Source organism: Serratia sp. 506_PEND, assembly GCF_001076875.1.
GTDB lineage: Bacteria > Pseudomonadota > Gammaproteobacteria > Enterobacterales > Enterobacteriaceae > Serratia > Serratia marcescens.
This window is the reverse complement of record NZ_JVEL01000372.1, coordinates 1-56,078: the sequence shown is the minus strand read 5'-3', so window position 1 is coordinate 56,078 and position 56,078 is coordinate 1. Positions and strand designations below refer to the sequence as shown.

General features: G+C 60.9%; 51 protein-coding genes and 1 pseudogene. 7 read left to right on the top strand and 45 right to left on the bottom strand.

From position 1 onward, the window contains the following. From ADK28_RS12660 to guaB, 6 genes and pseudogenes are all read right to left on the bottom strand, one after another. Positions 1-886, bottom strand: an 886-nt coding sequence (locus tag ADK28_RS12660) for a macro domain-containing protein (protein WP_048795801.1), incomplete at its 3' end; no start/stop codon positions are given. Further along, on the bottom strand, positions 886-2,229 hold the full coding sequence (locus ADK28_RS12655) for a DarT ssDNA thymidine ADP-ribosyltransferase family protein (RefSeq protein ID WP_048795800.1): 1,344 nt from the start codon (positions 2,227-2,229) through the stop codon (positions 886-888). The genes ADK28_RS12655 and ADK28_RS12660, both read right to left, overlap by 1 nt. A gap of 42 nt (positions 2,230-2,271) precedes the next feature. Next, positions 2,272-2,451, bottom strand: coding sequence for a hypothetical protein (locus ADK28_RS31555; protein WP_152929695.1), 180 nt, complete (start codon positions 2,449-2,451; stop codon positions 2,272-2,274). Between the two features lie 414 nt (positions 2,452-2,865). Beyond that, positions 2,866-3,045, bottom strand: a pseudogene (locus tag ADK28_RS12645) (CopG family transcriptional regulator); the annotation flags it as partial. A 214-nt stretch (positions 3,046-3,259) separates the two neighbouring features. Continuing rightward, on the bottom strand, positions 3,260-4,837 hold the full coding sequence (gene guaA / locus ADK28_RS12640; protein WP_015378768.1) for a glutamine-hydrolyzing GMP synthase: 1,578 nt from the start codon (positions 4,835-4,837) through the stop codon (positions 3,260-3,262). Between the two features lie 103 nt (positions 4,838-4,940). Then, positions 4,941-6,404, bottom strand: a complete 1,464-nt coding sequence (gene guaB / locus ADK28_RS12635; protein WP_004941460.1) for an IMP dehydrogenase — start codon at positions 6,402-6,404, stop codon at positions 4,941-4,943. A gap of 170 nt (positions 6,405-6,574) precedes the next feature. On the opposite strand from guaB, the gene xseA reads away from it, so the two are divergent. Further along, positions 6,575-7,951 (top strand): exodeoxyribonuclease VII large subunit, encoded by a 1,377-nt coding sequence (gene xseA / locus ADK28_RS12630; protein WP_048795802.1) that lies wholly within the window; start codon positions 6,575-6,577, stop codon positions 7,949-7,951. 3 nt (positions 7,952-7,954) lie between these two features. Here xseA and ADK28_RS12625 read toward each other — a convergent pair whose 3' ends face one another. Both ADK28_RS12625 and ADK28_RS12620 read right to left on the bottom strand, forming a co-directional pair. Then, positions 7,955-10,321 (bottom strand): TIM-barrel domain-containing protein, encoded by a 2,367-nt coding sequence (locus tag ADK28_RS12625; RefSeq protein WP_048795798.1) that lies wholly within the window; start codon positions 10,319-10,321, stop codon positions 7,955-7,957. Positions 10,322-10,332: 11 nt separating this feature from the next. After that, positions 10,333-11,643: an MFS transporter gene (locus tag ADK28_RS12620; RefSeq protein WP_048795797.1), complete on the bottom strand. Its 1,311-nt coding sequence runs from the start codon at positions 11,641-11,643 to the stop codon at positions 10,333-10,335. A 359-nt stretch (positions 11,644-12,002) separates the two neighbouring features. Between ADK28_RS12620 and ADK28_RS12615 the strand changes: the two genes are divergently transcribed. The 3 genes from ADK28_RS12615 (at position 12,003) to ADK28_RS12605 (ending at position 14,515) form a co-directional block, all read left to right on the top strand. Further along, on the top strand, positions 12,003-13,085 hold the full coding sequence (locus ADK28_RS12615; RefSeq protein ID WP_033639625.1) for a LacI family DNA-binding transcriptional regulator: 1,083 nt from the start codon (positions 12,003-12,005) through the stop codon (positions 13,083-13,085). Positions 13,086-13,148: 63 nt separating this feature from the next. After that, positions 13,149-14,174 (top strand): M4 family metallopeptidase, encoded by a 1,026-nt coding sequence (locus ADK28_RS12610; RefSeq protein ID WP_033639624.1) that lies wholly within the window; start codon positions 13,149-13,151, stop codon positions 14,172-14,174. After that, on the top strand, positions 14,174-14,515 hold the full coding sequence (locus ADK28_RS12605; protein ID WP_016929750.1) for a protealysin inhibitor emfourin: 342 nt from the start codon (positions 14,174-14,176) through the stop codon (positions 14,513-14,515). The genes ADK28_RS12610 and ADK28_RS12605 overlap by 1 nt, the downstream gene beginning before the upstream one ends. Before the next feature lie 4 nt (positions 14,516-14,519). Here the strand turns inward: ADK28_RS12605 and ADK28_RS12600 are convergent, their stop codons facing one another. From ADK28_RS12600 to trmJ, 22 genes are all read right to left on the bottom strand, one after another. Continuing rightward, positions 14,520-14,741 (bottom strand): zinc ribbon domain-containing protein, encoded by a 222-nt coding sequence (locus ADK28_RS12600; RefSeq protein WP_028127372.1) that lies wholly within the window; start codon positions 14,739-14,741, stop codon positions 14,520-14,522. Positions 14,742-14,754: 13 nt separating this feature from the next. Further along, positions 14,755-15,711, bottom strand: coding sequence for an AEC family transporter (locus ADK28_RS12595; RefSeq protein ID WP_048795796.1), 957 nt, complete (start codon positions 15,709-15,711; stop codon positions 14,755-14,757). Between the two features lie 98 nt (positions 15,712-15,809). Beyond that, positions 15,810-17,300: a ribosome biogenesis GTPase Der gene (gene der, locus ADK28_RS12590; protein ID WP_015378774.1), complete on the bottom strand. Its 1,491-nt coding sequence runs from the start codon at positions 17,298-17,300 to the stop codon at positions 15,810-15,812. Positions 17,301-17,564: 264 nt separating this feature from the next. Then, positions 17,565-18,746, bottom strand: a complete 1,182-nt coding sequence (gene bamB / locus ADK28_RS12585; RefSeq protein ID WP_004941440.1) for an outer membrane protein assembly factor BamB — start codon at positions 18,744-18,746, stop codon at positions 17,565-17,567. A gap of 11 nt (positions 18,747-18,757) precedes the next feature. Further along, positions 18,758-19,378: a YfgM family protein gene (locus ADK28_RS12580; RefSeq protein WP_033635592.1), complete on the bottom strand. Its 621-nt coding sequence runs from the start codon at positions 19,376-19,378 to the stop codon at positions 18,758-18,760. A 13-nt stretch (positions 19,379-19,391) separates the two neighbouring features. Continuing rightward, on the bottom strand, positions 19,392-20,666 hold the full coding sequence (gene hisS, locus ADK28_RS12575; RefSeq protein WP_033639622.1) for a histidine--tRNA ligase: 1,275 nt from the start codon (positions 20,664-20,666) through the stop codon (positions 19,392-19,394). 139 nt (positions 20,667-20,805) lie between these two features. Then, positions 20,806-21,927 (bottom strand): flavodoxin-dependent (E)-4-hydroxy-3-methylbut-2-enyl-diphosphate synthase, encoded by a 1,122-nt coding sequence (gene ispG, locus ADK28_RS12570; RefSeq protein ID WP_016929756.1) that lies wholly within the window; start codon positions 21,925-21,927, stop codon positions 20,806-20,808. 45 nt (positions 21,928-21,972) lie between these two features. Further along, complete coding sequence (gene rodZ, locus ADK28_RS12565; RefSeq protein ID WP_033639621.1) at positions 21,973-22,944, bottom strand: cytoskeleton protein RodZ; 972 nt, start codon at positions 22,942-22,944, stop codon at positions 21,973-21,975. Continuing rightward, on the bottom strand, positions 22,934-23,683 hold the full coding sequence (gene pilW, locus ADK28_RS12560; RefSeq protein ID WP_028127503.1) for a type IV pilus biogenesis/stability protein PilW: 750 nt from the start codon (positions 23,681-23,683) through the stop codon (positions 22,934-22,936). Before pilW ends, rodZ begins: the two co-directional genes overlap by 11 nt. Positions 23,684-23,782: 99 nt before the next feature. Next, a complete protein-coding gene (locus tag ADK28_RS12555) occupies positions 23,783-24,979 on the bottom strand; it encodes a bifunctional tRNA (adenosine(37)-C2)-methyltransferase TrmG/ribosomal RNA large subunit methyltransferase RlmN (RefSeq protein ID WP_004941426.1) in 1,197 nt (398 codons plus the stop codon). 237 nt (positions 24,980-25,216) lie between these two features. Next, positions 25,217-25,642 carry a nucleoside-diphosphate kinase gene (ndk, locus tag ADK28_RS12550; RefSeq protein WP_004941424.1) on the bottom strand — a complete coding sequence of 142 codons (426 nt, stop codon included), beginning with the start codon at positions 25,640-25,642 and terminating at the stop codon, positions 25,217-25,219. Positions 25,643-25,803: 161 nt separating this feature from the next. After that, positions 25,804-26,634, bottom strand: a complete 831-nt coding sequence (gene sseB / locus ADK28_RS12545; RefSeq protein WP_033639620.1) for an enhanced serine sensitivity protein SseB — start codon at positions 26,632-26,634, stop codon at positions 25,804-25,806. 89 nt (positions 26,635-26,723) lie between these two features. Continuing rightward, positions 26,724-28,019: an aminopeptidase PepB gene (pepB, locus tag ADK28_RS12540; protein ID WP_048795795.1), complete on the bottom strand. Its 1,296-nt coding sequence runs from the start codon at positions 28,017-28,019 to the stop codon at positions 26,724-26,726. Positions 28,020-28,102: 83 nt separating this feature from the next. Next, complete coding sequence (gene iscX, locus ADK28_RS12535) at positions 28,103-28,303, bottom strand: Fe-S cluster assembly protein IscX (RefSeq protein WP_033639618.1); 201 nt, start codon at positions 28,301-28,303, stop codon at positions 28,103-28,105. A 32-nt stretch (positions 28,304-28,335) separates the two neighbouring features. Further along, positions 28,336-28,671, bottom strand: a complete 336-nt coding sequence (fdx, locus tag ADK28_RS12530; protein ID WP_048795794.1) for an ISC system 2Fe-2S type ferredoxin — start codon at positions 28,669-28,671, stop codon at positions 28,336-28,338. Positions 28,672-28,673: 2 nt separating this feature from the next. After that, positions 28,674-30,524, bottom strand: coding sequence for a Fe-S protein assembly chaperone HscA (hscA, locus tag ADK28_RS12525; protein ID WP_016929761.1), 1,851 nt, complete (start codon positions 30,522-30,524; stop codon positions 28,674-28,676). A 32-nt stretch (positions 30,525-30,556) separates the two neighbouring features. Next, on the bottom strand, positions 30,557-31,078 hold the full coding sequence (gene hscB / locus ADK28_RS12520) for a co-chaperone HscB (RefSeq protein ID WP_016929762.1): 522 nt from the start codon (positions 31,076-31,078) through the stop codon (positions 30,557-30,559). A 62-nt stretch (positions 31,079-31,140) separates the two neighbouring features. Then, positions 31,141-31,464 carry an iron-sulfur cluster assembly protein IscA gene (iscA, locus tag ADK28_RS12515; protein WP_004941410.1) on the bottom strand — a complete coding sequence of 108 codons (324 nt, stop codon included), beginning with the start codon at positions 31,462-31,464 and terminating at the stop codon, positions 31,141-31,143. Between the two features lie 54 nt (positions 31,465-31,518). Beyond that, the gene (gene iscU / locus ADK28_RS12510; protein ID WP_004941408.1) at positions 31,519-31,905 is read right to left on the bottom strand and encodes a Fe-S cluster assembly scaffold IscU; all 387 of its coding nucleotides are present in this window, start codon (positions 31,903-31,905) and stop codon (positions 31,519-31,521) included. A gap of 24 nt (positions 31,906-31,929) precedes the next feature. Continuing rightward, a complete protein-coding gene (iscS, locus tag ADK28_RS12505; RefSeq protein WP_016929764.1) occupies positions 31,930-33,144 on the bottom strand; it encodes a cysteine desulfurase in 1,215 nt (404 codons plus the stop codon). 54 nt (positions 33,145-33,198) lie between these two features. Then, entirely contained in the window at positions 33,199-33,693 is a 495-nt protein-coding gene (gene iscR / locus ADK28_RS12500) for a Fe-S cluster assembly transcriptional regulator IscR (protein WP_004941404.1), read from the bottom strand. 193 nt (positions 33,694-33,886) lie between these two features. Beyond that, complete coding sequence (gene trmJ, locus ADK28_RS12495) at positions 33,887-34,621, bottom strand: tRNA (cytosine(32)/uridine(32)-2'-O)-methyltransferase TrmJ (RefSeq protein ID WP_015378781.1); 735 nt, start codon at positions 34,619-34,621, stop codon at positions 33,887-33,889. Between the two features lie 119 nt (positions 34,622-34,740). On the opposite strand from trmJ, the gene suhB reads away from it, so the two are divergent. Then, positions 34,741-35,544 (top strand): inositol-1-monophosphatase, encoded by an 804-nt coding sequence (suhB, locus tag ADK28_RS12490; RefSeq protein WP_004941400.1) that lies wholly within the window; start codon positions 34,741-34,743, stop codon positions 35,542-35,544. A 56-nt stretch (positions 35,545-35,600) separates the two neighbouring features. On the opposite strand, the gene ADK28_RS12485 is transcribed toward suhB, so the two are convergent. Next, positions 35,601-36,623 carry a nickel/cobalt transporter gene (locus ADK28_RS12485; RefSeq protein ID WP_048795793.1) on the bottom strand — a complete coding sequence of 341 codons (1,023 nt, stop codon included), beginning with the start codon at positions 36,621-36,623 and terminating at the stop codon, positions 35,601-35,603. After that, positions 36,614-37,249 carry a DUF1007 family protein gene (locus tag ADK28_RS12480; RefSeq protein WP_028127507.1) on the bottom strand — a complete coding sequence of 212 codons (636 nt, stop codon included), beginning with the start codon at positions 37,247-37,249 and terminating at the stop codon, positions 36,614-36,616. The genes ADK28_RS12485 and ADK28_RS12480 overlap by 10 nt, the downstream gene beginning before the upstream one ends. Before the next feature lie 182 nt (positions 37,250-37,431). Between ADK28_RS12480 and csiE the strand changes: the two genes are divergently transcribed. Beyond that, positions 37,432-38,697, top strand: coding sequence for a stationary phase inducible protein CsiE (gene csiE, locus ADK28_RS12475; protein ID WP_033639614.1), 1,266 nt, complete (start codon positions 37,432-37,434; stop codon positions 38,695-38,697). On the opposite strand, the gene ADK28_RS12470 is transcribed toward csiE, so the two are convergent. Both ADK28_RS12470 and glyA read right to left on the bottom strand, forming a co-directional pair. Then, positions 38,698-39,843, bottom strand: coding sequence for a 3-phenylpropionate MFS transporter (locus tag ADK28_RS12470; RefSeq protein ID WP_033639613.1), 1,146 nt, complete (start codon positions 39,841-39,843; stop codon positions 38,698-38,700). Positions 39,844-39,999: 156 nt separating this feature from the next. Further along, positions 40,000-41,253, bottom strand: coding sequence for a serine hydroxymethyltransferase (gene glyA, locus ADK28_RS12465; protein ID WP_004941389.1), 1,254 nt, complete (start codon positions 41,251-41,253; stop codon positions 40,000-40,002). 357 nt (positions 41,254-41,610) lie between these two features. Between glyA and hmpA the strand changes: the two genes are divergently transcribed. Continuing rightward, on the top strand, positions 41,611-42,801 hold the full coding sequence (hmpA, locus tag ADK28_RS12460; RefSeq protein ID WP_048795792.1) for an NO-inducible flavohemoprotein: 1,191 nt from the start codon (positions 41,611-41,613) through the stop codon (positions 42,799-42,801). A gap of 37 nt (positions 42,802-42,838) precedes the next feature. Here hmpA and ADK28_RS12455 read toward each other — a convergent pair whose 3' ends face one another. The 11 genes from ADK28_RS12455 to ADK28_RS12405 form a co-directional block, all read right to left on the bottom strand. Continuing rightward, entirely contained in the window at positions 42,839-44,023 is a 1,185-nt protein-coding gene (locus ADK28_RS12455) for a c-type cytochrome (RefSeq protein ID WP_048795791.1), read from the bottom strand. Beyond that, positions 44,020-45,930 carry an NAD(P)-binding protein gene (locus tag ADK28_RS12450; protein ID WP_033639610.1) on the bottom strand — a complete coding sequence of 637 codons (1,911 nt, stop codon included), beginning with the start codon at positions 45,928-45,930 and terminating at the stop codon, positions 44,020-44,022. Before ADK28_RS12450 ends, ADK28_RS12455 begins: the two co-directional genes overlap by 4 nt. Before the next feature lie 85 nt (positions 45,931-46,015). Next, positions 46,016-47,440 carry an aminobutyraldehyde dehydrogenase gene (patD, locus tag ADK28_RS12445; RefSeq protein ID WP_033639609.1) on the bottom strand — a complete coding sequence of 475 codons (1,425 nt, stop codon included), beginning with the start codon at positions 47,438-47,440 and terminating at the stop codon, positions 46,016-46,018. A gap of 35 nt (positions 47,441-47,475) precedes the next feature. Next, positions 47,476-48,282, bottom strand: coding sequence for an ABC transporter permease (locus ADK28_RS12440; protein WP_004941378.1), 807 nt, complete (start codon positions 48,280-48,282; stop codon positions 47,476-47,478). Then, positions 48,272-49,216: an ABC transporter permease gene (locus ADK28_RS12435; protein WP_016929775.1), complete on the bottom strand. Its 945-nt coding sequence runs from the start codon at positions 49,214-49,216 to the stop codon at positions 48,272-48,274. Before ADK28_RS12435 ends, ADK28_RS12440 begins: the two co-directional genes overlap by 11 nt. Position 49,217: 1 nt before the next feature. Beyond that, the gene (locus ADK28_RS12430; protein ID WP_015378790.1) at positions 49,218-50,246 is read right to left on the bottom strand and encodes an ABC transporter ATP-binding protein; all 1,029 of its coding nucleotides are present in this window, start codon (positions 50,244-50,246) and stop codon (positions 49,218-49,220) included. A 53-nt stretch (positions 50,247-50,299) separates the two neighbouring features. Next, on the bottom strand, positions 50,300-51,454 hold the full coding sequence (gene ydcS, locus ADK28_RS12425) for a putative ABC transporter substrate-binding protein YdcS (protein WP_033639608.1): 1,155 nt from the start codon (positions 51,452-51,454) through the stop codon (positions 50,300-50,302). 73 nt (positions 51,455-51,527) lie between these two features. Further along, complete coding sequence (locus ADK28_RS12420; protein WP_048795790.1) at positions 51,528-52,991, bottom strand: gamma-aminobutyraldehyde dehydrogenase; 1,464 nt, start codon at positions 52,989-52,991, stop codon at positions 51,528-51,530. A gap of 115 nt (positions 52,992-53,106) precedes the next feature. Further along, positions 53,107-54,030 carry a LysR substrate-binding domain-containing protein gene (locus ADK28_RS12415; protein WP_015378793.1) on the bottom strand — a complete coding sequence of 308 codons (924 nt, stop codon included), beginning with the start codon at positions 54,028-54,030 and terminating at the stop codon, positions 53,107-53,109. Between the two features lie 215 nt (positions 54,031-54,245). Then, positions 54,246-54,584 carry a nitrogen regulatory protein P-II gene (gene glnB, locus ADK28_RS12410; RefSeq protein WP_004847623.1) on the bottom strand — a complete coding sequence of 113 codons (339 nt, stop codon included), beginning with the start codon at positions 54,582-54,584 and terminating at the stop codon, positions 54,246-54,248. An 11-nt stretch (positions 54,585-54,595) separates the two neighbouring features. Next, a partial coding sequence (locus tag ADK28_RS12405) for an NAD+ synthase (protein ID WP_048795789.1) occupies positions 54,596-56,078 on the bottom strand: 1,483 nt, incomplete at its 5' end.

Sequence of the window (56,078 nt, the reverse complement as noted above, 5' to 3'; positions counted from 1 at the left end):
CTACTGGATTACCTATCGAGAGAAGATTAGGATTTTCTTTACGCTTTGATAATGATACTTTTTTTATGGACTCGTAGATTCCGGATGGTAGAACACACCCGCAAATTAAACCTTGGGTCGAAAGTTCAAGCGCGAGTTTTTTTTCAAAGGCTGTCCCTCCCAACAAAATACTACACTTCTCGAGAACGCAAAATTCAACAAACTTCCGTATAGCATTTATCTCGCTTAAGTCAGGCTTGCTGCTGCACACAACTGAAAAATCGTATCTAAATTTGTTTTGCTGTTTTGGATAGTAATATACATCCTTCTTGGTGTAGATGCGCAACTTTTCCGGGTATGCGTCCGACGCATATTTAACAACCCCAGCCCCAACCGAACCAAGCAGTTGCTCATAGTCTGGCCCCGAAGCTTTGACATTGCCCGCTTTCACTGAATCGAAAGGCTCAAAGACATATATATGCGCTGGAGAGTTTTTTAGCTTCTCAGCAATCATAGATCGGACCCTGTCCCAGTCCAAACCACCATGACCACAGCCTAGGGCCGGAAGAGTTACTACTTTTCCACTCTTATCTTCAAGATACTTAGAAAGCCATTCCAACCCATCATCAATATAATGATACTCAGATGGATTCTTCCAATGATTTTTTGTTGGAAAATTTATGATCTCGATGTCTTTCGAGATCATATCCTTTTGCAACCAAACGGAAGGCAGGCCGGGGCGAATAATGCCCGAACGACACTTTTCAGCATAGTCATCGAACATTTCAGGAAATCTTTTCTTAAATGCGAGCGCCACACCTGCACCCATCACACCAACACAGTTGACTGTATTGATCATGATATCCGCATCAAAATCGAAAAAATCTCCGGAAACAAACTCTATCATTAAATATTACCTTGCAATTTTTGAAGAGCCTCAACTCTGAGGGCATCGATTCCAGCAGAGACTTGCATCAACCAAATTTGATTTAACGCACCAATATCAGCCTTGCTCAAAGCCACCAACATAGTGATATCTTCAGGACAAGTAATTATATCGAACAACTGACTTTTGTCCCGACCTTTAGCAACGATCTCACCCAGTAGGTCATCATACGTCACCAGCATTATAATTTTTCGGACTATATCTGGTGGCAGAATAGGCAGATCCTCAGTCAAAATTCTTTTCAACATAGGCAGGGATTTTTTGGGATGTTCACCATCAGCCTTATTCATAAAACTATTGGGCCAGCGTGTTTTGGGCCCTTTGCCTATATCGTGGAGATAAGCTGCAAGCTCCAAGACTTCACGATGGATAGGGTCCAACTGAATATATTCGGGTGAGTTCAACACCAGACCCGCAACACGTCGAGAATGAGCGCCAACATCTTCACTATGTGGCCCGTAGTTCGCGTCGAGACCATCGATATCTTCTAGCTCTCTGATGGCCGCGAAGTTAGCGCGAATAGCACGCAAGGCGTCACTTAAGGTCTGGAATCTCGGCATCACCTGACGCTGAAATGAGACCACATGAGAAACAGCCTCATCTACAAAACGCTTGAGGAAAAAAGGCCCTGTAACCAAAGAAGCATTCCAATTACCAGGCTCTAGATAATAATGCTCCCCTCCCGCCTCAACAATATTCGGCGGAACAACCCCTTTGTTCTGAAAAATTTGTCTAACACAGTTAGATACGCTGCGATTAAATGTAACTATCTGATTAATTTCAGATAATGGGACATGATCTGGTAACAAAAGCTCTGCCATTTTGCGGTGCTTCTGAGCATCGTCGTCATATCCCCACCGACCGTTATCGATAGTTTGCCAATCTAGTTGGTCGAGCTGATCAGACTGATGATTTCCAGAAAAGAAAGCTGGGGGAACGTCCGTATTTGCAGACGCGTTTGTGTAATAGGCCCCAGCTCTTGTCTCCATGAGCAAAACCGATACGCAAAGGTAAATGATGAACTGCTGATCTACGTTCTTCTTATAGAGCACCGCCTGCTGCATAGGCGTTTTCTTTGCGAAATAGAATGGTACATAATCATGAACACACCGCCCGTTGGCTCCAGGCACCTGCATAAGCGCCCGACGCATCTGTATTCCTTCCTCAGCGACGTTAACGTGCAGAATGCCGCGAGCAATTTTCTGATTGGTCGAAAAAATACCGTGATCAATTATTGATTCGAGATTTTGTATCGATGTGAAATGATATGCATTGCGAGCCCTATGGTGTACAGGAACTGCCATGTTTCCCCCCTTGATTAAACTATTGATAGAACAATACTAAAATCATTGTCCTTGATATTTTTCTGGAATTATTACGAGCTGCCGACGCAGAATATCAATCTCTCCTTGTTCGCCGTCACTCAAAACATTCTCAGCAAGTTCGATCGCGTATTCTGGATCAGAGTCAAACGCCTCCGTCATAACTTCATCGTGGCCTCGATCTCTCTTATCTTGTTTTTTCATTTAAGCCTCGACAATGCTTACCGATTCGCATTTTGGATTGTGCAATCCAAGTCTATACCAAATCACATGATTTGCTTCTCGATCTCCACCACCAAGCGGTACAGGCAATCATTCGTGCTCGGGCTTCAACCACCACAAATCTTGCCCTGAAAGCCTCACGACTCACCTTGACCACAGCCGTCACCCGCCTCATCCGTTCCAACACCGATGAATCGAGGTCGCAGCACTGCGTGCCTCGACATAGGGGTGCTGTCAACCAATGCTTCCGTCGATCCGTGCAACATGCTGCAGAACGAACCTTCGATGCGTTGGCTAGCCACCTATCAATCCAACATCAGGCGCTCGATTGGATGCATCGATACGGCATGACTGTGAAGCTGAACTTTGCTCTGTCTTAGATGACACGTTCAGCAGTCATCTTACGACACGTGACATGATGGAAAGCACCTCGCTCTGCAATTTGTGAAATTCATTCATCATCGCTTCCACATCCATTGGACCTGCGCCTTGTCCGCGCTTCTCCGCGAGCCAAAGTTTCAGCAGCCCGGCCACCCGGCCAGAGTCGCCATTGACCTTGGCCAAGTCGGCAACTGCTAGCCATGATCAACCCATCAGAGGCGGTATGGTATTGGGTGCCGAACATAGCATCAGATTCAAATCGTACCATCTACCATGCCATAAAAACGGAGTGCTTGGCGATGCAAAAATTTGCCAGGCAGTGCCACGCCAAGAATGAAAAAAGCCCGCAATTACGCGGGCTTAGGGCTGTTTTAATGCTCTTGGGTGCCAGTCTATGCCGGACGCGGGATTACTCCCACTCAATCGTCGCCGGCGGCTTGCCGCTGATGTCGTACACCACGCGGGAGATGCCGTCCACTTCGTTGATGATGCGGTTGGAGACGCGGCCGAGGAAGTCATACGGCAGGTGCGCCCAGTGCGCGGTCATGAAGTCGATGGTTTCCACCGCACGCAGGGAGACCACCCAGTCGTATTTGCGGCCGTCGCCCATCACGCCGACCGAACGCACCGGCAGGAACACGGTGAACGCCTGGCTGACTTTGTTGTACAGGTCGGCTTTGTGCAGCTCTTCGATGAAGATGGCGTCGGCGCGGCGCAGCAGATCGCAGTACTCTTTCTTCACTTCGCCCAGCACGCGCACACCCAGACCTGGGCCCGGGAACGGGTGACGGTACAGCATGTCGTACGGCAGGCCCAGCTCCAGGCCGATCTTGCGCACTTCGTCTTTGAACAGCTCTTTCAGCGGCTCGACCAGGCCCAGCTTCATCTCTTTCGGCAGGCCGCCCACGTTGTGGTGCGACTTGATCACGTGCGCTTTGCCGGTGGCGGAAGCGGCGGATTCGATCACGTCCGGATAGATGGTGCCCTGTGCCAGCCATTTCACCTGCTCTTGCTTGCAGGCTTCTTCGTCGAACACTTCAACGAACACGCGGCCGATGATTTTACGCTTGGCTTCCGGTTCGTCCACGCCCGCCAGTGCGGTCAGGAAGCGGTTTTCCGCCTCGACGTGTACGATGTTCAGGCCGAAGTGGTCGCCGAACATTTCCATCACCTGCTTGGCTTCGTTAAGGCGCAGCAGGCCGTTGTCGACAAACACGCAGGTCAGGCGCTTGCCGATCGCGCGGTGCAGCAGCATCGCGGTCACGGAGGAGTCAACGCCGCCGGACAGGCCGAGGATCACGTGGTCTTCACCCACCTGCTCGCGGATGCGCTCGACCGCATCTTCGATAATGGTGGCCGGCGTCCACAGGGCTTCACACTGGCAGATGTCCAGTACGAAGCGCTCCAGCATGCGCTGGCCCTGACGGGTGTGGGTCACTTCCGGGTGGAACTGCACGCCGTAGAAGCGTTTTTCTTCGTTGGCCATAATGGCGAACGGGCAGGTGTCGGTGCTGGCGACGGTCACGAAGTCGGACGGGATCGCGGTCACTTTGTCGCCGTGGCTCATCCACACGTCCAGCAGCGGTTTGCCGGCCGGGCTGATGGCGTCTTCGATGTCGCGCAGCAGCGCGCTCTCGTTGACGATTTCCACCTGCGCGTAGCCGAACTCGCGTTCGTTGGAGCCCTGCACATGGCCGCCCAGCTGCATCGCCATGGTCTGCATGCCGTAGCACACGCCCAGCACCGGCACGCCGGCGTTGAACACGTAGTCAGGGGCGCGCGGGCTGCCGGCTTCGGTGGTGCTTTCCGGGCCGCCGGACAGGATGATGCCGCTTGGGTTGAATTCGCGGATCTGCGCTTCGCTAACGTCCCAGGCCCACAGTTCGCAGTAAACGCCGATTTCGCGCACGCGGCGGGCGACCAGTTGGGTGTATTGCGAACCGAAGTCCAGTATGAGGATGCGATGCTTATGGATATTTTGTGTCATGTGAGGCGAATTCCAGCAACAAGAGAAAAAGAGCGAAAATGTATGTTTTCGGGATGGGGCTTGGCGCCCCACCCCGGCCTCTCACTCAGGAGAGGTTAAGGCATCAGCCCATGCGGTAGTTCGGCGACTCTTTGGTGATGGTCACGTCGTGCACGTGGCTTTCCTGAATGCCGGCGCCGCTGATGCGCACGAACTCCGCCTTGGTGCGCAGATCGTCGATGGTGGCGCAGCCGGTCAGGCCCATGCAGGAGCGCAAGCCGCCCATCTGCTGGTGCACGATAGCTTTCAGCATGCCTTTATAGGCCACGCGGCCTTCGATACCTTCCGGCACCAGTTTGTCGGCGGCGTTATCGGTTTGGAAGTAACGGTCGGAAGAGCCTTTGGACATCGCGCCCAGCGAGCCCATGCCGCGGTAAGATTTGAACGAACGGCCCTGATACAGCTCGATTTCGCCCGGAGACTCTTCGGTGCCCGCCAGCATGGAGCCGACCATCACGCAAGAGGCGCCCGCGGCGATCGCTTTGGCGATATCGCCGGAGAAGCGGATGCCGCCGTCGGCGATAACCGGGATGCCGGTGCCTTCCAGCGCTTCCACCGCGTCGGCGATGGCGGTGATCTGCGGCACACCCACGCCGGTCACGATACGGGTGGTGCAGATGGAGCCAGGGCCGATACCCACTTTCACCGCGCTCACGCCGGCTTCAGCCAGCGCTTTGGCGCCCGCTGCGGTCGCGACGTTGCCGCCGACGATCTGCAGATCCGGGTATTTGGCGCGGGTTTCGCGGATGCGCTGCAACACGCCTTCGGAGTGGCCGTGCGAGGAGTCGATCAGCAGGACGTCAACGCCCGCCGCCACCAGCGCGTCAACGCGCTCTTCGTTGCCGGCGCCGGCGCCGACCGCCGCGCCCACGCGCAGACGGCCGTGCTCGTCTTTACAGGCGTTCGGCTTACGTTCCGCTTTCTGGAAGTCTTTAACGGTGATCATGCCCAGCAGATGGAAGCTGTCGTCCACCACCAGCGCTTTTTCTACGCGCTTTTCGTGCATCTTCTGCAGCACCACGTCGCGCGCTTCACCTTCTTTCACGGTGACCAGGCGATCTTTCGGCGTCATCACCGCGGTGACCGGCTGGGTCAGATCGGTCACGAAGCGCACGTCGCGGCCGGTGATGATGCCGACCAGCTCGTTGTCTTCGGTAACGACCGGGTAACCGGCGAAGCCGTTGCGCGCGGTCAGCTCTTTCACTTCCTGCAGCGTGGTGGCCGGGGTAACGGTCTGCGGGTCGGTGACTACGCCGCTTTCATGTTTTTTCACGCGGCTGACTTCTTCAGCCTGGCGCTCGATGGACATGTTTTTGTGGATGAAGCCCAGGCCGCCTTCCTGCGCCAGCGCGATGGCCAGGCCGGATTCGGTAACGGTATCCATGGCTGCGGACAGCATAGGGATGTTCAGGCGGATGGTTTTGGTCAGTTGAGTGCCGAGCTCTGCGGTGTTAGGCAGAACCGTGGAGTGGGCTGGAACCAGGAGGACGTCGTCAAACGTCAGAGCTTCTTTAGCGATACGTAGCATGGGCAATATCTCACCAGGGTGGGCTGTGAAAAAGATAAAATATTGCCGCGGCATTATACAGAGCGGAATCGGTTGCCTCCAGCACTTTCTTACAAAAAGTCTTGATTACCTTTTTCAGCCATGTAGTATCGACCAATTAAGTGATTGTTTTGAAATTTGATCTGGGTCACATGTCGCTACCTGTTTCGCCTTCCATTTTTACCGTAAGCCGCCTGAATCAGACGGTTCGCCAACTGCTGGAAAGGGAAATGGGGCAGATTTGGCTCTCCGCCGAGATCTCCAACCTCTCCCAGCCCGCCTCCGGCCACTGGTATTTCACGCTGAAAGACGACCGCGCCCAGGTGCGCTGCGCGATGTTCCGCAACAGCAACCGCCGCGTCACCTTCCGGCCGCAAAACGGCCAGCAGGTCTTGGTGCGCGCCAGCATCACGCTGTATGAACCGCGCGGCGACTACCAGCTGATCGCCGAGAGCATGCAGCCCGCCGGCGACGGCCTGCTGCAGCAACAGTTCGAGCAGTTGAAACAGCGCCTGAGCGCCGAAGGGCTGTTCGATCAGCAGTTCAAGCAGCCGCTGCCCGCACCGGCCAAACGCGTCGGGGTGATCACCTCCGCCAGCGGCGCGGCGCTGCACGATATCCTGCAGGTGTTGCAGCGGCGCGATCCGTCGCTGCCGATCGTCATCTACCCCACCTCGGTGCAGGGCGCGGAAGCGCCGATGCAGATCGTGCGCGCCATTGAGACCGCCAACCGCCGCGATGAATGCGACGTGCTGATCGTCGGCCGCGGCGGCGGTTCGCTAGAGGATCTGTGGAGCTTCAACGACGAACGCGTGGCGCGGGCGATCTTCGCCAGCCGCATTCCGATCGTCAGCGCCGTCGGCCATGAAACCGACGTCACCATCGCCGACTTCGTCGCCGACCTGCGGGCGCCGACCCCTTCCGCCGCCGCCGAACTGGTGAGCCGCAATCAGCTCGAGCTGTTGCGCCAGCTGCAGTCGCAGCAGCAGCGGCTGGAGATGGCGATGGATTACTACCTGGCGCAGCGTCAGCAGCAGTTCACCCGCATTCATCACCGTTTACAGCAGCAGCATCCGCATCTGCGCCTGGCGCGCCAGCAGACGCTGCTGTTCAAGCTGCAGCGCCGGATGGAAGACGGCATGCAGCAGCAGCTGCGCCTGNCCGCCCGCCGCAGCGAACGCGCCCAGCAGCGGCTGGCGCAGGTGCAGCCGCAGGGCCGCATTCACCGCTACCAGCAGCGCGTGCAGCAGCAGGAATACCGTCTGCAGCAGGCGATGGAGCGGCAGCTCAACGCCTACCGCCAGCGCTTCGGCGTGGCCTGCAGCCAACTGGAAACCGTCAGCCCGTTGGCGACGCTGGCGCGCGGCTACAGCGTGACGCAAACTCCGCGCGGCGAGCTGCTGAAAACCACCAAGCAGGCGCAGGTCGGCGAACTGCTTAAAACCCGCCTGCAGGACGGCTGGGTGGAAAGTGAGGTGAAAACCATCACCGTCGCCAAAAAGCCGCGCAAGAAGCGCGCGGCCGAGTAAGCCTTACTCCAGCGTAAAACGCTCGCTCGGTTCGCCGTTCACCCACAGCGCGCGCGTTTCGCCTTCCGGCAGGCTGAGCGCCAGCGTGCGCCAGGCCGGGCGGAAACGCCCTTCCGTCGTGATATCCAGCATGATGCGCTGAGGGTCGCAGCGCATTTCCCAGCGCAGCCACAGCGCATCGCCCTGCCGCCAGCCTTCGCTTTCACCGTCGTCCTCAAACAACAGCCCGCTGCTTGCGCCGCAGCCCTTGAGCGGAAACAGCCGCAGCTCGCGCCGATCGTCGGCGGCCACGTCCACATGCGCCAGCCGCTGCGACAGCGGCAGCGCCGCCCCGGCGCGCACCAGCAGCGGCAGACGCTCCAGCGGCGCCGCCAGCGTCACCGTCTGGCCGCCGCCGAACCACTGGCCGCTGTAGAAGCAGTACCAGCCTTCGCCGTTGTCCGGCAAATACACCGAACGCCGGCGCTGCCCCGGTTCCACCACGCTGGCCACCAGCAGATCGCGGCCGATCAGAAAATCGTCGTTCTCGCCGAAGGTGCGCGCATCCTGTTCGTGATCGAGGAAGGTCGGGCGCAGCATCGGCTCGTCGTCGGCGCAGGCCTGCCACAGCAGAGTGTAGAAATACGGCAGCAGCCGGTAACGCAGGTTGATCGCCTCACGCACCGCCGGGGTGGCGGCCGGGTACATCCAGGGCTCGTTGACCGTAGCATCGTCGTTCCAGGAGTGGATGGTGAAACGCGGGTGCATCACGCCGTTTTGCACCCAGCGCACCAGCAGCTCCGCGTCCGGTTTGTCGCCGGAGAAGCCGCCGACGTCGTGGCCGAGGTTATACAGCCCGGACAGGCTCATGCCCAGCCCCATGCGGATGTTGTAGCGCAGCGTCTGCCAACTGGTGCGGTTGTCGCCGCTCCAGGTCTGCACATAGCGCTGCATGCCGGCACAGCCGGAGCGCGAGATCAAGTACGGCCGCCGCTGCGGCGCGAAGCGCTGCTGGGCCTCCATCGAGGCGCGCATCATCAGCAATGGCATCACCGGTCGGATATGCTTGATGGCGATCGGCCGCCCAAAGCCGTGGCAGCGCGCTTCGCCGTCCCACACTTCGTATTCGTTGTTGTCGTTCCAGGTCGAATCGATGCCCATCTCCAGCAGCTGCTGCGTGACGCCCTGCTGCCACCAGCGCACCGTCGCCGGATTGGTGAAGTCGAGGTGCGATCCCTCGTCGTCCCAGAAGCTGGAGCGCTCCGGCGCGTCGCTTTGCGAATCGCGGATAAACAGCCCCTGCGCCGCCACCGCCTGATACTGCGGGTGATCCTGCAGCAGGCACGGCTTGATGTTGGCCGCCAGCCTGAGGCCGGCGTCGTGAAACGCCTGGCTGAGCAGCTTGGGCTGCGGCACCTTGTCGTAGTTCCAGTTGAACACGTAGCGCTTGTTGTTGATCGAGGTGTAGCCCGACGACAGCTGGAAAGAGTCGCAGGGAATGGCGTGCTGGCGGCACAGCGCAATGAACTGTTGCAGCTGCTGCTGGGCGTCCGGCGCGTCGGTGTAGTGCATGGTCGAGCCGCTGTAGCCCAGGCTCCACTTCGGCCCGAAGTGGGTGCGGCCGGTCAGGCGCACGAACGCCTTGGTGACGTCCAATACCTTCGGCCCGAGGAACAGGTAGTAATCCAGATCGCCCGCTTCGGCCTGATAGCGGCGATAGGCCGTATGGTAGTTGTCTATCTCGTTGCCCAGATCCAGCCAGCAGCTGCTCAGGTTATCGTAGAACAGGCCAAAGCTCGCCTCCGGCCCACGGGTGATGGTGAACGGAATGTGTTTGTACAGCGGATCGGTGCTGGCCGCGTTGTACCCCATGGCGTCCAGATTGCGCATCTCGAAGCGGCGGCCGGTGCGCTCCAGATCGCCGGTTTTCTCCCCCAGGCCGTAATAGCGCTCATCGGCGAAGCGGCGTTGGTAGTGCGCCACGCCGTCGCCGTGCGCATTGAGCAGGTAGGCGCTGGTTGGCCGATCCGCCGCCAGCGGCCGCCACTCGCCGGCGGCATTGCAATGCTCCCATTCCAACCACAGCGGCTGATGCACCGTCACGCGCAGCAGCGGCGTGCTGACCACCAGCCGACCGCTCTCCTGGCGCAGCTGATAGCCCGGCAGGCTGAAGCCGGCGACGCTGAGCCGTTCGCGCCCTTCCCAAGGCACATCCTCCTGCGGCGCGATGCTCCAGGTGCGATCCAGCGCCAGCTCGCCGTTGCGCTTGATCAACACGCGGAACAAACCGTCTTCCAACACGTACAGACAGAAACGGTGACGTTCATCGACCAGCAGCTCGACATGGTCGGCATGCTGCGCCGCCAGCGTCCAATTTTTCAAGGTTTTCATAAATATCCCACTTAGCTGTGTGAAGGGGTTTTCTTACCGCCGCGCTCGGCGATCAGGGCAATCAGGAACACAGCGCCGATCAGATCGAAGAAGCCCATGGCGATAAACAGCGGGTTGAAGCCAATGGTGTCGGACACCGCGCCGATCAGGAGCGTGAACAGGAAGCTGGCGATCCAGGCGCTGGAGCCGCGCATGCCGTTGACCGTCGCCATCTGGTTTTTATCGAACGACTCCACCACCAGCGCGCTGAGCATGCAGGAGATCACCTGGTGGCCGAAGCCGCCGATCGAGATCAGCGCGATCGCCACATAGGGATTTTGGGTGATCGCGACGAACGCCAGCGACACCATCAGGAAAGCGCCGGTCACCGAGCTGGCGACCACGGAGTTGACGCGGCTGCAGCCGAACCATTTGCGATACAGGGTGGTGAGATAGCCGCTGGCGACGCTGCCGATATCCGCCGCCAGGAACGGCAGCCAGGCGAACATCGCGATCTGTTTCAGATCCATGCCGCGTTCGGTGGCCAGGTACAGCGGCACCCAGAAACTGAATACCGCCCAGGCCGGCTCGGCGAGAAAGGCCGGGATGGCGATGCCGTAAAACTTCTTGTTCTGGCACAGGCTGGCCAGCGAAGTGAAGAACGGCAGCTTCGGCAACACCGGCTCGTTGTCTTCGCGGATCAGATCCAGCTCCTGCTGGCTAAGGTTCGGGTGCTGCTGCGGCGAGTGGTAGAACAGCCACCACAGCACTACCCAGATCAGCGCCAACCCGCCGGAGAACAGGAACGCCCCCTGCCAGCCGAAGGAGACGTGAGCGATGACAATGATCGGCGGCGCCAGCATGGCGCCGATGGAGAAACCGACGCCCGCCCAGCCGGCGGCGATCGGCCGCTCCTTTTTCGGGAACCAGTCGGAGATCGCCTTGGCGTTGGCCGGGGTGGCCGCCGCCTCCGCGCCCCCCATGAAGAAGCGCAGAATGGCCAATTGCAGCCAGCTGCCGGCGCCGGCGTGCAGCATGCATACCACCGCCCAAATGCCGGCGCAGATCAGAAAGCCCATCTTCAGGCCGATAACGTCGATCAGCCAGCCGCAGATCGGCTGGAACACCGTGTAGGCCAGCTGGAACGACGCCACTACCCAGGCATATTGCTCGGTGCTCATGTTCAGGCTGGATTTCAGCTCCGGCGCCAGAATGCCCAGCGAGTTGCGGGTGATGTAGTTGACCGTCACGCCCAGCAAGAACAGCGCCAGCATCCACCAGCGCAGCGATTTGAACTTGCGCCGGCCGCTCTGCGCGACCGCCTGATTGATCTCCACACTCATCGGTTCTCTCCCCGCGGCCGCCGGTTACGGCGACGCGCGTTTTGGTAGGGTACGTTGTGCTATCAAACACGGGACGGTGAAAACGGATCGGCGCCGTATCATTTGCCGACAGACAATCACAACCCCATGATTTATTTTTTGTTTTCTTTTTCGCACACCGTTAAAATTGGACTGACAGGTCGTTAAAATTGGTGTACCAATGCAGACTACTCAGCGATAGCGCACAGCGAAACGGGGTTTTTTGCAAAGATTTTCACTGGCGGGTGAAAAAATAGCCATAATGACCGTTAAATCCGGTCAAGACGCTGAAAATGCGCAGTGAAAATATTCTCATGGACGAATTTGAAGGAGATCACAAAATGAACGGAAAGCTGAAAATCCAGGAGATCGCCCGCCAAACCGGGCTGTCGATCAGCACCGTTTCCCGCGTGCTGGCCGGCAAGGCCAACACCAGCGCCGAGGCGCGCCGCAAGGTGTTGGACTGTGCGCAACAAAATGGCATTCTGCAGGGCATTTCCAGCGGCCGGCTGATGCTGAACAACGTGATGGTGTTCGCGCCGCAACGCGCGTTCGACGTGCGCACCGACATCTTCTACTACAAGGTCATTCAGGGCATTGCCGCCGCGCTGATGGAGCACGAGGTGCGCATCCGCTACTGCGGGCTGGAAGAGCAACACAGCGACGGCGCGCTGTTTCTGGAAAAGATGAGCGATCCGCACACCGAAGCGGCGCTGATCATCGGCATCGACGACGAGCATATCCACACCCTGGCCGCCGATCTGCACAAGCCCTGCGTGCTGATCAACTGCAGCGATCGGCAGATGCGGCTGGACAGCGTCTCGCCGGATCATCAGCTGATCGGCGATTACTCCGCCAGCTACCTGTTCCAGCAAGGGCACAGCCATATTCTCAACCTGCAGTGTCTGCGCCGCCACACCATGGAGCTGCGGCTGGCGGGCATCCGGCAGGCCTACGCCCGGCATCATCTGCCGTTCGACGACGGCCGCCATCTGATCACCACCTCCGGCTTCGGCGGCGAAGAGGCCGAGCAGGCGCTGACCACCTATCTCAACGGCATCCACGGTCACGCCCCGCTGCCAACGGCGATCCTGGCCGGCGGCGACTACATGGCGGTCGGGGCGGTCAAGGCGCTCAACAAGCGGGGCCTGAACGTGCCGGGCGACGTGTCGGTGATGAGCACCGACGGCTTCAACCTGGCGGAAATCCATGACGTGCCGCTGACCTCGGTGCAGGTGCCGCGCGACGAACTGGGTTACGAAGCGATCCAACTGCTGCAGAGGCGCATGCTGCGCGCCGACGCGCCGCCGTGCAATCTGCTGCTGCACGGCCGGCTGGCGGTGCGCGCCTCGGTGCGGCGCATCAGCCCGCACAAGACCGCGCCGGCGGTGAGCACGCATGACCACAGGCTTTATGACGAGTAGGCTACACTTAGGCACAGTGCATTCATTCGATGAGGTAAAATTTTTTGCCTAAGGAGAGCCACTATGCCAGCCCAGCGCATGCGTTCCGTCATTCCTCCCTACATGCTGCGCCGCATCATTGAACACGGCAACGCCCCGCAGCGCGACTGCGCGCTGCACACCCTGAACCACGTGCAAAGCCTGCTCGGCAACAAGCCGCTGCGTTCGCCGACCGAGAAAAACGCCCGAGCCGGCGAAGCGCTCCGCGATATCTACGACGCCCAGAACGGCACCCAACTGCCTGGCAAACCGGTGCGCAAAGAGGGCCAGCCCAGCAACCACGATGTGGCGGTGGACGAAGCCTACGACTACCTCGGCGTCACCTACGATTTCTTCTGGCAGGCCTACCGCCGCAACTCACTGGATAACCAGGGGCTGCCGCTGGTCGGCAGCGTACACTACGGCAAGGAGTACCAGAATGCCTTCTGGAACGGCCAACAAATGGTGTTCGGCGACGGCGACGGCGAGATTTTCAACCGTTTCACCATCGCCATCGACGTGGTCGGCCACGAGCTGGCGCACGGCGTGACCGAGAGTGAAGCCGGGCTGATCTACTACCAGCAGTCCGGGGCGCTCAATGAGTCGCTGTCCGACGTATTCGGCTCGTTGGTCAAGCAGTTCCACCTGCAGCAAACCGCCGATAAAGCCGACTGGCTGATCGGCGCCGGGCTGCTCGCCAAGGGCATTAAAGGCAAAGGGCTGCGCTCGATGTCGGCCCCCGGCACCGCCTACGATGACCCGCTGCTGGGCAAAGATCCGCAGCCCGCCAGCATGAAGGATTACATCCAGACCAAGGAAGACAACGGCGGCGTGCACCTCAACTCCGGCATTCCCAACCGCGCCTTCTACCTGGCGGCGACGGCGCTCGGCGGCTTCGCCTGGGAGAAAGCCGGCTACGTCTGGTATGACACGGTGTGCGACAAAGCGCTGCCGCAAAATGCCGACTTCGCCACCTTCGCCCGCGCCACGGTGAAACATGCGCAAGCGCGTTTCGACCAGAGCGTGGCGGACAAGGTGCAGCAAGCCTGGCATCAGGTGGGGGTGGAATAATGAAACCGCTGCCGACGCTCAATCAGGATACGGTCATTGAGCTGGCGCGCGAGGGAGGCTTCGCCTACATTCCCAAACTGGCGGGCCAGCGCCGCATCGCGCTGGCCGATATCACGCCGGAACAGCGGCAGCGCCTGAATCAGTTGCTGAACCAGACGCTGCCCTATGCGCAGGAAGAAGGCCAGCCCAACTCCCCCGGCTGCGGTGACCAGCGCTACTACCGCGTACAGATCAACTACACCAGCCCCACCCTGAGCACCGAGATCGTGCTGTTAATCCCGGAAAGCAGCGCGCCGCAAGCGCTGGTGGATCTGTGGAAAACCGGCCAGGTGGATGAGTGAGGGCTTACAGCGGCTGATAGCTGAAATTCACCCGTTTTTTGGAGATCAGCCCGTGCCCGTTCTGGCACAGGTAATCCACCGCCCCGCAGGCCTTCAACTCTTGCAGCGGCTGCCCGCACTCCGGGCAGCTCGCCTGCTGCCGATAATCACGCTGACAGGCGGCACAATGGTAGTGACCCGCTACCCAATTCATGGTCTGACGACAGTGCGGACAATGCGCATCCATAACGGCTCCCAGGTTAAATCGCGCCCCATGAGCGCAAGAAATAGATCCCCAACGCGGTGGTGAAGAACGACCCGACGGTGGTGATAGCGATAATGTTAGCCGCCAGCGTGGCGTTGCCGCCCATGGCGCGCGTCATCACATAGCTGCCCGAAGCGGTCGGCGTGGCGGAAAACAGGAAGATGATGCCCAACGCCGCGCCGTGAAACCCGCACAGCCAGCCGGCCAGCGTCATCAGGAACGGCACCAGAAACAGCTTGGCCGCCGACGACAGCGCCGCCACGTTGGACGAGCGGAACATGGCGCGGAAATCCAGGCTGGCGCCGGTGCACAGCAGCGCCAACGGCAGCGACAGCGCGGAGATATAGCTGCCGGTCTGGCGGATCACGGTCGGGATGCCCAGCCCGGTTTGCGCATACAGCAGCCCGCACACCAGGCCGATGATCAGCGGATTGGTGACGATGCTGCGCAGCAGCGACAGGTGGCTGATTTTCTTGCCCTGCCCGCCCTGCAGGCTGCGCGTGAGGGTGATGACCGACAGTATGTTGAACAGGATCACCGTCACGGTCAGGTACAGCGAGGCGAGCGCAATGCCTTCGCTGCCGTAGGCGGTCATGGCGTAGGCCAGACCGACGATGGCGGTGTTGGCGCGAAAGCCGCCCTGTACGAACACCCCGCGCTCACGCGGTTCTTTCACCAGCCACTTGGCCGCCAGCTCCAAGAGCAGGAAGGTCGCCAGCGTGCCGACTGCGCCGAACAGCACCAGCGGCAGATTGCCAAGCAGCTGCGGATGGTTGGTGGCGATGCTGAAAAACAGCAGGCACGGCAGCGCCAGATTGAACACCAGGCGGGTCGCGCCGTCGACGAAGCGGTCATCCATCAGGCGCCAATGGCGCAGCAGGATCCCCAGCAGCATCATCAGCAAATTCGGCACGGTGACGTTAAACGCAAAACTCCAGGTTTCCCAGGACATGGTGTTCCTTCAGGCAGGCGAGGTAATCCTCAGATAATAAAACGATTTCGGGCCAATAAAAAAGGGCGCGGCATCACTGCCGCGCCCCTCATGAGCGATTACTTGCTCTTTTTCAGGTGGCTCATCAGGCGCTTGCGCTTACGCATCTGGGTTGGCGTCAGCAGATTGCGTTTACCGGCGAACGGGTTGTCACCCTCTTTGAACTGGATGCGGATCGGCGTCCCCATCACGTTCAGCGAGCGGCGGAAGTAGTTCATCAGGTAGCGCTTGTACGAATCGGACAGATCGCTGACCTGGTTGCCGTGGATCACCACGATCGGCGGGTTGTAACCGCCGGCGTGGGCGTATTTCAGCTTCACGCGGCGGCCGCGCACCAACGGCGGCTGGTGATCGTCCACCGCCATCTGCATGATTTTGGTCAGCATCGAGGTGTTTACGCGGCGGGTTGCGCACTCGTAGGCTTCCTGTACCGATTCGAACAGGTTGCCGACGCCGCTGCCGTGCAGGGCGGAAATGAAGTGCACGCGCGCGAAGTCGACGAAGCCCAGACGCAGATCGAGCATTTCTTTCACATGCTCGCGATCTTCTTCACTCATGCCGTCCCATTTGTTGACCGCAATCACCAGTGAGCGCCCACTATTGAGGATAAAGCCGAGCAGCGAGAGATCCTGATCGGAGATGCCTTCACGCGCGTCGATCACCAGCAGCACCACGTTGGCGTCTTCAATCGCCTGCAGGGTCTTGATCACCGAGAACTTCTCGACGGTTTCGGTCACCTTGCCGCGTTTGCGCACCCCGGCGGTGTCGATCAGCACGTATTCGCGTTCGTCGCGCACCATTGGAATGTAGATGCTGTCGCGGGTGGTGCCCGGCATGTCATACACCACCACGCGTTCCTCGCCCAGGATGCGGTTAGTGAGCGTAGACTTACCGACGTTCGGGCGGCCGACGATCGCCAGCTTGATCGGCAGATCCTGCGGGTTGAACGCTTCTTCCGGCTCTTCGTCTTCTTCGCCTTCCAGCGTTTCACCGTTTTGCTCAGCCCAGTAAGCGGCGTTGGCCTCTTCCTCGGTCAGCTCGACGTCTTCCGGTTTTTCCGGCACGAACGGCACCAGCACGTGTTCGATCAGTTGGGTCACGCCGCGGCCGTGGGAAGCGGCGATAGCGAACACTTCCCCCAGGCCGAGCGAGTAGAAATCAGCGGTGGCGGTGTCCGGATCCAGGCCGTCGGTCTTGTTGGCCACCAGGAAGGTCGCCTTCTGGCGGCTGCGCAGGTGCTGGGCGATGCCCTGATCCGCCGGCATCAGGCCGGCGCGGGCGTCGACCATGAACAGCACGATGTCCGCTTCTTCGATCGCCAGCAGCGACTGGCCGGCCATGCGCGTTTCGACGCCGTCTTCGGTGCCGTCGATGCCGCCGGTATCGACGATGATGAATTCATTGCCTTCGATTTCAGCACGACCATACTTGCGGTCACGCGTCAGCCCCGGGAAATCCGCCACCAGCGCATCACGCGTATGGGTTAAACGGTTGAACAAGGTGGATTTACCCACATTCGGGCGCCCGACCAGCGCGACGACAGGTATCATTGTTGAAGCCTCATTACTTAATAATCAATGCGTTACTGCACTGTGGATAGACACCAGCGGTGCAGCTTATAAAATACGAAACGGCCCCTGAACATTCAGGAGCCGTTTTCCCCTTCATCTTTCGCGCCACAGCGGCGTTGTCTGCGCACCTTCGCCTCGGTCACTTAGCTCACTTAGCTCACTAAGCTCCCGAGGACTCATGCGCTTGCCGCCTGGCTGCAACCCGAAATCTTTCGGGCGCAAGAAGGATCACGACGAGCGGCGTTAGCGGGTGAAAGCGTAAACTTTCCCGCCGCGAGCCTGGATGATCAGCTTGTCGCTGGCCACCATCGGCGCAGACAGGAAGCCGGAGCTGTCCACTTCCTGCTGGGCGACAAAACGGCCATCGGTGGTGTTGATCCAGTGCAGATAGCCTTCGGCGTCACCGGTCACCAGATAACCATTATACATCACCGGCGGCGTCAGGTTACGGTGCAGCAGATCGCTCTGCGTCCACACGGTCACGCCGCCTTCGGTGCTGAGCGCCACCACGCGATCGTTCTGGTCGATCAGGTAGATGCGGCCCGCGTCGACGATGAAATCATTCACCGAACCCAGTTCGCGTTTCCAGATGATCTGGCCGGAACGCAGATCCAGCGCCGTCAGGTTGCCGTTGTAACCCAGCGCGTAGACCACGCCGTCAACGATCACCGGCGTGGTGTCCACGTCGTTCAGGCGATCGATTTCGGTCGCGCCGCTCGGCTGAGAAATGCGCTGTTGCCAGATAATCTGGCCCTGCTGCATCAGCACGGCGCTGACGCGGCCGTTGTCACCGCCGACGATGGCGGCGCCAAAGGCGACGGCCGGCGCGGATTCACCGCGCAGCGACAGCGAAGGCATGTCCAGGTTAACTGTCCACTTCACCGCGCCGTCGGCTTCATTCAGCGCCTGCAGCATGCCGTTGGAGGTGTGCACCAACACCATGCCGTCGCTGACAACCGGACGGGAGATCGCTTCGCCGGCCACTTTGGTCTGCCAGGCGATGGCGCCATCGGCGGTGTTCAATGCGTAAACCACCGCTTTTTCGCTGCCGACGTAAACCTTGTCGCCCGCGACCGTCAGGCCGCCCGACAGCAGCGCAGACAGGTTGCTGGAGAAGAAGCCGGTCTTCTCGGAGAGATTGACCTTCCACTTCTCGTTGCCGCTGTCGGCGTCCATCGCTTTCACGATGCCGAAGCGATCGGCGGCGTAAATGGTGCTGTCCTGATAGGCCGGACGCAGGTGGGAGTAATACTCACCGATGCCGTCGCCCACCGAGGTGCTCCACGCCTTGCTCGGCGTAAACTGATTTTCAACTTTCGGCAACGGCGACATGGTAACCACGTCTTCTTCGCTGTTAAACAGCGAGCAACCACTCAGCAAGGCAGCGGAAACCAGTCCGACCAAGAGTGTTTTACGCAATTGCATGGGAATTCCCCTTAGCTGGACAAGTTATTCAATTTCATGCGCAGCAGAACCTGCAGCGCCTGAGAAGCATTGGACTCAATGCCTTTGCTGTAAGCTTCGCGCGCGCCCTTGGCGTCGCCCTTGGCCAGCAATACATCGCCGCGCACATCCTGCATCATCGCCGCCCAGCCTTCGCCTTTCACGCCATCCAGCGTTTTCAGCGCTTCATCCAGCTTTTTCTCCTGCAGCTGGACGCGAGCCAGACGCAGGTCGATCATCGCCAACAGGTTGTCGTCTTTGGTCTGGCCCTGCGCCAGCGCCAGCTGCTGTTCCGCCTTGGCGAAATCATTCTGTTCGACAAAGTGCTTGGCCAACTGCAGCGCGGCCAGTACGCCGTAGCTGTTGCCGTTGGCCTGGACAAATTTCTCCGCGGCAGCCACGTCATCCGGCTTGCCGGCCGCCAGACGATCGCTGGCTTCCTGATAGGATTGCGATGCCGCCATCATGTTGGAGTTTTCATGGCTCTGCCAGTAACGCCAGCCAACCAGGGCACCAATTCCGAGCACCACGCCCACCGCCAGCGCTTTGCCGTTCTCGGCAAAGAACCGACGCAGTGCGTCGACTTGTTCGTTTTCAGTGGTATAGACTTCCACGGTGTCCTTCTCCTTAACCTAACATCAAAGCCAGACGCGCAGCGACTTCGCTTTGCGCCAGCGTTTCTTGTTCACCACTGCGCAGGTCTTTCACCACCACCTGCTGCGCCGCCACTTCGCTCTCACCCAGGATCAGCGCGATGCGCGCGCCCCATTTGTCCGCACGGGTGATCTGCTTCTTGAAGTTGCCGCCGCCGTAATTGGTCATCAGCTTCAGCTGCGGCGCCTCGTCGCGCACCTGTTCAGCCAGCCGCATCGCCGCGCTCTGGGTGCCCGCGCCGGAAGAGATGACGTACACGTCGATAGCCGACGGCGCCTTGAATTCCGGGTTGACCGCCTGTACCAGCAGCACCAGACGCTCAAGGCCCATGGCGAAACCGACCGCCGGGGTGGCACGGCCGCCCAGTTGCTCGACCAGGCCGTCGTAACGGCCGCCCGCGCAGACGGTGCCCTGCGCGCCCAGGCTGGTGGTCACCCACTCAAACACGGTGCGGTTGTAGTAATCCAGACCGCGCACCAGGCGCTCGTTAACGGTATATGGGATACCTGCCTGCGCCAAAAGTTCACACAGACCGGCGAAGTGAGCACGGGATTCTTCATCCAGGTACTCGGACAGGCGCGGCGCGTCGTTCAGCAGCGCCTGCACCTCAGGATTTTTGGAGTCCAGCACGCGCAGCGGGTTGCTGTACATGCGGCGTTTGCAGTCTTCGTCCAGCACCTCGACGTGCTGCTCCAGGAACGCCACCAGCGCGTCGCGGTAGTTGGCGCGCGCCTCCAGCGAACCGATGGAGTTCAGCTCCAGCTTGACGTGCTCGGCGATGCCCAGCGCTTTCCACCAGCGGGCGGTCAGCAGGATCAGCTCGGCGTCGATATCCGGGCCTTGCAGGCCGAACACTTCCGCGCCCAGCTGATGGAACTGGCGATAGCGGCCCTTTTGCGGGCGCTCGTAGCGGAACATCGGGCCGATGTACCACAGACGCTGTTCCTGATTGTACAGCAGACCATGTTCGATGCCGGCGCGCACGCAGCCGGCCGTCCCTTCCGGACGCAGCGTCAGGCTTTCGCCGTTGCGGTCTTCGAAGGTATACATCTCTTTTTCCACGACGTCGGTCACTTCGCCGATCGCGCGTTTGAATAACGGGGTCTGCTCTACAATCGGCAACCGGATTTCGCTGTAACCGTAGCCGCCCAGCACCTGCTTGAGGGTGCCTTCAATACGCTGCCATAATGCCGTTTCTTCCGGCAGGTAGTCGTTCATGCCGCGGATGGCTTGAATGTTCTTTGCCACGTGAGTTCTCTGTCCGTTGTCTGTAAAAATGAACCTGATTATAGGGACTTTGCCGCCCGGTATTCAACGCGGATGCGGTTTTCCGCCCTTCAGGTGCATAAACAAGCGGGCCAACAGGCCCGCCGTGTAGCGATAACGCTTATTTTTCCAGCAGATTGACCGTGATACGGTTGCTTTCGTCCATCATCGCGGCCTTGGCGCGAATCTTCGCTTCCAGCTGGTCGATCATCTGTTCGTTGTCGAAACGCTCTTTCTGGCGCACGCCGTCTTCGTAGAAGCCGCTCTTCTTGTGGCCGCCGGTCACGCCCATGGTGGACACCAGCGCTTCGCCCGGGCCGTTCACCACGCAACCGATGATCGAGACGTCCATCGGCGTGATGATGTCTTCCAGGCGCTGCTCCAGCGCGTTCACCGTGCCGATCACGTCGAACTCCTGACGCGAGCAGGTCGGGCAGGCGATGAAGTTGATGCCGCGCGCGCGGATGCGCAACGACTTCAGGATGTCGAAACCGACCTTCACCTCTTCGACCGGATCCGCCGCCAGCGAGATGCGCAGGGTATCGCCGATGCCTTCAGACAGCAGCATGCCCAGGCCGATGGCCGATTTGACCGACCCGCTGCGCGCGCCGCCGGCTTCGGTGATGCCCAGGTGCAGCGGCTGATCGATGCGCGACGCCAGCAAGCGGTAGGATTGCACCGCCAGGAACACGTCCGACGCCTTGACGCTGACCTTAAACTGGTCGAAGTTGAGGCGATCGAGGATGTCCACATGGCGCATGGCGGATTCCAGCAGCGCTTCCGGCGTAGGTTCGCCGTACTTCTCCTGCAGGTCTTTCTCCAGCGAGCCGCCGTTGACGCCGATGCGAATCGGGATGTTCTTGTCGCGGGCGCAGTCCACCACCGATCGAATGCGCGATTCGTTGCCGATGTTGCCCGGGTTGATGCGCAGGCAGTCTACGCCATATTCGGCAACCTGCAGCGCGATGCGATAATCGAAGTGGATATCGGCGACCAGCGGCACGTTGACCTGCTGCTTGATCAGCTTGAACGCCTCGGCGGCGTCCATGGTAGGAACCGAAACGCGGACGATGTCGACGCCCACGCGCTCCAGCGCTTTGATCTGATTAACCGTTGCTTCAACATCGGTGGTACGGGTGTTGGTCATCGACTGCACGGCAATCGGCGCGCCATCACCAATAGGCACCTTGCCGACGTAAATGCGTGTAGATTTTCGACGGTTGATGGGCGCTTGGTTATGCATTACTTACTCTCCATTGCTGCTCTGACATCACGACCAGCCGCGCGATTACTGCGCGGCGACGGTCAGGCGAGCAACACGGTTTGACTTAACGAACCGGCTTAAATCAACCGGTTTACCCTGATACTGGATCTGAACTGCCGCCGGCGCGCCGATGGTCAGTTTATACGGCGCAGTGCCGGTCAGGTTCAGCTTGCCGCCTTGCTTCTGGGTGCCGCTGAACAGCGTTTTACCGCTCGCGTCGGTCACCTGCAGCCAGCAGTCGGCGGAGAAATCCATCACCAGCGCGTTCGGATCGGCCGCCGGCGCAGCCACGCCCGCATCGGCGGTCGGCAACGGCGCTTGTGCCGCCGGCGCGGTTTCCGGCAGGGTGGTCTGGCTTGGCGACACCACGGCAGGCTGCTGGGCCGCGCTCGGCGCCTGGGCGGTCGCCGCAGGCGCCTGAGCCGCTGCGCCGGTATCAGCCGGCGCGGCGCTGTTGTCGGTCAACGGCACGTTGGTGCCGGCGTCGGCATTGCCGTCGGTCAGCGGCACGGACTGCCCTTCGTTATTCTGTGAAAGCTGTGCCGAGGATTGATCGGCCATGGTGGCGATCTCTTCCTGCTGCGCCTTGTGGTTTTGCCACCACCAGGCGCCGGTCAGGCCGATCACCACGAACACGATAAGCCAGGTGAAGCTCATCAGCCAGCCGTCGCGTTTCTTGCGGCGCTTGCCCAGCGAGAAACTTTGCATCGGCGCCACTTTCGCCATCTTCAACGGCGCCTGCTTGGCCAACATCGGCAGCAGTTCGTCTTCCGGCAGATGCACCAGCTTGGCGTAGGAACGGATGTAGCCGCGCACGAAGGTGGACGCGAGGTCAGCGGACACGCTGTCTTCCTCGATATCGCGCACGGTGGACATTTTGAGACACAGGCGTTCTGCAACGGTCTGTTGGCTCAGCCCGAGTTGCTCACGGGCCTGACGCAGGCGCTGGCCCGTCGTCATGGATACGGTTTTATCTTGGGAGGCTTCAGTATTCATTAGCTAAGAACTGCTGGTACTGTTTGGATTGTGGAAAACTTCGCGCTAGCTGCTTGCCATAGCGTTGAACGCTATCCTGGCGGCCGGCTAACGCGGCGAAACGAATCTGTAACCATAAGCTGCTGGCGCTGGCCGGCAGAACATGCTGATAAACATCCAATAAAAGTTGCGACTGGGCGCGCTTCCCTTCTCCAAATTGCTTTTCGGCCTCCGCCAGCAGCGGAGCGCCTTTGTCCGGATCGACTTTCAGCGCGCGGCTCAACAGCGTGCGCGCTTCATCGTTTTGTCCGGCCTTGAGAAAACAGTAACCTGCGTTTTCCAGGCTGTCGGCGACCTGGCCATAATCGGGCGCCAGCGCCGCAGCGCTAAACTGCTGTTGCGCCGGTACATACTGCCCTAAACCGCAAAGAAACGCACCGTAATTATTCAAGACGGTGCCATTGCCCGGCGCAAGTTTGAGCGCTTGCCGATAACGCTGTTCGGCCGCGGCATTTTCACCGTTCCGCTGCGCGTAGAGCGCCATGCCCAACTGCGTGCGGTAATCCTGCGGGGCCGCGTCCAGCGCCTTTTCCAGGTTCTGGCGCGCGGCGTCCATGTCGCCTTGCTGCAGGTACTCCAGGCCCAGTTGCAACCGCGTCTGGCCCGCCTCAGAGACTTGCGCTTCCTTTTCCGGCGCTGAACCGGAACACCCGGCCAACAGTCCGGCCGCCAGCCACACACCCCACAGTTTCAGCTTCATGCCCGCATTCATTTCCTTATCGGCCGCCAGCTAACGCCCATTAGCGTGAATATTTCACATAACAGGCTGTTAGATAACAAAAAAATGGTGCTATAGGATTCAGACCGCCCGTACGTTGATAGGTTCCCCGGCCATTTTCTTTTTCAGGGTACGCTTGGTACGGTCGATCACTTCACCCGCCAGTTGCCCGCAGGCGGCGTCGATATCGTCACCGCGGGTTTTACGAACAATAGTCGTAAAGCCGTATTCCATCAACACCTTGGAGAAACGATCCACCCGGCTGTTGGAGCTGCGGCCGTACGGAGCGCCCGGGAACGGGTTCCATGGGATCAGGTTGATCTTGCACGGCGTGTCTTTCAGCACTTCCGCCAGCTGATGCGCGTCGTCGGTGCTGTCGTTGATATGATCCAGCATCACATACTCGACGGTGACGCGGCCCTGGTTGGCGTTGGATTTCTCCAGGTAGCGACGCACCGCGGACAGGAAGGTTTCGATGTTGTACTTGCGGTTGATCGGCACGATCTCATCACGGATGGTGTCGTTCGGCGCGTGCAGCGAAATAGCCAGCGCCACGTCGATCATGTCGCCCAGCTTGTCCAGCGCCGGCACCACGCCGGAGGTAGATAGAGTCACGCGGCGTTTGGACAGGCCAAAGCCGAAGTCGTCCAGCATGATTTCCATCGCCGGCACCACGTTGTTCAGGTTGAGCAGCGGCTCGCCCATGCCCATCATCACCACGTTGGTGATCGGGCGTTGGCCGGTCACCTTCAGCGCGCCGATGATCTTCGCCGCGCGCCACACCTGGCCGATGATTTCCGACACGCGCAGGTTGCGGTTGAAGCCCTGCTGCGCCGTCGAACAGAATTTGCACTCCAGCGCGCAGCCTACCTGCGAGGAGACGCACAGCGTCGCGCGGTCGGCTTCCGGGATATATACGGTTTCGACCTGCTGATCGCCCACCTTGATCGCCCACTTGATGGTGCCGTCGGCCGAACGCTGTTCTTCCGCCACTTCCGGCGCGCGGATTTCCGCCACGCGCTGCAGCTTGCCGCGCAGGACTTTGTTGATGTCGGTCATCTGCTCGAAATCGTCGCAGCAGTAGTGGTAAATCCACTTCATCACCTGATCGGCGCGGAACGGTTTTTCGCCCATTTCGGCGAAGAACTCGCGCATTTGCTGGCGGTTCAGATCCAGCAGGTTGATTTTGGCCGCAGCCGGTTGCTCCACGTTAACGGAGGGGGTAGTCAGCGAATTATTTTCAGACACGGTGTGCTCGGACGTGATGGGTTCTAACATAATGATCTCTGGCCTCGTTATTACACGTTATGGCGCTAAAGAATGGACAGTAAGTTGTGCATTTCAGCCCGCATGATTCGGGTGGCGGCACTAAAAACACGCCCCTGACAAGTCGTCTTATCAGGGGCGCGGCATTGTACAAATTTTAGTAGCGGGTTTCTATGGCTGAAAGGCATTCAGGGCATTTTTATTGTTTCAGCCGGTGAATGCCTGGCTATCGGCTCAGAAACGGCACGATTAACGTGCGCAGATTTCGCTTTCGTTGAAGAAGTAAGCGATTTCACGCTGTGCGGATTCAACGGAGTCGGAACCGTGAACGGCGTTAGCGGTGAAGCTGTCCGCGTAGTCGGCGCGCAGGGTGCCGGCCAGTGCGTTGTCCGGGTTGGTTGCGCCCATGATGTCGCGGTTGCGCTGCACGGCGTTTTCAGATTCCAGAACCTGCACCATGATTGGGCCAGAGGTCATGAACTCAACCAGACCGTCGAAGAATGGGCGGCCTTTGTGCTCAGCGTAGAAGCCTTCAGCTTGTTCGCGAGTCAGACGCAGCATTTTAGCGGCGATGATTTTGAAACCGGCGCGCTCGAAACGCGCGTAGATAGCGCCGATGTCGTTGTTGGCTACAGCGTTTGGTTTAACGATGGAAAAGGTACGTTCTACGGTCATGATGGCCTCTGTATGACTTCCAAAACAGGCCGGTCTGCAATGTTGCCGGCCTTCTCAAGTGGCGCAGATTATATGTGCGCCGTTAACGCTTGCCTACGGGAAAATCAACATTTCATTAAAAAAATATGATCTTCCTGCGGCATTTCCGACCACGCGCCGCGTTACTGGGTCTTGTCGGTGGACGGAATCAAATTGCGCAGCCAACTGCCCCAGCGGCGCTGATAAAACGGCTGCGTATGGGCGATCAGATAGTGGCTGATGCCGCGCTCTTTCTCCGACACCAGACAGAAATCCACCGGCTCGTCATTCGGCGCCGTTTCGCTGGCGACGCTGCCGGCCTCGTTGATCAACGCCTCGATCTCCGCCGGCTCGGCGTCCACTTCCAGCCCGATCAGCAAATTCGGCTTCTCGTCCGCCGCCTGGTCGTGCATCAGCGCCAGAAATGCGCGGCGCACCGGCTTGCGCTGGCTGAACAGCGTGGTCAGCGCATCCACCATCGCCGACGGGTACTCTTCGGGCTGCCCCAACAGGATTTGGGTTTCTTTGTCGACGTAATGCTCCACCGGTTTGACGACGCCGCCGGTCGCCAGCAGCATCGCCACCTCTTCCGGATAGAACTCTTTGCCGTACTCCGCCTTCGGGTTGAGGAACAGATCCGCGCCCTGGGTGATTTCGAACAGCACCCGCGCCGGCATGGCGATGAACGGTTGTTCGTCCTCAACGGCCTTCTGCAACGCTTCCAGCGAGGTGAAGAACGGAATGATGCTGCCGCCGTCCTGCTTTTCCCAATGCTGGATATTGACCGGCGTATCCGCGTTCAGCGTGATGTCGCCGTCCTGCTGCACCTGCTCGCTGTCGCCGAGGATCAGCACCGTGGCCTCGAGCAGTTCACGGAAGAACGCCGGACGGTGGGCCGGCTCCGTCACCGCCAGCTTCAGCAGGCGTTCAAGCTCGTTCTCGCTCGGGGCGGCATCGTGATGATGGGAACTCATGGCAAACTCCAGGGATCAAATAGCGAGGCCCAGCATGCTGGGCCCCGAAGATAATGCGCATTCTAGCGCCCGACGCGGCGGGCGTTCAATTATTTGGCTTTGCTCAGCAACAGATTGGCCAGGGTGCGCACGCCCAGCCCGGTCGCGCCGGCCGACCACTGCTCCACCGCGCCTTTGCGGTAAGTAGCGGAACAGTCGATGTGCAGCCAGCCCTGTTGGTAATTCTTGACGAAGTGCGACAGGAAGGCCGCCGCGGTGCTGGCGCCGGCGGTGTAGGCCGGGCCGGCCACGTTGTTCAATTCGGCGAAGTTGGATGGCAGCTGGCTGCGGTGGAACTCGGCCAGCGGCAGACGCCAGAACGGCTCTTGCTCGGCGGCGGCGCTGCTGAGCAGCTCTTGCGCCAGCGCATCGTCGAAGCTGAACAGGGCGTGATAGTCGTTGCCCACCGCGGTTTTGGCCGCGCCGGTCAGGGTCGCGCAGTCGATAATCAGCTGCGGATTCTGCTCAGAAGCGTCGATCAGGCCGTCGGCCAGCACCAGGCGCCCTTCCGCATCGGTGTTCATCACCTCAACGGTTTTGCCGTTGCGATAGCGAATGATATCGCCCAGTTTGAAGGCGTTGCCGCTGACCATGTTGTCGGCGCAGCACAGGTACAGCTTCACGCGCTGCTTCAGGCCGCGCGCCGCCGCCAGCGCCAGCGCGCCGGTGATGGTCGCTGCGCCGCCCATGTCAGCCTTCATCGAATCCATAAAGGCGCTCTGTTTCAGGCTATAACCGCCCGTATCGAAGGTGATGCCCTTGCCGACCAGGCATGCGAACACCGGCGCATCCGGGTTGCCGGTCGGGTTGAAGTCCAGCGCCAGCAGCACCGGCGGGCGTTCGGAACCGCGGCCGACAGTGTGGATGCCGGCATAGTTCTGCTCGCGCAGATCTTCGCCCTTGGTGATGCGGTAGCTGACGGCATCGCAGCCGACGTCGCACATCAGATCGACGGCGCGGGTCGCCAGTTGCTCCGGCCCCAGCTCTTCCGCCGGCATATTGATGGTGTCGCGCACCCAGTCAACGATCTTCAGGCGCTTATCCAGCTCCTGACGCGCGGTTTCCGGCAGCTCGGCCCATTCGACGTTGCGCTGCCCTTTCGGCCCGCGGTAGCCCTGCCAAAACGCCCAGCTGTTTTCCAAATCCCAACCGTCGCCGGCCAGCTTGACGTTTTTGATGCCCTGGCCGTCAATTTTGCGGCCCGCGCGCTGGATCGCGCCCAGCTTGTCGGCGCCGGTCAGGTGGATGGTCATCCCTTCGCCGTTGGTGCTCAGCAGCGCTTTCTCGCCCCAGCGGGCGTCGGCAGGTTGTTGCGACAGCATGACCTGTATGAATTCTGTTGTCATAGCCTTCTTACTCCGGATTATTCTTTTATTAATCTTGTCGGATACAAAATAAACGGGCCGCCTATGGCAGCCCGTTACGCTATTTACTCCGCTTCATCTAACCAGACCAGCAGGATCGCTTCCAGTACTTTTTCGTTGGAAGCCTGCGGATCGTCATCGAACTCTTCCAGATCGCAGATCCACTGATGCATGTCGGTAAAACGCACGGTTTTCGGATCGGTGTCCGGGTATTGGTCGTACAGGGCTTCGCCGATTTCACGGCTGTCGGTCCACTTCAGTCCCATTATGATCTCCTGGTTGGCGCCGCGGCTAACAATTAATGCTCACGCGCGTGGTTGACGGTGTAACGCGGCATTTCGACCACCAGATCTTCGTCGGCGACCAGCGCCTGGCAGCTCAGACGGCTTTCAGGCTCCAGCCCCCAGGCTTTGTCCAGCATGTCGTCTTCCAGCTCGCTGCTCTCTTCCAGCGAATCGAAACCTTCACGCACGATGCAGTGGCAGGTGGTGCAGGCGCAGGATTTCTCGCAGGCGTGCTCGATTTCAATGCTGTTGCGCAGTGCAACGTTGAGGATCGACTCCCCTTTTTCGGCTTCCAGAACCGCCCCTTCCGGGCACAGATCTTGATGGGGCAGGAAAACAATTTTAGGCATGGTTAAACCTCATCCACAGAATGGCCAGCCAGCGCGCGGCGAATGGAAGCGTCCATGCGGCGCGCGGCAAAATCTTGCGTTTGTGCATCTAATGTTTTGATGGCGTCTTCGATAGCGGCGGGATCTTCACCCTGCGCCGCCTGCTGCAACGCCTGGGTCGCGGCGGCGATCGCCTGGCTTTCCGCCTCGCTCAGCAGCGCGGCGTCGGTGGCCAGCGCGCCCTGCAGGCTTTCCAGCACCCGCGCGGCTTCCACGCGTTGCTCCGCCAGCTTGCGCGCGCCCACGTCGCTTTGCGCGTTGGCCATCGAATCCTTAATCATGCCGGCGATTTCGCTGTCCGACAGGCCGTACGACGGCTTGACCTGGATCGAGGCTTCCACGCCGGTGGATTTCTCCATCGCGGTGACGCTCAACAGGCCGTCGGCATCCACCTGGAAGGTGACGCGAATATGCGCGCCCCCGGCTGGCAGCGGCGGCAGGCCGCGCAGCGTGAAACGCGCCAGCGAACGGCAATCCTGCACCAGCTCGCGCTCGCCCTGCAGCACGTGGATCATCATTGCGCTCTGGCCGTCTTTAAAGGTGGTGAACTCCTGCGCGCGCGCCACCGGAATGGTGGTGTTGCGCGGGATCACTTTCTCCACCAGGCCACCCATGGTTTCGAGGCCCAGCGACAGCGGGATCACGTCCAGCAGCAGCATGTCGCTGTCCGGCTTGTTGCCCACCAGGATGTCGGCCTGGATCGCGGCGCCGATGGCGACCACTTTATCCGGATCGATCGACGTCAGCGGCGTGCGGCCGAAGAAGGCCCCCACCTGCTCACGCACCAGAGGCACGCGGGTGGAGCCGCCGACCATCACCGCTTCCAGCACCTCGTCGGCGGCGACGCCGGCGTCTTTCAGCGCGCGGCGGCAAGCCATCAGCGTACGTTTCACCAGCGGGGCGATCAGCGCTTCAAACTGGGCGCGGGTCACTTCGCCCTGCCAACCGGCCACCTCAACGCGCACGCTGTCGGCATCGCTTAATGCGATTTTGGCGGCGATGGCGGCATCCAGCAGTTGGCGCTGCACGCCGTGATCGCTGCGATCGGCCACGCCGGCCTGCTCACGCAGCCAGTCGGCCAACAGATGATCGAAATCGTCGCCGCCCAGCGCGGAATCGCCGCCGGTGGCCAGCACTTCGAACACGCCGCGGCTGAGGCGCAGAATGGAGATATCAAAGGTGCCGCCGCCCAGATCGTAAACCGCGATCACCCCTTCCTGGCCGGAATCCAGCCCGTAGGCGATCGCCGCAGCGGTCGGTTCGTTCAGCAGGCGCAGGACATGCAGGCCGGCCAGACGCGCCGCGTCTTTGGTGCCCTGGCGCTGCGCGTCGTCGAAGTAAGCGGGAACGGTGATCACGACGCCATCCAGCTCGCCTTCCAGCGCCGCTTGCGCGCGCGCGGACAGAGCCCGCAGGATGTCGGCGGAAACGCCGACCGGGTTAACCGGGCCGGCGGCGGTGACGATCAGCGGCAGGCCGTTGTCGCTGGCTTGGAATTGGTACGGCAGGTTCGGGTAACGTTGCTGCACGTCCGCCAACGAGCGGCCCATCATGCGTTTGATGGAGCTGACGGTATTGGCCGGATCCTGCGCCGCCTGTTGGCGCGCCTCCCAGCCGACGCGCTGCGCGTCCGCCTGATAATGCACCACCGAAGGCAGCAAATGGCGCCCCTGATCGTCGGCCAGCGTTTCCGCTTGCCCGCTGCGCACCGTGGCGACCAGCGAGTTGGTGGTGCCTAAGTCGATGCCGGCGGCCAAGCGTCGCTGGTGCGGCGCGGCGCTGAGGCCAGGCTCACTAATTTGTAATAAGGCCATGTTGAAGCTTCCACAATCAGAATCAGAAGGTGTTACTCAAAACCCAGCAGTTTTTCTTCGAGTTGTTCAACCTGTTGCTGGAGTTTGTCCAAAAAGCGCAGCTTGCGCACGGTGTCGGCGGCATCCGCCCACTGTTCACTGTCCAACTGCTGCAGCATCAGCGCGCTGCGCTGCTTGATGGAGGTGGCCAGCCGCGCGCCGAAATCGGCCAGCAGGCTTTCCGCATCCGGCTTGCGCTCAATGGCGTCAAGCTCTTCGCGCAGCTCCAGCTGTTCCATCAGGAACGCGGTGTCGCGCATCGTATGCTGTTCGTTGCCCAGATCGAAGCCGTGCAAAGATAGCATATACTCCGCGCGTTTTAACGGGTGCTTCAGCGCCTGGTAGGCTTCATTGATGGTCGCCGCCTGCTGCAACGCCATCAGGCGTTCGCGCTCCGGCTGGTTGGCGAAACGATCGGGGTGGAATTGGCGCTGCAGATCCTGGAAGCGGGACGCAAGCAGGCTGCCGTCCACGGTGTAGCGAACTGGCAGCCCGAATAAAGTAAAGTAATCCATAGCGTGCTCTGGGCGTTAGCGGATGAAGTTCCCCCGCCGAAACGGGGGAGCACGATGGACTGTCAGACGTTGAAACTCTCGCCGCAGCCGCACTCGCTTGAGACGTTCGGGTTGTTGAACTTGAAGCCTTCGTTCAGGCCTTCCTTAACGAAATCAAGCTCGGTGCCGTCAAGGTAGACCAGGCTCTTGCCGTCGATGATCACCTTGATGCCTTTGTCTTCAAATACGATGTCGTCATCGTTGGCTTCGTCAACAAATTCCAGCACGTACGCCATCCCGGAACAGCCGGAAGTTCGCACTCCCAGACGCAGGCCGAGACCTTTGCCGCGGTTCGTCAAAAACGCCTGAACACGCTGCGCAGCGCTGTCGCTCATGGTAATAGACATCACAACCTCACACTTCACATCAAAGCCCGGCGCGGCCGGGCCGACTCAGACAAATTACTTGGCGCTATGCTTGCTCTTATAGTCGGCAATCGCTGCTTTGATGGCGTCTTCAGCCAGGATCGAGCAGTGAATTTTGACCGGCGGCAATTCCAGCTCTTCGGCGATCTGGGTGTTTTTGATCGCTTCAGCCTGATCGAGCGACTTGCCTTTCATCCATTCGGTCACCAGCGAGCTGGAGGCGATGGCGGAACCGCAGCCATAAGTTTTAAAGCGCGCGTCTTCGATGATGCCTTCATCGTTAACCTTGATTTGCAGCTTCATCACGTCGCCACAAGCCGGCGCCCCTACCATGCCGCTGCCGACGGTAGGATCTTCGTTGTCGAAAGAACCCACGTTGCGCGGGTTTTCATAATGATCGATTACTTTTTCGCTGTAAGCCATGACCTTGCTCCTGAAACCTGAGAATTAATGATGCGCCCATTCGATGCTGTTGATGTCCACGCCCTGCTTGAACATCTCCCACAGTGGGGACAGATCGCGCAGACGGCCGATGGATTTACGCACCAGTTGAATGGTGTAGTCGATCTCTTCTTCCGTGGTGAAACGCCCCAGGGAGAAACGGATCGAGCTGTGCGCCAATTCATCGCTCATGCCCAGCGCGCGCAGCACGTAGGACGGCTCGAGGCTGGCGGAGGTACAGGCTGAACCGGAAGAAACGGCCAGGTCTTTCAGCGCCATGATCAGCGACTCGCCTTCAACGTAGTTGAAGCTGACGTTCAGGATGTTCGGTGCGCCGTGCTCCAGATCGCCGTTCAGATACACTTCTTCCATATCTTTCACGCCGTTCCACAGACGGTCACGCAGGGTGCGCAGACGCGCCATCTCTTCGGTCATCTCTTCTTTGGCGATGCGATAAGCTTCACCCATGCCGACGATCTGGTGGACAGGCAGGGTGCCGGAACGCATGCCGCGCTCGTGACCGCCGCCGTGTACCTGCGCTTCGATGCGGATGCGCGGCTTGCGACGCACGTACAGCGCGCCGATGCCTTTCGGGCCATAGATTTTGTGGCCGGAGAACGACATCAGGTCGACTTTCAGCTTGCTCAGATCGATAGGCAGTTTGCCCACGCTCTGGGTGGCGTCAACGTGGTAGATGATACCGCGCGCACGGCACATTTCGCCGATCGCTTCGATGTCCTGCACCACGCCGATTTCGTTGTTGACGTGCATGATGGAGACCAGGATGGTGTCATCGCGCAGCGCCGCTTCGAGATCCTGCAGGCTGATGATGCCGTTGCTCTGCGGCGCCAGGTAGGTGACTTCAAACCCTTCGCGCTCCAGCTGACGGCAGGTGTCGAGCACGGCTTTGTGTTCGGTTTTGCTGGTGATGATGTGCTTGCCTTTTTTCTGGTAGAAATTGGCAGCGCCTTTGATCGCCAGGTTGTCGGATTCGGTCGCCCCGGAGGTGAAGACGATTTCGCGCGGGTCGGCGCCCACCAGTTCGGCGATTTGGTTACGGGCGATGTCTACCGCCTCTTCCGCCTGCCAACCGAAACGGTGGGAACGGGAAGCCGGGTTGCCGAAAGTGCCGTCCAGGGTCAAAAACTGCATCATCTTCTCAGCAACGCGCGGGTCAACCGGCGTCGTTGCTGAGTAATCCAGATAAATCGGTAATTTCATTGCTCTTGTGCTCCGTACATCACTTCCAAAAACTAAAATAATTTCGCCAGCTGCTTATGCGCGCAGATTAACGTTGATAGTTTCTTGCGGACGGCCGTTGGCCGTGCGGCGCGTATCGTTGTTTTGACGATCCGCCACCACCAGCACTTCCTGGTTGTTGACCAGTTCTGCCAGCGTAATGTTGTTCAGGAACCCGCTGATGCGCTCGCTCAGATCGCGCCACAGGGCGTGGGTCAAGCAGCGATCGCCGCCCTGACAGCCTTCTTTGCCCTGGCAACGGGTTGCATCTACCGATTCATCGACGGCAGTGATGACAGCGCCAACGGCGATCTCACCCGCGTCTTTACCCAGCAGATAACCACCGCCCGGGCCACGCACGCTGGCCACCAGGCCATTCTTGCGCAGACGGGAGAATAATTGTTCCAGATAAGAGAGCGAAATACCCTGGCGTTCGGAAATGTCCGCCAGTGGCACCGGCCCTTCCTGGGAATGCAGCGCTACGTCGAGCATAGCGGTTACGGCATAACGGCCTTTGGATGTCAGTCTCATAGCTCAATGGTTACCTGTTGGTCAAATATGGCCGAAAGTCTGACATTCCTGAGTAAAACAGTCAACTATTTAACCCAGTAATTAACTCAAGTATTAGCACGTTTTGAACTTAGCAAGAACAAAGGTATATAAAATACATGTTATAACCTTTGGATAACTAATACTATTGTCACCCACCGTTATGCCACATCAATTAATTACCTTGATGTTTATCCTGTTTCTCGATCGACGTCAGCATGCCGCGCAGGATATTCAGCTCCTGCCCTTCCGGGCGCGCGCGGGTGAACAGCCGACGCAGGCGGTTCATCACCTGGCCCGGATGCGACGGGCGAATGAAACCGGTGCGCTGCAGCGTCTGCTCCAGATGCTGATAGAAACGCTCGAGGTCGTCCACCAGCGGATACGGCGTCTCTTCCAACTGCGGCGCGCCCGCCTGTTGGCGATCGAGGTAAGCCACGCGCACTTCGTACGCCAGGATCTGCACCGCCATCGCCAGGTTCAGCGAGCTGTAGTCCGGGTTGGCCGGAATGGCGACGTGGTAGTGGCACTTTTGCAATTCATCGTTGGTCAGCCCGACGCGTTCGCGGCCGAACACCAGCGCCACCGGCGCGTGCTCGCCCTCGTGCACCGCTCGCACGCCGCATTCGCGCGGCTCCAGCATCGGCCACGGCAAGGTGCGAGAACGTGCGCTGGTGCCCACCACCAGGCTGCAGCCGGCGATGGCGTCATCGAGGGTATCGACGATAGTGGCGTTGCCGATCACGTCGCTGGCGCCGGCGGCCAGGGCGATGGCCTGAGAATCGGGTTTGATCAGCGGATTAACCAGATAAAGGTTGGTTAAACCCATGGTTTTCATGGCTCTGGCGGTCGAGCCCATGTTGCCGGTATGTGAAGTCTCTACCAGAACAATGCGGATATTGTGCAGCATACAAACTCTGAGCGTGGCGGAAAATCGCAGCATCTTAACACAGCCGTAGGCAATTTGCCGAACAGCTGCTATACTTCGCGCCGTTTCCTGTTCTTTAACATCCTAGTTGGAAGATACCCATGCATCCGATGCTGACTATCGCCGTGCGCGCTGCGCGCAAGGCCGGTAACCTGATTGCCAAAAACTACGAAACCCCGGACGCTGTAGAAGCGAGCCAGAAAGGGACCAATGACTTCGTCACCAACGTCGATCGCGATGCAGAGCATCTGATCATCGACGTCATCCGCAAGTCTTATCCGCAACACAGTATCGTGAGCGAAGAACGCGGTGAGCTGATCGGCGAAGATCGCGATGTGCAATGGGTGATCGATCCACTGGATGGCACTGCAAACTTCATCAAACGTTTCCCTCATTTCTCCGTTTCCATCGCCGTACGCATCAAAGGCCGTACCGAAGTGGCCGTGGTTTACGATCCGATGCGCAACGAACTGTTCACCGCCACGCGCGGCCAGGGCGCACAGCTCAACGGTTACCGTCTGCGCGGCACCAACGCCAAAGATCTGGATGGCACCATCCTGGCGACTGGCTTCCCGTTTAAAGTCAAACAGCACGCCACGCCTTACATCAATATCGTCGGCAAGCTGTTCACCCAGTGCGCGGACTTCCGCCGCACCGGTTCCGCTGCGCTGGATCTGGCCTATGTCGCCGCCGGCCGCGTGGACGGTTTCTTCGAAATCGGCCTGAAGCCGTGGGACTTCGCCGCAGGCGAACTGCTGGTGCGTGAAGCCGGCGGCCTGGTCACCGACTTCGTCGGCGGCCACAATCACTTCAGCTCCGGCAACGTGGTCGCAGGCAACCCGCGCGTGGTGAAAGCCATGCTGGCCACCATGCGTGAAGAACTGAGCGAAGCGCTGAAGCGTTAATCGCCAGAAGCGAATCGAAAAAAAGCGCTGCCGATGCAGCGCTTTTTTTATGCCCGTTAGCGGGAGAAGGGGCGGATGCCGCCGCCGAATTCCGGCTGCGCGCTGACGTACAGCAACAGCCCGGCGGCCAACAGGATCAGACCGCCGGCCAGCGCCAGCGCCCCCCAGGCCACCGCGCTCCAGGCAGCGGGCGCGCGCGAACGGCTGAGGCGCACCGCCAGCCGGCGGCTGTAATGCACCAGCAGCGCCAGCATGGAGATGGTCAACGAGGTGCCGAACGCCATCGCCAGCGCGGAGATCACTCCCCAGCCGAACACGCCGATCACCTTGGAAAACAGCAACACCAAAATCGCTCCCGAACAGGGACGCATGCCCATCGCCAGCACGATGGCGGCCTGAGTGCGCCAATCGCTTCCCGCCTGCAGCTCGCTGTCGCTCGGCAGATGCCGGTGGCCGCAGCCGCAATTGGCGCTGTGCACATGATCCGCCGCCAGCGGCGTCAGGCTGTTGATGCGCAGCGCCGGCGCCGGGCGCATCGCCTTGATCGCCGCAAACAGGCGTTTCAGCGCGCGCCAACTCAGCAGCACGCCAAGCAGCATCACCAGGATAAAACTGCCCTTCTCCAGCCAGAAACTGCTTTGATGCAGTTGGCGCGAAGAGAGCTGTAACACCACCAGCATCAACGTGACCAGCGCGATCGCCACCCCGCCCTGCACCAGCGAAGCGGCGAAGGTCAGCTTCAGGCTGCTTTTCAGCCGCGCCGGATGGGTGGCCAGATAGGTGGCGATCACCACTTTGCCGTGGCCGGGGCCGAGCGCATGCAAGACGCCATAGCCGAGGCTGAACAGCATCAGCGCCAGCCCGGCCTGCTGCGGCGCGGCCTTCACCTGCTGCAATAGCCCCGCCATCTGCTGGTGCAGCGCTTTTTGCCATACCACGCTCTGCATCAGCAGCTGCGGCCAATAGTGCCACGCCAGCAGCGCGGTGGCCGCCAGCGCCAGCGTAAACGGCAGCAGCGGCCACAGGCCGAAGGCCCAGTGGCGCCGGCTCGTCGTCGGTTGCGAGAGATTCAGCGACATTGCAGCGTCACCCGCTGGGCGAACTGCTGCCCCAGCGCCAGGTCTTCACCGGGCGAGTCGTTCTTGTCGAGCGACAGCGCATAGGCCTGCAGCGACGCATTCGGCTGCGGCGTCATCAGCTTGTAGCTGCACTGCTGCGCCATCTCCGGCGGCAAATGCAGCGCATTTTGATCTTTATAGGTCATATCCACGAAATAAGTCGGATCGTAAGTAGAAAGTTCGAACGGCTTGCCCGCCAGCGGCTGCGGTTCGGCCAACGGCAGCACGAACTCCAGCACCGCCTGGTTGCCCTGGCGCGACAGGTGATATTCGCTGGGCAAGTTCAGGTATTTCACCGGCTTGCCGTCGCGGTAAAGATCGGTGAAATAGTGCTGCCCCAGCACATTGGCCATCACTTCCGCCGCCAGCTTTTTCCATACTTCCGAATCGCTCTTGGCGTTTTTCGCATCGTAGAGCAGATCCGCCGAGGTGATTTCATCCATCACCCACACCATTTTCAGGCCGACCAGCCGCTGGTCCTTGGCGACAAAGGTGGTGTTCATGTCGATAAAGCTGTGCGGATGCGCGATTGCACCGGCGCTGAACACGGCGCCGAAAGCAGCCAAAAGACGACGTAACTTCATCATTATCCTGTTTTACCTGCATTTGTTATAACGTAACACAAATAACTGCCGAACGGCCCGCCTCTCCCGGCGATATTTGTGACGAAAGTTGTAAGCCGAAGTAAAAGCCGCGCTGTCATCCTGACGTTACAAAGCCTTTTGCTATGCTTAGGCATAATCGCAACCTTTTATGCCGGAAGGTGATAATGAGCCTGGACACCTCTCCCGTGCCCGCGCTCTCCGGACAACAACGGCGCTGCCATCTGCTGCTGATGCTGTACACGCCGGAGCCCGAGTTACAGTTGGAGACCCTAAGCCGAATCAACGGCGTCGCCCCCCCGATAACCCGGCAAGATATAGCCGAGGTAGCCAGTGAAATCCAGCGTTTCCATCACCTGGAGATCGCCGTCGATCCCGACCATGGCTACCAACTGCGGGGCAGCGCGCTTGACCAACGCCTGTGCCTGATCCATTGGCTGCGGCGGGCGCTGCGCTGCAGCCCGCTGTTTGTCGAAAGCGACTTCGCCCCGCGCCTGAGGCAAGCGCTGGCGGCCGATGCCGTCCCGACGTCTGCGCTGGCGGAGGCGATCGACGCCTGCGGGCCGCTGCTTAACCGCCACTTCGACGCGCGCGACCGCCAATTTCTGCAGCATTACCTGCTCTACTGCGCCTGGCAAAATCGCCTGCAGCAGCATCCGCGTTTCGACGCCGTTCAACGCGACTGGCTGCGGCAAAAGCCGGAGCAGCAAGCCGCCGCCTGGCTGCATCAGGCCTGCAACCGGCTGTTTAACCAGCCGCCGCAGGCAGACGAGCGCGATTTTTTGGCGCTGACCTTCACCCTGTTGAAAAATCACAGCTACCACAGCAATGACTCGGCGCAAGAGCAGCGGTTGATGACGGCGATCGACAGCATGGTCGAGCGTTTCCAGCAGCTTTCCGACATGGCCTTCAGCAACAAGGCGGAGCTGGTCAGCCAGCTGTTCGCCCATCTGGCGCCGGCGCTGGAGCGCTGCCGTTTCGCCATCGGCATCGACAACATGCTGTTGGAAGACGTGGTGCGCAAATACCCGCGGCTGATGCGCACCACGCAGGAAGCGCTGAAACCGCTGGAACAGGAGTACGGCGTGCATTTTTCCAACGAGGAGGCGGGCCTGGTGGCCATCAGCTTCGGCGCCTGGCTGATGCAGGACAACGCGCTGCAGGAAAAACAGGTGCTGTTGCTGACGCTGGACAACCCGCAGCTGGAAGAGGAGGTGGAATATCAGATCCGCGAGCTCACGCTGTTGCCGCTGAACATCAAGTACTTACCGCTGAGCGACTATCTGCGCGGCGGAGCGCCACAGGGCGTCATGCTGGTGATCACTCCTTATGCGGCGGTGCACAACGAGCCGCACCCGCCGCTGATCTATACCGAACTGCCGCTGGAAAACCGGCAGCGCCAGGCCATCCGCGCGCTGCTGGAAGCGCCTTAATCAACGGCTGACGCTGACCGCCGGCGGCCGGATGAACAAGGCCGGCACCGCGACCGCCGCCATCACCCAGAATACCCCGCCCTGCCAATGTTCGAACAGGAACCCGGCAATGACCGTCATAACGGCGATGCCGCCGCCCATCGCCAGCGCCGAATACACCGCCTGCAGCCGGATCACCTCTTGCCCCTGACGCGCGGCGATAAAGCGCATCGCCGCCAGATGGCAGACGGTGAAGGTGCCGCAGTGCAGGATCTGGATCAGCAGCAGCCAACCCAGCTCGGTGCTGTAGGCCATCAGGCTCCAGCGCAGCACGCCGCAGCAGGCGGAAAGCAGCAGCAGGTTGCGCGCATTCCAGCGGCGGAACAGCACGTTGCTGCTGGCGAAAATAATCACCTCCGCCACCACGCCAAGCGACCACAGATAGCCGATGGTCGAGGCCGAATAGCCCGCCTCCTGCCAGTAAATGGAGCCGAAGCTGTAGTAGCCGGCGTGCGCGCCCTGCAGCAGCGTGACGCACAGCAGGAAGCGCCAGACCGGCCCCTCTTTCAGCAGCGCCCACAGCGAACGCTCGGCCCCGCCGTGCGTGCGCGCTTCGCCCTGCGGCATGACGCTCGGCTTCAGCAACATGCCCAGCAGCATCGCCAGCACGCTGAAGATCAGGCTGTAGAGAATGGCGTTATGGCCCCACACCGCCACCAGTTGCCCGGTCAGCGCCGAGCCGATGACGAACGCCAGCGAGCCCCACAACCGCACCCGGCCATAGTCCATGCGGATCTGCTTTTGCCAGGTGGCGGCCAGCGCGTCGGTCAGCGGCACCAGCGGCGAGAAGAACAGGTTGAACCCCGCTATCACCAGCATCAGCCAGCCCCAACCGTTGCCGAAACAGAAGCCAACCGCGAAGGCCAGGGTCAGCAGCGCCAGCAGGCGCAGGGCGGAGACCAGATGAGAGGGATCTTTAACGCGGGGAGCAATCAGTAAACTGCCGAGGAAGCGGGCCACCAAACCGGCGCCGAGCAATATGCCGATGGTTTCCGGCGCGATGCCCTCGCCTTTCAGCCACACGCCCCAGAACGGTAAGAAGATGCCATAGGAAAAGAAGTAGGTGAAATAACTGAGCGCGAGCCAACGCGTGGATTGCAGAACCATGATCCCTCCGGAGTGAGGGCAATACTTTGACAGAGCTCACACCGGCCCGCAATCTTCATTCCACTTCAATGCGTTAGAGTGCCAGGCAGCTCACAGTTTGCCGCAAGCGGCCATAAAAAAACCCGCCGTAGCGGGTTTTGTCAGGCGAAAGCGGGATTAGGCGTAAACCGGCAGGCGGGCGCAGATATCCAGCACTTTCTTCTTGGTGCGTTCGATGGTGGCTTCATCGTTGATGTTGTCCAGCACATCACAGATCCAACCGGCCAGTTCGCGCACGTCGGCTTCTTTGAAGCCGCGACGGGTGACGGCCGGGGTGCCGATACGCACGCCGGAGGTGACGAACGGGCTCTTCGGATCGTTCGGCACGCTGTTTTTGTTGACGGTGATGTTGGCGCGGCCCAGGGCGGCGTCAGCTTCTTTACCGGTCAGGTTTTTGTCGACCAGATCCAGCAGGAACAGGTGGTTATGGGTGCCGCCGGAGACCACTTTGTAGCCGCGCTGCAGGAACACTTCCACCATCGCCTTGGCGTTGACCGCCACTTGCTGCTGGTAAACCTTGAACTCAGGCTCCATCGCTTCTTTCAGCGCCACCGCCTTGCCGGCGATCACGTGCATCAGCGGGCCGCCCTGGCCGCCAGGGAACACGGCGGAGTTCAGCTTCTTGTACAGCTCTTCGTCGCCGCCCTTCGCCAGGATCAGGCCGCCGCGCGGGCCCGCCAGGGTTTTGTGGGTGGTGGTGGTGACGATGTGCGCGTGCGGCACCGGGTTCGGGTACACGCCGGCGGCGATCAGGCCGGCCACGTGCGCCATGTCGACGAACAGGTAAGCGCCGATGCTGTCGGCGATTTCGCGCATTTTGGCCCAGTCAACCACGCCAGAGTAGGCGGAGAAGCCGCCGATGATCATTTTCGGCTTGTGGGTTTGCGCCTGTTTGGCCAGATCGTCATAGTCGATTTGACCTTTGTCGTCGATGCCGTAAGGCACCACGTTATACAGTTTGCCGGACAGGTTAACCGGGGAACCGTGGGTCAGGTGGCCGCCGTGCGCCAGGTTCATGCCCAGAATGGTGTCGCCCGGCTGCAGCAGCGCGGTGTAAACGGCGAAGTTAGCCTGGGAGCCGGAGTGCGGCTGCACGTTGGCGTAATCGGCGCCGAACAATTCTTTGGCGCGGTCGATAGCCAACTGCTCAACGATATCCACGTATTCGCAGCCGCCGTAGTAACGCTTGCCCGGATAGCCTTCAGCGTATTTGTTGGTCAGCTGGGAACCCTGAGCCTGCATTACGCGCGGGCTGGTGTAGTTCTCAGACGCGATCAGCTCGATGTGCTCTTCCTGACGCACCACTTCCTGCTCCATGGCACGCCACAGTTCGGCATCGTAATCGGCAATGTTCATTTCACGCTTTAACATCCGGCATCTCCTGACTTAAATCAGCTAACTAAAAAATCACCAAATAACTACCCGTTTGGGTTCTGGGCCACAGTGTAAACCGTTTCGCCCCACCGAAGATAGGTCTTGACAGAGGTTTTTACGCAAACGATTGGCATAAGGCGGCGCAAGGCTTTGATCCGCGAAACGCTCCCGTTTATCAACGGACATTTCCTCATGCGAACAATGCGCTTTTTTCATGTTCTGTGAGCGCGATCGACGCCCGAAGAACACCGCAACGAAAACAAGGGTATTTACAAGCGGCGCGGAACCCAATAAGATGCATTTAAAATACATCATTACAATTGTCGTCAAGATCCCAACCCAAGGAGCGCCCCCATGCTGGATAGCCAAACCATCGCCACCGTGAAATCCACCATTCCCCTGCTGGCAGCAACCGGGCCGAAGCTGACCGCCCACTTTTACGATCGCATGTTCGCCCACAACCCGGAATTGAAAGACATTTTCAATATGAGCAATCAGCGCAACGGCGATCAGCGTCAGGCGCTGTTCGACGCCATCTGCGCCTATGCCGCCAACATCGAGAACCTGGCGGCGCTGCTGCCGGCGGTGGAGCGCATCGCGCAGAAGCACACCAGCTTCAATATCCAGCCGGAGCAGTACCAAATCGTCGGCGGTCACCTGCTGGCGACGCTGGACGAAATGTTCAGCCCGGGCCAGGAAGTCTTGGACGCCTGGGGCAAAGCCTACGGCGTGCTGGCCAACGTATTTATCCAGCGTGAAGAGCAGATTTATCAGCAAAGCGAAACCGACAACGGCGGCTGGCGCGATCTGCGCGCATTCCGCATCCTGAAGAAACAGCCGCAGAGCGACGTGATCTGCAGCTTCGTGCTGGCGCCGGTGGACGGCGGCCGGGTGGCGGACTTCAAACCGGGGCAATACCTGGCGGTTTACATCAAGCACGACAGCCTGGAGCATCAGGAAATTCGCCAGTACTCGCTGACCACCTCGCCGAACGGCGAGTTCTACCGCATCGCGGTGAAGCGTGAAGATCAGGGTAAAGTGTCCAACTACCTGCACCAGCAGGCGCAGGAAGGCGACGTGATCGACATCGCCCCGCCGCACGGCGACTTCTTCCTCGACGTGACGCCGACTACGCCGGTGGCGCTGATCTCCGCCGGCGTTGGCCAAACCCCAATGCTCGGCATGCTCAACACCCTGCACGACAGCCAACATCAGGCGCAGGTCCACTGGCTGCACGCGGCGGAAAACGGCAGCGTGCACGCCTTTGCCGATGAAGTGGCGGATATTGCCGGGCGCATGCCGAATCTGAGTCGCCATGTGTGGTACCGCGAGCCGGGTGCCGATGACGTGGAAGGCCGCGACTACCACAGCCGCGGATTGATGGATTTGAGCGCGCTGCAAGGCAGCCTGGCCGATCCGCAGATGCACTATTACTTCTGCGGCCCGGTGGCCTTCATGCAGTTCGTGGGCAAACAGCTGCTGGAGATGGGGGTAGAGGCCGAGCGCATCCACTACGAATGCTTCGGCCCGCATAAAGTGCTGTAATGCGTGCGGAGCGCGGCCGTCAGACCGCGCTCCCTCTTCATTTCGCCTGCAGTTGGCGCGCGTCCTGGACCTGCTGCACCGTCACCGGCGCCGCCTGGTTGCCCCAGCTTCCCCGCAGATAGCTCATCAGATCCGCCGCTTGACGATCGTTCAACGCCCAGCCGTAAGCCGGCATGTCGAACGCCATCGCCTGCTGCGTGATCGGCGTATGCGCCCCTTCCAGCACCACCCGCAGCGCGGTCAGCGGATTGTCCGCCGTTACCGTGGCGTTGCCCGCCAGCGCCGGAATGGCGAAGTCGGTACCTTCACCTTTATTGCCGTGGCAGGTCGAGCAGTACATCGCATAGGTCGCCTTGCCGCCCGAATTATCCGCCTGCACGGCAGGCGCAGCGGCTTTGGCGGCGGTGTCCGGCGCCAGGCTGCGCAGGTACACCGCGATGGCGTTCAGATCGCCGTCGCTGAGGTACTGCGTGCTGTGGGTCACCACCTCGCTCATCGGCCCGGCGACCGCCGCATGGCGGCTGCGGCCGGTCTTCAGCAGCGCCGTCACCTCTTCCGGCGGCAGCCCGCGCAGATTGGAGGCGTACCAGCCGTCCAGCTCGGCGCCGCTCAGGAACACCGGTTCCTTGCCGTCCAGCCCCTTCTCCTGCATCGCCCAGCCGCGCGGCGTATGGCAGCTGCCGCAGTGGCCCGCGCCCTGCACCAGATAAGCGCCGCGGTTCCACTCGGCGCTTTGCTGCGGATCCGCCTGATACGGCTGGTCGTCGTGGAACAGCTGGTTCCACACCGCCAGCGGCCAACGCATCGACAGCGGCCAGCTGATGTCGCTGTCCCGGTTGGCGACGTTCTGCGCCGACACCTCATTCATCAGATAGTCATACAGCGCGCGCATGTCTTCCGCGCTCATTTTGGCGTACGAGGTGTACGGCATCGCCGGGTAGAGCCGGTGGCCGTCTTTGGCCACCCCCTGACGCATGGCGCGATCGAACTCCTCGAACGAATAGGCGCCGATGCCGTGCAGCTTGTCCGGCGTGATGTTGGTGGCGTAGATAGCCCCGAGCGGCGTCGGAAACTTCATGCCGCCCGCCAATTCTGCGCCGCCCGGCGCGGTATGGCAGGCGGTGCAGTCACCGGCTTTGGCGACGTATTCACCGGCCGACATCGCCTGGGCAGAACCGCCGGCGGCCAGCAGGCTCAACAGGTACAGCGAGCGCAGACTCATGCTCCCTCCTTGGCGGCAATCTTGCCGTAGGCCAGTTCATTCACCGCACGCCACGCCTGATCGATCGCCGAGTTAGCGTACGGGCTCCAGTCGGCATCGGAGTTGGCGATAGCGATCTTGCCGATCGGCTGCCGCGCCGTTTCGATGATTTTCTTGGCTTCGTCTTCGTCATCAAACAGCCCGTTAAGGAAGTAGGAGTAACCGTGTGACCAGCGGTTGACAGTGATCGCCTGAATGTCGCGCTGATGATCGAAACCGGCCTCGCCCAGCATGCCCTGCAGCTGTTCGCGGATCATCTGTTCGTGCACTTCGAACGGCGTGCCCAGCAGCAGCGCGCGCCCTTTGCGCGACTGTTCGCGCGTGCTGAGGCCGCTGCCCGGCAGCGTCGGCACATACACCATATGCAGGCCGATCGGCCGATCCGGATCGCGCGGGTGCTGATAGCCGCCCATGCTCACCGGATAGTCCAGCTTCACGCGGCTGTACGGCGCGGCCGGCGAATAGACCTCGTGCACGCCCAGCTTGATGAACGGCTGCCAGTTGCGGATCACCACCTTGCTGTACACCAGCGGCGCCTTGACGTTCTGCTTCAGCGCCTCCTGCTGCTCGTGCGCCATCTCCGGCACCAGATACGGGATCATCATGTTGTAGCCGGCCATCACCACCTGTCCGGCGCGCACTTTGGTCATCTTCTCGCCGGTCATGTAGGTGACTTCCACCTTGTCGCCGACGTTGGCCGCGTGCAGCCCGGTGCTGTTCAAACGCAGCTTCACCGGCGATTCCGGCCGATCGAGCTGGCTGTAGTCGAATTTGGCCAGCACCACATCGTTCATGTCCTTGCCGGCCGGCGCCACCGCCGGGATCAGTTGGCGCACCATCAGGCGCGCCAGCGTGGCGTTGCCGTCCGGGAAGTGGAACACGTAAGGATCGTCGAGATCCGCCTGCGACTCTTCGTCCAGCGGCGGCAGATTCATGCCGTTCAGGCCCGGCAGATCGCAAATGCGCGCATCGCTGCACGACGTGCCGTCGATGCCCACCGCCTGGAAATCGTTGGTGGTCTGCTGGAAATAACGGATCGCCAGTTCGCTCAGGCCCACCTTCTCGCGCAGGAACTGGGTGTAGCTGTGGCTGTCGAGCCAGTCTACCTTCTGCTCCAGCGTCATCTCCGGCAGATAGTCTTTCTCCACCGTGTGCAGCGCGATCAGCGCCTGGCGATCGCTTTCCGGCAGCGGGAAATCGCCGATGAACGCTTCATAAGAGCGGCCGTTGAGGCGATCGCGCGGAATGTCGTCCGCCACCGTGCGGCCCGGATCGCCGCTCACCACCTTGTCGACGCCGAAGTTCTTGCGATCGAAGTAAACCCCGCGGCTCAAATTCAAATCAGGGTAGAAGGTGGTGTCGAAAGCCTGCTCCAGTTGGTCGATATCGACGCCGAGCTTGCGCAGCAGCCCCATCGCCACCGGGCTGAAGTTGGAGCGCGGCGACTGCAGCGATTCGCTGCCGCCGTAGCCGAGCAGCATGCCGTCGTCGCTGTTGAACTCGTTGCGCTTGGCGTGGCCGCCGAAGTCGTCGTGGTTGTCGATCAAAAGAATGCGCTGCCGCTCGCCTTTCAGCTGCTGCCAGAAACAGGCGGCCGCCAGCCCGCTGATGCCGGCGCCCACCACCACCAGATCGAACTCTTCAACGGCGGGCACGCTGCCGAAATCAAAGGTTTTGCCGTCGCGCCCCAGCTGATGCGCATGCTCGAACGAGCCCGGATGATTGCCCCGCAGCCCGGTCAGCGCCGGCGGATAGTACAGGGTTTGATTGGCGGTTTGCGGCGACGCGCGCAAGATTTGCAGCGGCGTCAACCCGGCGGCGATGGTGATCGCCACTCCGTTGAGAAAATCTCGTCTGGTGATACCCATATAGGCTTCCTTTCAATTTTTATTATCATCAGCCGGCCGGAGCCGGCTCGAAGGCCGCGCTATTGTGCGGATAATTACTGTAAAATCAATGTTTGAACATGACATGACGAATAGCCGTGTAATCCTCCAGCCCGTACATCGACATATCCTTGCCGTAGCCGGACAATTTCTGGCCGCCGTGCGGCATTTCGCTCACCAGCATGAAGTGGGTGTTCACCCAGGTGCAGCCGTATTGCAGGCGGGCGCTTAAGCGATGCGCGCGGCCCACGTCGCGGGTCCACACGGACGACGCCAGGCCGTAGTTGGATTCGTTCGCCCAGGCCAGCACCTGCTCTTCGTCGTCGAACGGCGTCACCGTCACCACCGGGCCGAACACTTCGCGCTGCACGATCTCATCGTCCTGGCGCGCGCCGGCCAACAGCGTCGGCTGGAAGTAATAGCCCGGCCCTTTCACCTTCTCGCCGCCGGTCACCACCTGCACGTGCGGCAACGCTTTGGCTCGCTCGACAAAACCGGCCACCCGCTCCAGATGCTGGGCGGTAATCAACGGCCCCAGCTCGGTGCTCTCGTCGTCCGGCGCGCCGATCTTCAGGCTGGCCACCGCCTCGCCCAACCGCTTGACCAGCTCGGGATAAATGTTTTTCTGCGCGTAGATGCGGCAGGCGGCGGTGCAATCCTGCCCGGCGTTGTAGAAACCGAAGCCGCGAATGCCGTCCACCACCTGCTGCAGATCGGCGTCGTCGAACACCAGCACCGGCGCCTTACCGCCCAGCTCCATATGGGTGCGCTTAATGCCGGCGGCGGTGTGGGCGATAATGTGCTCACCGGTGGCGATCGACCCGGTCAGCGACACCATGCGCACCTTGTCATGCCCGGTCAGCCGATCGCCAACGCTGGCGCCGCGCCCGAACAGCACGTTGAGCACGCCCGGCGGGAACAGCCCGGCGGCCAGTTCGGCCAGTTTGAAGGTGGTCAGCGGCGTCTGCTCCGACGGCTTGATCACCACGCAGTTGCCCGCCGCCAGCGCCGGCGCCAGTTTCCAGGCCGCCATCATCAGCGGGTAGTTCCACGGGGCGATCGAAGCCACCACGCCGAGCGGATCGCGGCGGATCATCGAGGTATGCCCGGCCAGATACTCGCCGGCCGCCATGCCGGTCAGGCAGCGGCTGGCCCCGGCGAAGAAGCGAAACACGTCGGCCACCGCCGGCAGCTCGTCATTCAATACGCAGTGATAAGGCTTGCCGCAGTTGAGCGACTCCAGCCTGGCGAAGGTCTCGGCATGCTCGTCGATCAGATCCGCCAGCTTGAGCAGATGCTCGGCGCGCTCCTTCGGCGTGGTTTGCCCCCAGGCGGCGAACGCGGCGTCCGCCGCCAGCACCGCGCGATCGACCTGCTCCGGGCTGGCCTCCGCCACCTGCGCGATCACTTCGCCGGTCGCCGGGTTATACACCGGCTGGGTCGCGCCCTGGCCGTTCACCAGTTGGCCGTCAATCAACAGTTGGCTTTGCATAGGGTTATCCTTTTATCAGAGGTCGGGTAAGGAAATTATTTGCCGCTGCCGGCGACGCTTTCCCCACCTTTGGTCAGGTAGTAAGCGCCGAGGATCGGCAGCATGGTCAACAGCATCACCGACAGCGCCACCACGTTGGTGATTGGCACGTCGCGCGGGCGGCCGAGCTGGTTCAGCAGCCACAGCGGCAGCGTGCGCTCGTGGCCGGCGGTAAAGGTGGTCACGATGATTTCATCGAACGACAGCGCAAACGCCAGCATGCCGCCGGCCAGCAGCGCCGAGCCGAGGTTCGGCAGGATCACATAGCGGAAGGTTTGCCAGCCGTCGGCGCCGAGATCCATCGACGCTTCGATCAGGCTGTACGAGGTGCGGCGGAATCGGGCGATGACGTTGTTGAACACGATCACCACGCAGAACGTCGCATGGCCGACGACGATGGTCAGGATGCCCGGCTCGATGTTCAGCGCCTTGAACGCCGCCAGCAGCGCCAGGCCGGTGACGATCCCCGGCAGCGCGATCGGCAGCAGCAACAGCAGCGAAATGCTGTCTTTGCCGAAGAAATCGCGCCGATACAGCGCCGCCGCCGCCAGGGTGCCGAGCACTAGCGCGATGGCGGTCGCCAGGCAGGCGATCTGCGCCGACAGCAGCACCGCATCGAGGATGTCCTGCCGTCCGGCGGCGACGTTAAACCAGTGCAGCGTGAAGCCCTTCGGCGGGAAGCTGAAGGCCGCGTCCTCGGTGTTGAAGGCGTAGATGGCGATGATCGCCAACGGGAAATGCAGGAAGACAAGTCCGCCCCAGGCGGCCAGCTTCAGCCCTAAGGGCGCGCGTTCAGAGTGCATCGAAAGCCCCCAGACGTTTGACGATGGAAAGGTAGATGGCGATCAGGACGATCGGCACCAGCGTAAAGGCCGCGGCCATCGGCATATTGCCGATCGCGCCCTGCTGGGCGTAGACCATGCTGCCGATGAAATAGCCCGGCGGCCCCACCAGCTGCGGCACGATAAAGTCGCCCAGCGTCAGTGAGAAGGTGAAGATCGATCCGGCGGCGATGCCCGGCACCGCCAGCGGCAAAATGACATGGCGGAAGGTCTGCGCCGGCCGGGCGCCCAGATCCGCCGAGGCGTGCAGCAGCGAGGGCGGCAGGCGCTCCAGCGCCGCCTGGATCGGCAGGATCATGAACGGCAGCCAGATATAGACGAACACCAGAAAACGCCCCAGCCCCGAGGTCGACAGCGTGTTGCCGCCGACGCCGGGCACCGTCAGCAGCGACGCCAACAGCGGCTCCAGCCCCAGGTGCTGCAGGAACCACTGCGCCACGCCGTCTTTCGCCAGCAGCAAAGTCCAGGCATAGGCTTTAACGATATAGCTGGCCCACATCGGCATCATCACCGCGATGTAAAAGAACGCCTTGACGCGGCCGCTGGTGTAGCGCGCCATGTAATAGGCGATCGGGAACGCCAGCGCCGCGCTGGCCAGCGACACCAGCACCGCCATGGTCAACGTGCGCAGGATGATGTCGTAGTTGGCCGGGTTGAACAACGCCGCCAGGTTGGCGAAGGTCAGATCCGGCGTCACCGCCATGGTGAAATCGTCGAAGGTGTAAAACCCTTGCCACAGCAGCGTCAGCAGCGAACCGAGGTAGACCGCGCCGAACCACAGCAGCGGCGGCACCAGCAGTAACAGCAGATACAGCGTCGGCCGGCGATAGAGCCAGGTCGACAGCGCGCGCACGGTACCGCCGCGCGCCGGGGGGGAATCGATGCTCATGTCCATCTCACCTCTCCTCCAGCAGCGGCACCATCGCCGCGCGCGGCCAGCAGGCGACGATCGGCTGGCCGATCTGCCGCTGTTGCCCTTCGGCGATCCACTGCGGATTGGCCTGGCTGACCAGCAGCTTTTCGCCGCCGTTCAGCGCGATTTCATAGCGCGTGGCCGCGCCCTGGTAATGGATTTCCTGCAGCGTACCCTGCACCTGGATCTCGTCCTGCGCCGCGCCGCCTTGCTCCAGCAGGCGGATATGTTCCGGCCGGATCGAGAAGGTTCGGCTTTCGCCAAGCAGGCGCTGCGCCAGCTCGCTGCGCACCACGTTGGAGGTGCCGACGAACTCGGCGACGAACGGCGTCTTCGGCCGCATGTAAAGCTCGCGCGGCGTATCCACCTGTTCGATGCGGCCGTTATTGAACACCGCCACCCGATCGGACATCGACAGCGCTTCGCTTTGATCGTGGGTGACGAAGATAAAGGTGATGCCCAGCTGGCGCTGCAGCTTCTTCAGCTCGCCCTGCATCTGCTCGCGCAGCTTGAGATCCAGCGCGCCGAGCGGTTCGTCCAGCAGCAGCACCCGCGGCCGATTGACCAGCGCGCGCGCCAGCGCCACGCGCTGCCGCTGGCCGCCCGACAGGTGCGCCGGCTTGCGTTCGGCGACGAAACCGAGCGCCACGCTCTCCAGCGCCTCTTGCGCCCGCGCCAGCCGCTCGCGTTTGGCGACCCCCTTCACCATCAGGCCGTAGGCGACGTTTTCCAGCACCGACATGTGCGGAAACAGCGCGTAATCCTGAAACACGGTGTTCACGTCGCGCTGGTACGGCGGCAGGTTGGCGGCTTCCTGGCCGTGGATGCGAATCGAGCCGGAAGTGAGCTGTTCAAAGCCGGCGATCAGGCGCAGGCAGGTGGTTTTGCCCGAGCCGGACGGCCCAAGCATGGAGAAGAATTCCCCGTCCTGAATGTCGATGGATACCCGATCCACGGCGCGAACATCGCCGAAAGTCCGCGAAACATCGATGAATTGCACGGCAATGGTCATTTTCTGTGCTCCATTCTGATGTAATTCGGGCGCAGCGGGCTGCGCCCCGCGGCTTAGCGGCCGCCCATGATGGCGATGTAATCCTGGGTCCAGCGGCTGTATGGCACAAACTTGCCGCCCTGCGCCTGCGGCGTTTTCCAGAAGGCGATTTTATCGAACTGGTTAAAGCCGTTGGTTTCGCAGCCCTTCTCACCCAGCAGCGCGCTGGCCTTACAGCCCGCCGGCGAAGCCGGCACCGACCCGAACCAGGCCGCCACATCACCCTGCACCTTCGGCTCCAGCGACCAGTTCATCCACTGGTAGGCGCAGCTCGGGTGTTTGGCGTCGCTGTGCAACATGGTGGTATCCGCCCAGCCGGTCACGCCCTCTTTCGGGAACACGGTGGCGATCGGCTGCCCCTCGCCCTTCAGGGCGTTGGCCTGATACGGCCAGGCGCTGGAGGCCACCACGCCTTCGTTTTTAAAGTCGCTCATCTGCACCGAGGTGTCGTGCCAGTAGCGGTGGATCAGCGCGTGCTGGCTGCGCAGCAGCTTCAGCGCCGCCTGATACTGCTCTTCGTTGAGCTGATAAGGATCGCTGATGCCGAGCTGCGGCTGGGTGGCCTTCAGGAACAGCGCCGCGTCGGCGATGTAGATCGGGCCGTCGTAAGCCTGCACCCGCCCCTGGTTGCTCTTGCCGTCCGGCAGGTTCTGCTGCTGGAAGATCACCGCCCAGCTGTCCGGCGGCGTCGGGAAGGTTTTGGTGTTGTACATCAGCAGGTTCGGCCCCCACTGGTACGGCGTGCCGTAAGTTTTGCCGTCCACGGTATACCAGGCGCCGTTCAGCAGGCGCGGATCGATGTTCTTCCAGTTCGGGATCAGAGCGGTGTTGATCGGCTGCACCCGCTTGCCGAAGATCAGGCGCAGCGAGGCGTCGCCGGAGGCGGTCACCAGATCGTAGCCGCCCTTGGCCATCAGGCTGACCATTTCATCGGAGGTGGCGGCGGTCTTCACGTTCACCGCACAGCCGGTTTGCTTCTCAAACTGGGTGACCCAGTCGTAGTTTTTGTCGGACTGGCCGCGTTCGATGTAGCCGGGCCAGGCGATGATATCCAGCCGGCCTTCGCCTTTGCCCAGCGACTGCGGCAGATCGGCCGCCTGGGCCAGGCCGCACAGCACGGTGAGACAGAGCGCGGAGACGGTGGTGGTGACTGCGGTAGTTTTTCCCATCGTAATTACCCCTGTGTTGCTTATCGGTATGCGGCAGGGAACGGCTGCCGCCTGATTTTTCTTGATATAACCGTTAGAAGCCGGCTTTGAACTTCGCCATTACGTGCCTGACAACGCTGTAATCTTGCAGCGAATCGCTGGACAGATCCTTGCCGTAGCCGGAGCGTTTCAGGCCGCCGTGCGGCATTTCGCTCGCCAAGGTGAAATGGGTGTTGATCCAGGTGCTGCCGTACTGCAGATGAGCGGCAATGTGCAGCGCCCGATCGATATTTTGCGTCCACACCGACGAGGCCAGGCCGTATTCCGAGTCGTTGGCCCACGCGACCGCCTGCTCCAGGTGTTCGAAGCGCGTGACGCTGACCACCGGGCCAAACACCTCGCGCTGCACGATCTCGTCGCTTTGCAGGCAGCCCGCCAGCAGGGTCGGCTGATAGTAGAATCCCGGCCCGGAGTGCGCCGCGGCGCCGGTGATCAATTCGATATGCGGTTGGCTGAGCGCCCGCTCGACAAAGCTGGCGACGCGATCGCGCTGGCGGCTGCTGATCAAGGGGCCGATCTCGTTGTCCTGATCGCGCTTGCGGGCGAAACGCAGGCTGGCGACCGCTTCGCCCAGCGCGTCCACCAGTTTGGGATAGATGCCCGCCTGCGCGTAGATGCGGCAGGCGGCGGTGCAGTCCTGGCCGGCGTTGTAATAGCCGTAGGTGCGAATGCCGTTGACCACCTCGTCGAGATCGGCGTCGTCGCAGACGATCACCGGCGCTTTGCCCCCCAGCTCCAGATGAGTGCGCTTGACGCTTTTGGCCGCCGCCTGGAGAATTTTTTGCCCGGTGACGATATCGCCGGTGACCGACACCAGCCGCACCTGCGGGTGCCCCACCAGCTGGCTGCCGACCCCTTCCCCGCCGCCGTAGACGATATTCAGCACGCCCGGCGGCAGGATCTCCTGCAGCGCCGGCACCAGCGCCAAAATGGTCAGCGGCGTGTGCTCGGACGGTTTGAACACCACGGTATTGCCCGCCGCCAACGCCGGCGCAATCTTCCACGCCGCCATCATCAGCGGATAGTTCCAGGGAGCGATCGAGGCCACCACGCCGATCGGATCGCGGCGGATCATCGAGGTGTGGCCCGGCACATACTCACCGGCCAGTTGCCCTTGCTGCGTACGCACCGCGCCGGCGAAGAAGCGGAACACGTCGACCGCCGCCGGCAGATCGTCATTGAGCGCCTGATGCAGCGGTTTGCCACAGTTGAGGGCTTCCAGCTGCGCCAACTGCGGCGCCTGCCGCTCGATGGCGTCGGCGATGCGCAGCAACAGCGTGGCGCGCTGGGCCGGCGTAGTGCGCGACCAATGGCCAAACGCCTGCTGCGCGGCTTTCACCGCGCTGCCGACCTGCGCCGCAGAGGCTTCGGTAAGGGCGATCAGCGTCTCGCCGTTGGCCGGATTGACGATGCATTCCTGCTGGCCTTCGCCGTCGATAAGCTGACCGTTAATGAACTGCTGACAGGACAAACCTGAGAGAACCTGCACATCCGCCATCGCCTGACGCCCCTAAGTGACAAAAACGTTAACCAAATGTGAATAAGTTAGTTTTAATCAGCCTAAGCGAGCCTCTGGCGGGCAACAAATTCTAAATACTGAACGACGCGTTCGATTAAATCGAATGCTTAAGCCCGGCGGCGTGTTTGCTGCCGTTCTCGCGCGCGATGGTGAGGAACGGCGTCACCAGCTCCGGCCGCGCGCTGCCGCGCCGCCATGCCAACCCGATATCCAGCGGCTCCAGCAAATCGTCCAGCTTGCGCGCCTCGATCATGTTGCCCTCCAGCGACCAGGCGCGGTACGCCATGTCCGGTTGGATGGAGACGCCCATCCCCGCCGCCACCAGGCTGCGCACCGCCTCGGTCGAGGCGGTCTTCATGGCGATCTCCGGCTTCAGCCCGGCGCGCGCCCAGATGCGCCGCGCGTGCACGTCCATTTCATCGGCGTTGAGCTGGATCAGCGGCTGTTTGGCCACGTCCGCCAGGCTGATGCTCTCGTGCTCCAGCAGCGGGTGCAGCGGCGGCAGCCACAGACGATACGGCGAGTGCATCAGCACCTCGGTCTGCAACGCGTCGCGGTCTTCGATATTCGACAAGATCAGCACGCCGATATCGATCTCGCCGCTGACCAGCAGATGCTCGATGTACGGACGTTCGTCTTCAACCACCTGCACGGTGACGTTGGGATAAGCCGATTTAAAGCGCGTGAGCAACTCCACCAGGAAGTAACCGGCCACCAGGCTGGTGACGCCGATAGTCAGCTTGCCGGTCAGGCTTTCGGTGCCGATCTGCAGGCTGCGCTTGGCGTTGTCCACCGTCGCCAGGATCAGATACGACTGGCGCAAAAATTGGTGCCCCTGATGGGTCAGCGTCATGCCCTTGGCGTGGCGATCGAACAGCCGCACGCCGATCTCGGTTTCCAGCTGCTGGATCGCCAGCGTCAGTGAAGACTGGGAGACAAACACCGCCTGGGCGCCGGCGGAGATCGACCCGGTTTCCGCCACGGCGATGAAGTGGCGGATTTGGCGTAATGTCATCATGGGGTGATTCCTCAAGCAAAAACATTGCGTTGAGTGTAGACGCCGGCCGTGAAGCGATCGGGAAAAGTGTCAAAAACGCGATAGCGTTCGCTTTTTTAGAATGCTTACGGACAAAAAGGGGGAAACGGCGAGGCTAAGAAGTGCGATGTGCGGGGGGACAAAAATGACAAGGGCGCAGCACGCTGCGCCCTGATGGCCGATGATCCTGCGGAGGATCAGATCGCTTCTTCGTCCTGCTCGCCGGTACGGATGCGCACCACGCGCGCCACGTCGAAGACGAAGATTTTGCCGTCGCCGATCTTGCCGGTCTGCGCCGTCTGCATGATGGTTTCCACGCAGGTGTCGACGATGTCGTCGGCAACCACAATCTCGATCTTCACCTTAGGCAGAAAGTCGACCATGTATTCGGCGCCGCGGTACAGCTCGGTGTGGCCCTTCTGGCGGCCGAAGCCTTTCACTTCGGTGACCGTCATGCCGGTGATGCCCACTTCGGCCAGCGCTTCGCGGACGTCATCCAGTTTGAACGGCTTGATAATCGCGTCGATCTTTTTCATCTTCTTTCCTTTTACCAATTTTTGCGGCCAAAACCGGATGTGATGGGGTAGCGGCGGTCTTTGCCGAAGTTACGGGCGGTGATGCGCGGCCCGACGGCGGCCTGACGCCGCTTGTATTCGTTGATGTCCACCAGGCGGATCACCTTGCGCACGATCGCTTCGTCGAACCCTTCGGCCACCAGATCGGCGACCGACTTGTCGCGCTCAACGTAGCCTTCCAGGATCGCATCCAGGATATCGTACGGCGGCAGGCTGTCCTGATCGACCTGATCCGGCGCCAGCTCGGCGGACGGCGGACGATCGATCACCCGCTGCGGGATCACGTAGGAGACGGTGTTACGGTATTCGGACAGCTTGAACACCAGCGTTTTCGGCACGTCTTTCAACACGTCGAAACCGCCGGCCATATCGCCGTACAGCGTGGCGTAACCGACCGCCATTTCGCTCTTGTTGCCGGTGGTCAGCACGATGCTGCGGCGTTTGTTGGACAGCGCCATCAGCACCACCCCGCGGCAACGCGCCTGCAGGTTTTCTTCGGTGGTGTCGCGCTCGGTGCCGGCGAACATCGGCGACAGCTGGCCCATAAAGGCGTCGAACATCGGTTCGATGGAGACGATATCGAACTCCACGCCGAGGATTTCCGCCTCTTCCTTGGCGTCGGCGATGCTGATATCCGCGGTGTAGCGGAATGGCATCATCAGCGCCTGCACCTTGTCTTTGCCCAACGCATCCACGGCGATCGCCAGCGTCAGCGCCGAGTCGATGCCGCCGGACAGCCCCAGCACCGCGCCTTTAAAGCCGTTTTTGGTCACGTAGTCGCGCACCGCCAGCACCAGCGCCTGATACACCTGCGCCAGCTGCGGCAATTCGGCGGCCGGATCGGCCATCGGCACCACATCCAGCTCGTTGAATTCCAGACGAGTCACCTGCTCGTCGAAGGCCGCCAGACGGTGGGTCATGGTGCCGGCGGCATCGAATACCTTGGAGCAGCCGTCGAAGATCAGCTCATCCTGGCCGCCGACCTGATTGAGGTACACCAGCGGCAGCTGGGTGCGCTGGCAGTGGCCGGCCATCAGCGTTTTACGGATATACGGTTTTTCGCGGTTATACGGCGAGGCATTGATCGACAGGATAATCTCCGCGCCGGCCGCCTTGGCGGCGTCGATCGGCTCAGGGAACCACAGATCTTCGCAAATCAGCAGCCCCAGACGGTAGCCTTTCAGCGCCACCACGCAGGTGTCGTTGCCGGCGTGGAAATAGCGCTTCTCATCGAACACGCCGTAGTTCGGCAGCTGCTGCTTGAAGTAGCGGGTCAGCAGGCGGCCTTCGGCAAACAGCGACAGCGCGTTATACAGCTTGTCGCCTTCGCGCCACGGGTGGCCGACCAGGATCGCCGTCTCGGCGGAGGCCTGCTGCAGGCGCAGCAGCTGCGCGTCGCAGCGCTGATAGAAGTCATTGCGATACAGCAGGTCTTCCGGCGGGTAGCCGGACAGC

What these genes read in the sequence shown, in the direction of transcription:
- ADK28_RS12655 (WP_048795800.1), bottom strand. Translation starts at nt 2,229, where the DNA reads ATGGCAGTTCCTGTACACCATAGGGCTCGCAATGCATATCATTTCACA.
- ADK28_RS31555 (WP_152929695.1), bottom strand. Translation starts at nt 2,451, where the DNA reads ATGAAAAAACAAGATAAGAGAGATCGAGGCCACGATGAAGTTATGACG.
- guaA (WP_015378768.1), bottom strand. Translation starts at nt 4,837, where the DNA reads ATGACACAAAATATCCATAAGCATCGCATCCTCATACTGGACTTCGGT.
- guaB (WP_004941460.1), bottom strand. Translation starts at nt 6,404, where the DNA reads ATGCTACGTATCGCTAAAGAAGCTCTGACGTTTGACGACGTCCTCCTG.
- ADK28_RS12625 (WP_048795798.1), bottom strand. Translation starts at nt 10,321, where the DNA reads ATGAAAACCTTGAAAAATTGGACGCTGGCGGCGCAGCATGCCGACCAT.
- ADK28_RS12620 (WP_048795797.1), bottom strand. Translation starts at nt 11,643, where the DNA reads ATGAGTGTGGAGATCAATCAGGCGGTCGCGCAGAGCGGCCGGCGCAAG.
- ADK28_RS12615 (WP_033639625.1), top strand. Translation starts at nt 12,003, where the DNA reads ATGAACGGAAAGCTGAAAATCCAGGAGATCGCCCGCCAAACCGGGCTG.
- ADK28_RS12610 (WP_033639624.1), top strand. Translation starts at nt 13,149, where the DNA reads ATGCCAGCCCAGCGCATGCGTTCCGTCATTCCTCCCTACATGCTGCGC.
- ADK28_RS12605 (WP_016929750.1), top strand. Translation starts at nt 14,174, where the DNA reads ATGAAACCGCTGCCGACGCTCAATCAGGATACGGTCATTGAGCTGGCG.
- ADK28_RS12600 (WP_028127372.1), bottom strand. Translation starts at nt 14,741, where the DNA reads ATGGATGCGCATTGTCCGCACTGTCGTCAGACCATGAATTGGGTAGCG.
- ADK28_RS12595 (WP_048795796.1), bottom strand. Translation starts at nt 15,711, where the DNA reads ATGTCCTGGGAAACCTGGAGTTTTGCGTTTAACGTCACCGTGCCGAAT.
- der (WP_015378774.1), bottom strand. Translation starts at nt 17,300, where the DNA reads ATGATACCTGTCGTCGCGCTGGTCGGGCGCCCGAATGTGGGTAAATCC.
- bamB (WP_004941440.1), bottom strand. Translation starts at nt 18,746, where the DNA reads ATGCAATTGCGTAAAACACTCTTGGTCGGACTGGTTTCCGCTGCCTTG.
- ispG (WP_016929756.1), bottom strand. Translation starts at nt 21,927, where the DNA reads ATGCATAACCAAGCGCCCATCAACCGTCGAAAATCTACACGCATTTAC.
- rodZ (WP_033639621.1), bottom strand. Translation starts at nt 22,944, where the DNA reads ATGAATACTGAAGCCTCCCAAGATAAAACCGTATCCATGACGACGGGC.
- pilW (WP_028127503.1), bottom strand. Translation starts at nt 23,683, where the DNA reads ATGAAGCTGAAACTGTGGGGTGTGTGGCTGGCGGCCGGACTGTTGGCC.
- ADK28_RS12555 (WP_004941426.1), bottom strand. Translation starts at nt 24,979, where the DNA reads ATGTTAGAACCCATCACGTCCGAGCACACCGTGTCTGAAAATAATTCG.
- ndk (WP_004941424.1), bottom strand. Translation starts at nt 25,642, where the DNA reads ATGACCGTAGAACGTACCTTTTCCATCGTTAAACCAAACGCTGTAGCC.
- sseB (WP_033639620.1), bottom strand. Translation starts at nt 26,634, where the DNA reads ATGAGTTCCCATCATCACGATGCCGCCCCGAGCGAGAACGAGCTTGAA.
- pepB (WP_048795795.1), bottom strand. Translation starts at nt 28,019, where the DNA reads ATGACAACAGAATTCATACAGGTCATGCTGTCGCAACAACCTGCCGAC.
- iscX (WP_033639618.1), bottom strand. Translation starts at nt 28,303, where the DNA reads ATGGGACTGAAGTGGACCGACAGCCGTGAAATCGGCGAAGCCCTGTAC.
- fdx (WP_048795794.1), bottom strand. Translation starts at nt 28,671, where the DNA reads ATGCCTAAAATTGTTTTCCTGCCCCATCAAGATCTGTGCCCGGAAGGG.
- hscA (WP_016929761.1), bottom strand. Translation starts at nt 30,524, where the DNA reads ATGGCCTTATTACAAATTAGTGAGCCTGGCCTCAGCGCCGCGCCGCAC.
- hscB (WP_016929762.1), bottom strand. Translation starts at nt 31,078, where the DNA reads ATGGATTACTTTACTTTATTCGGGCTGCCAGTTCGCTACACCGTGGAC.
- iscA (WP_004941410.1), bottom strand. Translation starts at nt 31,464, where the DNA reads ATGTCTATTACCATGAGCGACAGCGCTGCGCAGCGTGTTCAGGCGTTT.
- iscU (WP_004941408.1), bottom strand. Translation starts at nt 31,905, where the DNA reads ATGGCTTACAGCGAAAAAGTAATCGATCATTATGAAAACCCGCGCAAC.
- iscS (WP_016929764.1), bottom strand. Translation starts at nt 33,144, where the DNA reads ATGAAATTACCGATTTATCTGGATTACTCAGCAACGACGCCGGTTGAC.
- iscR (WP_004941404.1), bottom strand. Translation starts at nt 33,693, where the DNA reads ATGAGACTGACATCCAAAGGCCGTTATGCCGTAACCGCTATGCTCGAC.
- trmJ (WP_015378781.1), bottom strand. Translation starts at nt 34,621, where the DNA reads ATGCTGCACAATATCCGCATTGTTCTGGTAGAGACTTCACATACCGGC.
- suhB (WP_004941400.1), top strand. Translation starts at nt 34,741, where the DNA reads ATGCATCCGATGCTGACTATCGCCGTGCGCGCTGCGCGCAAGGCCGGT.
- ADK28_RS12485 (WP_048795793.1), bottom strand. Translation starts at nt 36,623, where the DNA reads ATGTCGCTGAATCTCTCGCAACCGACGACGAGCCGGCGCCACTGGGCC.
- ADK28_RS12480 (WP_028127507.1), bottom strand. Translation starts at nt 37,249, where the DNA reads ATGATGAAGTTACGTCGTCTTTTGGCTGCTTTCGGCGCCGTGTTCAGC.
- csiE (WP_033639614.1), top strand. Translation starts at nt 37,432, where the DNA reads ATGAGCCTGGACACCTCTCCCGTGCCCGCGCTCTCCGGACAACAACGG.
- ADK28_RS12470 (WP_033639613.1), bottom strand. Translation starts at nt 39,843, where the DNA reads ATGGTTCTGCAATCCACGCGTTGGCTCGCGCTCAGTTATTTCACCTAC.
- glyA (WP_004941389.1), bottom strand. Translation starts at nt 41,253, where the DNA reads ATGTTAAAGCGTGAAATGAACATTGCCGATTACGATGCCGAACTGTGG.
- hmpA (WP_048795792.1), top strand. Translation starts at nt 41,611, where the DNA reads ATGCTGGATAGCCAAACCATCGCCACCGTGAAATCCACCATTCCCCTG.
- ADK28_RS12455 (WP_048795791.1), bottom strand. Translation starts at nt 44,023, where the DNA reads ATGAGTCTGCGCTCGCTGTACCTGTTGAGCCTGCTGGCCGCCGGCGGT.
- ADK28_RS12450 (WP_033639610.1), bottom strand. Translation starts at nt 45,930, where the DNA reads ATGGGTATCACCAGACGAGATTTTCTCAACGGAGTGGCGATCACCATC.
- patD (WP_033639609.1), bottom strand. Translation starts at nt 47,440, where the DNA reads ATGCAAAGCCAACTGTTGATTGACGGCCAACTGGTGAACGGCCAGGGC.
- ADK28_RS12440 (WP_004941378.1), bottom strand. Translation starts at nt 48,282, where the DNA reads ATGCACTCTGAACGCGCGCCCTTAGGGCTGAAGCTGGCCGCCTGGGGC.
- ADK28_RS12435 (WP_016929775.1), bottom strand. Translation starts at nt 49,216, where the DNA reads ATGGACATGAGCATCGATTCCCCCCCGGCGCGCGGCGGTACCGTGCGC.
- ADK28_RS12430 (WP_015378790.1), bottom strand. Translation starts at nt 50,246, where the DNA reads ATGACCATTGCCGTGCAATTCATCGATGTTTCGCGGACTTTCGGCGAT.
- ydcS (WP_033639608.1), bottom strand. Translation starts at nt 51,454, where the DNA reads ATGGGAAAAACTACCGCAGTCACCACCACCGTCTCCGCGCTCTGTCTC.
- ADK28_RS12420 (WP_048795790.1), bottom strand. Translation starts at nt 52,991, where the DNA reads ATGGCGGATGTGCAGGTTCTCTCAGGTTTGTCCTGTCAGCAGTTCATT.
- ADK28_RS12415 (WP_015378793.1), bottom strand. Translation starts at nt 54,030, where the DNA reads ATGATGACATTACGCCAAATCCGCCACTTCATCGCCGTGGCGGAAACC.
- glnB (WP_004847623.1), bottom strand. Translation starts at nt 54,584, where the DNA reads ATGAAAAAGATCGACGCGATTATCAAGCCGTTCAAACTGGATGACGTC.